Raw genomic sequence first — 56097 nt, 5'->3', positions numbered from 1 at the left:
CGCCTTGTCGGGCAGAAAGCGATCCGTGATGTAGCGATTGGAGAGGGTTGCGGCCGTAACAATGGCGTTGTCCGTAATGCGGACGCCATGATGCAGTTCGTACTTCTCTTTGATGCCACGCAGGATCGAGATCGTATCGGCAACGGACGGCTCACCAACGAAGACCGGCTGGAAACGACGGGCCAGAGCCGCGTCTTTCTCAATATACTTGCGGTATTCGTCTAGCGTCGTCGCACCCACGCAATGCAGCGTGCCGCGCGCCAGTTCCGGCTTGATGAGGTTGGACGCATCCATCGCGCCATCGGACCGACCGGCGCCGACCAGCGTGTGCATCTCGTCGATGAAGAGAATGATCTCGCCTTCAGCCGTCTCGATTTCCTTGAGAACAGCCTTCAGACGCTCCTCAAACTCACCGCGATATTTCGCACCGGCAATCAGTGCACCCATATCGAGCGACATCAGCTTCTTGTTGCGCAATGCCTCGGGCACGTCACCATTGACGATCCGCTGTGCGAGACCTTCAACAATGGCCGTCTTACCCACACCCGGCTCACCGATCAGGACCGGGTTGTTTTTGCTGCGACGGGCGAGAACCTGAATCGTGCGGCGGATTTCCTCGTCACGGCCAATAACCGGATCGAGCTTGCCAGCCTGAGCCACAGCCGTGACGTCACGGGCATATTTCTTCAGGGCGTCGAACGTATTTTCCGCTGAGGCACTCGTAACAGTCCGTCCCTTGCGAATTTCCGCAACAGCACGCTCCAGAGCCCCGGCACTGGCCTTACCCTCTACAAGTGCCTTGCCCGCAGCCGTATTGCTGGCGGCAATCGCCACAAGCAGACGGTCCTGCGCCACATGACTGTCGCCAGCTACTTTTGCAGCGGATTCCGCACCATCCAACAGACGGGCAAGATCAGGCGTCATCTGGGGCTGGCCCGCACCGGCACCCTGTACTTTCGGCAACTTTGCAAGCGCGGCGTCATTGGCGGTTTGGACGACCTTCGGATCGCCACCCGCTGCGCGGATCAGGCCGGAGGCCGCGCCCTGTTCATCGTCCAGCAGGGCCTTGAGCAGATGCTCCGGCGTCAGCTGCTGGTTGTAGTCCCGAAGCGCAATCGTCTGTGCGGCCTGAAGAAAGCCCTGGCTGCGTTCGGTAAAATTCTGAATGTCCATAGTCTTTAAAGTCCTCGTATGCCCCGTTGCGGCAGCATTGATGTTCTTGGCCGCCCCCGGAGGCAGCGGCCTGTGACTAATATTTAGGCAGTCATTTTTTCGTTTCAAGAGCCTCGCGGAGACGTTTTGCTGGCCCCTGCAACACGAGATCCGCCTTCGAAAGACGATCGAACGCGTTGCGGTTCTGGTGCCAGTACGGATAGATCAGGTCCGGCGCGCTCACATCGTCCAACCTGCGGACCTGCTCCTGCGTGAGACGAAGCGACGCGGCAGCGAGATTGTCCAGAAGCTGGCTTTCCTTGCGCGCGCCCAGAACCAGCGACGTGATCCCCGGCTTGTGTAGCGTCCAGGCCAGCGCCACGCGGGCCGCGGAAACACTATGCTCTTCCGCGATCTGCACCAGAACCTCCACCGTATCGTAGAGCTTCTTCAAATCCCGGACTTCCGGCTCCGGCCAGCCGGAAATCCGGCGTGAGTCTTCAGGTGCGGTCTTGCCGCGCCGGTATTTCCCCGTCAGCAGCCCACAGGCCAGCGGACTCCAGACCTGAACGCCGAGGCCCTGATCCACAGCAAGCGGCAGAAGCTCATATTCGGCGTCCCGTGCTTCAAGGGAATAATAGAGTTGCTGGCTGACGGGAGTGATCAACCGGTCCCGCTCGGCAGCGCCCAGCAGTTTCATGGCCTGCCAGCCTGCAAAATTGGAAATACCCGCATACCGGATCTTGCCCTGATCGCGCAGGGTCTGGAGCGCTTCAAGCGTTTCCTCGACCGGCGTCAGGCCATCCCATTCATGCAGATAATAGAGGTCGATATGATCGCGCCCCAGACGACGCAGACTGTCTTCGCAGGCATTAAGAATGTGATGGCGCGACAGACCCTGTTCGTTCGGCCCCTTCCCCGTCGGAAAACGCACCTTGGAGGTCACGAGCAGTTCGCGGCTGCGTCCCTGAAGAACACGACCCAGAATTTCCTCCGCCTCACCGCCGGAATAGGCGTCCGCCGTATCGAACATGTTCACACCATGCTCGACGCAGATATCCACCATCCGCGTGGCTTCGGCCACATCCACCTTACCGGTGGCGGAAAAATTGCCCTGCCCGCCGAATGTAACCGATCCGAAATTGAGTGCTGAAATCTTGAGGCCCGAGCGACCAAGCTGACGATACTGCATATCCATCAGGCTCCTTCTTGCTGAGACGTAGTGCAATGCAGAACACACGAACCCGGGATCGGTCCCGGTAAAATCGCTCCCGCTCTCGAAAACGTGAGAGGGTTGCGCAGATCCCTTCCGCAAACCCTGTTCACAAACGACGCCCCGGTCCATGATCGACGTCAAAATCCTGTCCGCCGTCATTCTTTTGGAGATGCAATGCCGTCAAATCCCCTTCGTCGGGCCCTTATGGCCTGCGCCCTCATCTCTCCAGTGCTGTCCGCCGGAATTGCCAATGCCGCCGATCCCGCGGCCTGCATGCTCGATCTCGCCAAGACCCGGAACGGCACACTGGGCCTGCCGAACCACGCGGAAATCACGCCGGACGGTCACTCCGTCCTGTTCCTGCGCTCAGGACCGTTTGACACGCATCTGCATCTCTACCGCTACGACCTGCCGGACCATACGCTGCGTGAACTGGCCGCCCCGGCGTCGGGGCCGGAGCATCTGTCGGTAGAGGAAAAAGCCCGGCGCGAACGGGCACGCCAGAGCATGTCCGGCATCACCGATTACCAGATGAGCGAGGACGGCGGCACGGTTCTCGCCTCACAGGGCGGGCAGCTCGAACGCATCGCTACGGATGACGGGCGGGTCACGCCGGTCGAGGGTCAGTGGATCGCACCCCGCCTCTCACCGGACGGCCTCAGCCTCGCCGCCGTGCGGGATAATGACCTTTATAGTGTCGATTTGGTCAGCGGACGTGAAACGCGCCTGACAACCGGCGGCAGCGACACGCTGAGCCACGGCCTCGCCGAATTTGCCGCTGCCGAGGAACTGGAACGTGCGGACGGTGCCTGGTGGTCGCCGGACAGCAAGACCATCCTGTTCGAGGAAGCCGATAACAGCGACGTCGAAAAGCACTACATCACCAACCCCGAAGCCCCGCAGGCCGAACCCGTCACCTTCCGCTATCCGCGCGCAGGCACGAACAACGCCAAGACGCGCTTCGGCCTCGTGGACGCCAAAGGTGGCCTGATCCGCTGGATTTCATGGGACCACGACGCATGGCCTTATCTCGGTCGCGTCGTCTGGCGGAAGAATGCCCCCCTCGCCATCGTCCTGCTCAACCGCGAACAAACGAAAGAGCAGCTTCTCACAATCGACCCCGCAACCGGCGCGCCCCATCTCCTTCTGGAACAATCCGACCCGGCCTGGATCGAACTGGACCCGCGCGCCGCGTCCGGCGGCCACAACCTGCCCGTCTTCCTTGACAACAACGCAGGCTTTCTCTGGGCCGCAGACCGGGGCAAAGACTGGCAACTCGAACTCCATGCCCCGAACGGCACACTCCAGCGCGTCCTGACGCCGCCCGGCCTGTCCTATATCGCCCTCAACGATTACGACGCCGAACACAACAGTCTCACGGTCACGGTCCGCGCCAACCGACTGGACAACGAGGTCGTTCATATCGACCTAAAAACCGGGGCCGGCACGCCGTTCGTGACGGAGCGCGGCATCCACAACATCCATGTCACCAACGGCACGCATACGGCCATGGTGGATACATTCGCCAGTGCCGCGGGCACGCGCCAGACTTTGGTGCGGGATACGGCAGGCCATGTCGTGGCGACACTTCCGGGGGTGGCGCAGGCGCCGAAACTTCCAGTCCATGTCGAGTTCACGACCGCAGGGGTGCGGGATCTGGACGCGGCCATCATCCGGCCAGAGAATTTCAGCGCCTCAAAACATTATCCGGTCGTGCTGTCCGTCTATGCCGGGCCGGGCTCCAAAATGGTTCACGACACGCCAACCTCCTATCTTGATGACCAGTGCCTCGCCAATCAGGGCTATATCGTCGTCACGCTCGACGGACGTGGAACGCCGGGGCGCGATCATGATTTCGAACGGGCCATCAAGGGCAACCTGATCGACCTGCCGCTTCAGGACCAGATCGATGGGCTTCAGGCGCTCGGCAAGCGTCATCATGAAATGGATCTCTCCCGCGTTGGTGTGCATGGCTGGTCCTTTGGCGGCTATTTCACCGCCATGGCGACCATCCGCCGTCCCGATGTGTTTAAGGTCGGCGTGGCGGGCGCACCGCCGGTCGATTTCGCGGATTATGACACAGCCTATACCGAGCGTTATCTCGGCACCCCGCAGGACGACCCGGAGGGCTATCGCAAGAGCGACGTCCTGACCTATGCCGACACGCTGAAACAGCCTCTGCTGCTCATGCACGGCATCACGGACGACAACGTCTATTTCGAGAACACCATGAAGCTGACGCAGGCCCTGCTCCATGCGGGCAAGCCCTATGACCTGCTCCTGCTGCCGGGCACGCATATGCTGCCCGATCCTGTCATTCGCGCCCGCGTAGCCCAGCGACGGGAGCAATTCCTGCACACGGTTCTTCAGCCCGGAAAATAATCACGACATAAAAAAGGGCAGGATCACGCGATCCGGCCCTTTTTTATGGAAATATCGCTGCGCTCAGACGGCAATATCGTCGAACAGTTCCACACCGGAGCGCACCGCCATGGCCTGTCGGTAGGCCTCGATCTCAGGGGGATAAACCACCCCACGGATCAGCGAGAGGCTGTGCAGATGCGCGAACAGATGGATATCATCCGTGGAGAGTTCGCCATTTACGGCCTCGGGCGAACGGATCAGCGGTGCCAGATCTTTCAGCAGTGCATTGAGCTGCGTCAGTTCTTCAGTCTTCTCTTCCAGAAGTGCGCTGAAGGCGCCGACGGAAGGCTCCTTGCGGCGGATAAATCCGGCGCGTGAGGATGTGGTGCCGAACTCCGGCAGCGGGGCGGCGGCAGCGCGCGGAAGGAACAGGCGATAAAGGGGCGCGGCGGCCTTCTGGAGCCAGGCCGTAATCTCCGGACGCGTGTCTCCCGTCAGAACGGGCGTTCCGATCCCATCGATATGCGTAACGATATCCATGCTTTCAGGCATGAAATGTCCGTTTTCTTCTAGGATGGGAACGACCTTGCGACCCACCATGCGGACCGGACCATCCACATCATCATTCAACAGGATGCGCTTCTCATAAGGGATCTTTTTGAACCCGAAGATCATCCGCGCCTTCGTGCAGAACGGGCAATGTTCATAAATGTAGAGGATATAGGGTGCGCTCATGCTGCCTTCCTGTCTCTGACGGGTGCCCTCTCAGGCTTCTCCGACTGATGAAGAAAAAAGAAGCGGGTCGATCTCGATAGCGTCCAGCGCCTGTCGCCATTTCTTTGTGTGGTCGGCGCCAAACACGATCTCACTGCTTGCCGGTGCCACAAACCACGAACTGTCCCGCAGGATTTCCTGTTCAAGCTGGCCCGGCGCCCAAGCCGCATGTCCGAGCGCCATCATCGCCTGTTTCGGTCCGCGTCCGGCAGCGATTTCGCGCAGGATATCCAGACTGGCGGTCAGAGTCGTGTGCCCATCAACGGCCAGACTGCCCTCCCCTGCCCAGTCCGCCGAGTGCAGGACAAAACCACGTGAATGCTCGACCGGACCGCCCATACAAACGCCGATCCGGCGTTCCGGCGGATTGGGATCGATTCCAAGCTGCGCGAACAGATCGTCCAGCCCCGGCTGCGCGAGACGCTTGTTGACGATCAGCCCCATTGCCCCGTCCTGCTCCGAATGAGCGCAGAGATAGATCACGGTCCGCTCAAAAAACGTCTCCGCCAGCGCAGGCGCGGCCACGAGTAACTGCCCCGTAAGGCCAGTCTCTCTACCCATCGCCGTCACAGCAGGGTCCGTCAGGTTGTCATTGCGTCCATCGAGTGTTTTTTTCATGCCTGCCAACATGGGTGCATCCCTTCCTGTATTGCAAGCGTTTGCCTTCAGGAGTGTTAATGACATCCAATGTCACTGACCTGAGCCCCGTACCGCCCACGAACCGCCCCTGCCGGGTGCGGACTGTCCGTCTGGAGATTGTCATGCCTCTCACCGTCCTCGTCACCGGCGCCACCGCAGGTTTCGGCCATGCCATTGCAACACGGCTTGTCCGCGAAGGCCATCGCGTCATCGCCACCGGACGCCGCAAGGAGCGGCTCGAAGCCCTCAAGGACGAACTGGGCGAGAGCGTTCTGCCCTTCACACTCGACATGACCAACCGTGACGCCCTGCGCGCCCTGCCCGCCGCCCTGCCCGAGGACTGGCAGGATATCGACGTTCTGGTGAACAATGCCGGTCTCGCCCTCGGCATGGAACCGGCACAGGACGCCGAACCCGACAACTGGGAATCCATGATCGCCACCAATGTTTCGGGCGTTGTCGAACTGACCCGGGCGCTTCTGCCGGGCATGGTCCAGCGCAATACGGGCTACATCATCGCTCTGGGCAGCACGGCCGGGACCTATCCCTATACCGGCGGGAACGTCTATGGCGCGACCAAAGCCTTCGTTCACCAGTTTACCCAGAATCTCCGCACGGATCTGCTCGGCACCCGCATCCGCGTGACCAATATCGAACCCGGCCTGTGTGGGGGTAGCGAATTCAGCAATGTGCGCCTGGGTGACGACGCCAAGGCAGCAGCCGTTTACAAGGACACAACACCGCTGACCCCGGAAGACATTGCCGGAACGGTCTCCTGGCTCATTGGTCTGCCGTGGCATGTGAATGTCAATTATCTGGAAATGATGCCGGTCTGTCAGGCCTCGGGCGGTCTTGCGGTGAACCGTCATGTCGGTTGAGATTGGCCTCCCCCCACAACTTCGCATCACGGACGGGAAAAAATTCCGCCTGTCCTCCATCCCGACGAATGACAAACTCGGTCGTCAGAAGAACGAGTCCCGTACCCGTATCCGCGACTGCGTGGACCGGATGTCCGTCCTGCAACAGCGTCTCGCGGCCTATGCGACGCATGGCATCCTCGTCGTGCTTCAGGGCATGGACACTGCAGGTAAGGACGGCGCGATCCGGCACGCATTTTCGGGCCTGAATCCGCAGGGCGTGCATGTTACGTCCTTCAAAGCCCCTGCCGGAATTTCAACGCGCCATGACGATCTGTGGCGCATCCATCTCGCCGTTCCATCACGCGGCGAGATCGGCATTTTCAACCGCAGCCATTATGAAGACGTTCTGGTGGAGCGCGTTCATCCGGACATGGTTCGGGCCCGCGGGCTCAATCCGGATCTTCCGGATTTCTGGGACCACCGTTTGCAGGATCTGCGGAACTTCGAGAGCTATCTGCACCGGCAAAACATCATCGTCCTCAAGCTGTTCCTCCATATTTCGCCGGAAGAGCAGCGTCTGCGTCTGCTCAAGCGGTTGGACCATCCGGAAAAACGCTGGAAATTCAGCCCTTCCGACATCAAGGAGCGTGAGTTCTGGCCGCATTATACCGCCGCTTACGAAGAGGCCATCCGCGCGACCTCAACGCCTGAAGCCCCGTGGATCGTCATTCCATCGGACCATAAATGGCTTGCCCGCGTGCTCGTGGCCGAAGCGCTGCTGGACACACTCGAAAGCCTGCACCTGAAAGAGCCGGAACAGAAACTCTCCGATTCCCTCCGCGATGCCCAACAGGCCCTGCTCAAAGGTGCGGCCAAAACCGTCTGAGCCAGACCATGCCGATTTTCTCCCGTCTCAGGCGTTTGCTGTCTCCACCAGCCGGACCTTCCGGTCTGGCGGAGATCGCCCGAAGCGTGACCATGCTCGAAACCTGCCCGGTGACGTGCGTCTCTTCGTCGGGCCTGTCCGACCTTCCCCATCCGGAGCGAAATCCGTTCCGGGATTGGGAAAGCATGCCGGTCACGGTCCAGCACTATGCCCTGCGCAATATCGTGCTGGACCAACCCCTGATGACCCTGCTGCATGCAGGCCATCCCGTCTCCGAAACAGCCTATGTTCAGCCCCCGGATGCTGTCCGCGCCCTGACGCTGCGCCCGGCCGACATGATAAGCTGCACGTCTTTCAAGGGCCTTACGGCAAGTTGCGTCGATCACTGGGCTTCGAATTACTATCACTGGGTCGCCCATACGATCCCGACCCTGCATGTCCTGTCCCTACAGGATAAGGCCGTTCGCCTTGTGCTGCCCGAACACATGCATCCCTGGCAGTTCGAGACGCTGGAGCTCTTCGGCCTGACGTCCGACGCCCATATCCGCCTGCAACAGGGGCGCCAGTACGCGTTCAAGGCGCTGGATTACATCACCTTCGTCAATGGAAGCGCGGATTTTGCCATCTCGGACCTCTCCCGTGCCGCCTATGCCCGTCTTCGACAGGCCGTGGGCGTCTCAGGCAAATCCACGGGTCGGCGGCTGTATATCGAACGCGGAGCTTCGGCCAACCGGCATGTTCCCAACGAAGCCGAAATGGCGGAGGGGCTGGAGAAACTCGGTTTTGAGCGCGTCCGTCCTGAAACCCTCTCCCTGACCGAACAGATCCGTCTGTTCAGCGAAGCCGAAATAGTCATGGGCATGCTCGGCGCCGGGATGGCCAATATTGCCTGGTGCCAGCCGGGAACCCTCGTTTACGAACTCGTTCCGTCCCACCACGTCAACCCGTGTTTCGCCGCGATGGCGACACAGGGTGGCCTGCGCTACTGGGCCGATGTCTTTCAGACGGCTGCCGCACAGGAAAACCATACAGACAATGCTTTAATCCCGCTCCCCGTCACAGATATCCTTGACCGCGTCCGGGATCTAACCGCCCGCCTGCCTCAGACCTAAAAACAAAACCCCGCCGAAGACCTGCTCCGGCGGGGTTTTACGTCACTCAGATCCTGAAAGACGGATCAGGAACGGCGCTTGCGGCTCGAACCATCGCCACGCGGGCCGTCGCCGCCTGCAGGCTTCTGACGGCTGAAGCCAGAACCGCCGCGTCCCTTGTAGCCGCTTCCGCCGCCAGCACCACCACGCGGGCCGCCCTTAAAGCCGCCGCCCGAACGGCCACCGCCGCCAAAACGCTTGCCTTCACCGGGATTACGACCACGGGGGCCCATGCCGCCAGCAGGCGCTTCAGACGGCTCGATCGTCACTTCATCAGCGTCCGCACCGGCGAGGCAGGACTTGAAGCGCGCAACGCTCTCATCGGCGATCTGGAAATAGGTCTGTTCCTGATCGATGCGGATGCTGCCAATTTCACGCTTCTGCACACCGCCCAGACGGCAGATCAGCGGAATCAGCCACTTCGGATCAGCGCGCTCGGTCCGGCCGACGCTCATTTTGAACCACTCGCCCGCCATGACGTGCTCTTCACGCGGCGCGCGCTCACCACGCTCGCCACGCTCTGTGTGACGCGGGGCTTCGACGGACATCGGGCGGACCTGCTCGACCTTCGGCAGACGCGCACGATACAGACCCACCAGCGCAGCTGCGAGCTTTGTGGCGTCGTATTTCTCGGCGAGCTGGTTGACCAGGTCGTCGGACATATCGTCCACGGCATTCGTCAGGATCGGATCGTCCATCAGACGGGTCTTGTCCTGCTCGGCAATCGCCGCAGCGGTCGGCACAGCTTCCCATTCCGCCTGAATCTTGGCCATATGAAGCAGACGTTCGGCCTTGCGACGCTGACTCACCGGAACCATCAGAACGCTGGTGCCTTTACGGCCCGCACGGCCCGTTCGGCCCGAACGGTGCAGCAAGGTCTCGGCAGCGGTCGGGATGCTGGCATGGATCACGAGGTTCAGGGCCGGGACATCAATACCACGGGCTGCAACGTCGGTTGCAACGCAGACACGCGCCTGACCGGAACGCAGGCTCTCGATCGCGCGGCTACGCTCGTTCTGACCCATCTCGCCGGAAATGGCGACAGATGCAAAACCACGCTCAAGCAGGGTTGCCTGAACCTGATTGACCATCATGCGGGTGTTGCAAAACACCATCGCCGTCGGGCTTTCGTAGAAACGAAGCACATTGACGAGCGAGCGCTCGATTTCCTGCGGCGGCGTGACAACACAGCGATAGGTGATGTCGGAATGCTGCTTCGCACCCGACACCGTGTCGATCCGCTCGGCATTCTTCTGGTAGCGGCGTGCGAGCGACGCGATCTCGCGAGCGATCGTTGCGGAGAACAGCAGGGTGCGACGCTCGGCCGGAGCAGCATCGAGAAGCTGCTCGAGTTCTTCACGGAAGCCCATATCCAGCATCTCGTCGGCTTCGTCGAGAATGACACAGCGCAGAGCGGACAGGTCGAGGGAGCCGCGCGACAGATGGTCGCACAGACGGCCCGGCGTGCCGACAACGATATGAACGCCACGGCTCAGTTCGCGGGCTTCGCTACGGGCATCAGTGCCGCCAATGCAGCTCGCAATGCGGGCACCAGTTTCGGCATAAAGCCATTTGAGTTCGGACTGGACCTGAAGCGCCAGCTCACGCGTCGGCGCGATCACGAGCGCCATGGGCTGAGGGGACGGCGGAAGGCGATCTGCGTCTCCAAGCAGGGTCGGAGCGATGGCCAGGCCGAAGGCGACGGTCTTGCCCGACCCCGTCTGCGCGGAAACCAGCAGGTCGCGCTCGTCCAGCCCCGGCTGCAGAACGGCTTCCTGAACAGGAGTCAGCTGTTCGTAGCCACGTGCCTCAAGGGCGCGCTTGAGGGCAGGATGGGTATCGGGAAAAGGCATATTTTATGAACACTCGGCAAACGTCACGCCGACGACAGGATGCGGCGGCTGGAATGCCGCTGCATAAAGACTTCCGCTTCAAAATACCAGAAAGAACGTATGCCGAGGTTTTTCTGGTGTTTGCGGCTCAGGTTCTGGGCTTGCGGCCAATCACGGCATGAACCGTATCGCGCCACGCCGTCAGATCTTCAGGGGGGACGACCTCGCCCGTATCCAGCTCCGCCAGACCGGTGCGGGACATAAGAACACTGACCAGCCGCACGCGGTCCGCAGGCTCCAGCGCCTGCCAGATCGCAACGGCCTTCGCCGCATGGAACTGGTCGGAAAATGTCAGGATCAGCGGCGCACCGGGCTTGAGCACACGCACGATTTCCATCAGCACAGCCAAAGGCTGCGTCAGATAGGCCAGACCGTCGCACAGTGTCACGGCATCGAAACTGTCATCTTCGAAAGGCAGGGTCGGCTCGTCATTAAGATCCTGCACGACCCGTTCGCTCAGAACCGGATTGGCCTCCAGAGCCGCTTTCGCAACCCCAAGCCCGACCACGCGCTGAAACTGCGCTTCCGTCGGATAGTGACTCAGCGCTCCGGCCATCAGATCCAGCACGGCGCCCCCAACCGGCAGAGCGGTCTGATACAGGGCCGTCACGGCTGTCTGCGCACCCATGTCCATCAGCGAATCCGGGATGCGCTGTGCATGGAAGATCGTGTCAGGCTCGTCGTTGGCACGCGTGAATGCCGCGACGTGCATTCCTTCAAGCTGTTCCGGGCCGCTCATATCCACTCCTTCTGATCCAGCAGCGGACATGAGGGCATGTTCCCCGTGCGTCAACCCGCAGGATGCTTTATGAGAAGGGCCACCATGAGCCTCTCCTTCACGAAAATGCACGGTCTGGGCAACGATTTCGTCGTCATCGACGCCCGCCAGAACGATCCCGCGCTCGACACGGACACCATCCGCCATCTATGCGACCGGCGCTTCGGAATCGGCTGCGACCAGCTCGTTCTCTTAACTGTCCCAACGCTGGACGGTGCGGACGTTCATGTCCGATTCTTCAATCCCGATGGTTCTGAAGCCGGAGCCTGCGGCAATGCGTCCCGCTGCGTGGCAAAATTCGTCGGTGGCACGCCCACACTCCAGACTGCTGCCGGTCTTCTTCCCACCGCACGCGACGGCGATCTTTTCACGATCGATATGGGCGTGCCCCGTCTGGACTGGCAGGACGTGCCGCTCTCGCAGGCCTGCGACACGCTGCATCTCCCCCTGCATGACGCCGCGGCCTGCTCGATGGGCAATCCCCATGCCACGATCTTCGGCGATGCCTCCCGCGCGGAAGCACTGGGAGCCGGACTCGAACAGGACGCTCTGTTCCCCGAACGCGCCAATATCGGATTCGCACAGATCCTCTCCCCGACCCATATGCGCCTGCGTGTCTGGGAACGTGGTGCCGGCCTAACGCTTGCCTGTGGGTCCGGCGCCTGCGCGGCCGTCGTGAATGCCGTGCGTCGCGGCCTCACGGAGCGCACCTGCACCGTCACCATGGATGGCGGCGACCTGCAAATCACCTGGCGCGCAGACGGCCATGTCCTCATGACAGGCCCCGCCGTCACGGTTTTCCACGGAACAACGGCGTGACCGCCTCCGTCCTGACCTTCGGCTGCCGCCTGAACGCGCATGAAAGCGACGGCATGGCCCATCATGCGCGCGGCCAGACCGACACCATCATCGTCAACACCTGCGCCGTGACAACCACCGCCGAGCGGCAGGCGCGACAGGCCATTCGTCGGGCGCATCGCGAAAATCCGGATGCCAAAATCGTCGTGACCGGTTGCGCTTCCGACATCGCACCGGATCGCTGGGCCGAACTGCCGGGCGTGGTTCGCGTCGTCCCCAACGAAGACAAGCTCAAACCCGCCATCTGGGGCGATCACGGTACGGGTCTGCCCCCGTCACGCCACGCCCGCGCTCTTCTTCAGGTGCAGCAGGGCTGCGATCACCGCTGCACGTTCTGCATCATCCCCTATGGCCGGGGCGATTCCCGCTCCACCCCAATGGAGGACGCCATCGCGCGCGCAGAGGCCCTTGTCGAAGCTGGTCATCAGGAAATCGTCCTGACCGGTGTGGACATTGCCTCCTGGCAAGGCACTGAAGGCAAGGGACTGGGCACGTTGTGCCGTGAACTGCTGCGCCGTGTTGAAGGTGTCCGGCGACTGCGCCTGTCGTCCATCGACCCTGTTCTTCTGGATGTAGAGACGGGGGATGCGGATCTGTGGTGGCTGCTGGAAAACGAGCCCCGCCTGATGCCGCATCTGCACCTCTCCCTGCAGGCCGGATCGGACCTCATTCTCAAGCGCATGAAGCGCCGTCATGATACCGCGGGCGTTGCGGCCACGCTGCGTCGCGTCCGCGCCATGCGTCCGGAAACAGGTGTGGGCGCTGATCTGATCGCGGGGTTCCCTACGGAAACCGAGGCTCTGTTTGAAGAGACCCGCGCCTTCATCGAAGAGCAGAAGATCCCTTTCCTACATGTCTTTCCCTACAGCGAACGCCCCGGCACCCCTGCGGCACGGATGCCCGCCGTTCCCAACGCCGAACGCCAGCAACGCGCGGCCCGACTCCGCGACGTGGGCGATAGAAACCGCGACCGTTTTCTCGAACGCCTCATCGGCACGGACTTCGATATTCTCGCCGAAACGGCCGATCGCGGCCATTCCCCCGAATTCGCCGCCATCCGCCTCGTCGGCGACGCACCCGCGCCAGTGCGGGGCAGTTTCGTCCCCGTCCGAGCTACCGGGCTGGAAAACGGGACACTTCTGGCGGAAATCCGCATCTGAAACACATTCAGGTCTTCCTGCGCTCTTGACGTCCGGCCCGACCTGTCCGAACTCCCATGCATGGCTGGATTTTTCTCACGACTCAAACAGGGTCTTTCACGCTCGAGTTCGCGTCTCGGCGCCGTCTTTACCCATCGCAAGCTGGACGAAACGGCTCTTGAGGAACTCGAAGACGAACTGATCGCGGCAGACCTCGGCCCTGCCGTCGCCGAACGCGTGATCGAAAGTTTTCGGAGCACGCGCTTCGGCAAGGACGTAACCAGCGACGAAATCCGCGAAACCCTCGCGACCGAAATCGCCCGCGTTCTGGAGCCGGTTGCAGTTCCTTTCGAGCCCGATCTGGCAAAAAAGCCCCATGTCGTTCTGGTGGTCGGGGTCAATGGCGTCGGCAAGACCACGACCATCGGCAAGATGGCCCGCCTCTATACCGAAGAAGGCAAGTCCGTGATGCTGGTTGCGGGAGATACTTTCCGCGCCGCCGCTGTCGAACAGCTCGAAGTCTGGGGTAAACGCGCCAATGTACCCGTCATTGCCGGAAAGCACGGTGCCGATGCAGCGGGACTGGCCTATGATGGCCTCAAGCGCGCAACCGAAGCTGGAACCGATATACTTCTGATCGACACGGCCGGACGCCTGCACAACAAGGGCGCGCTGATGGAGGAACTGGCCAAGGTCATTCGCGTCATGCAGAAATTCGACGAGACTGCGCCACACTCCGTCCTGCTTGTGCTGGATGCCACAACAGGTCAGAACGCCGTCGAACAGGTCCGTGTGTTCCGGGAGCTGGTCAACGTGACCGGACTGATCGTGACCAAGCTGGATGGCTCCGCCCGCGGTGGTATCGTCGTGGCCCTTGCGGAACAGTTCAAACTCCCCGTCCACATGGTTGGCGTCGGAGAACAGGCCGAAGACCTTCGTCCCTTTTCGGCGCAGGACTATGCCAAAGGTCTGGTCGGCGGCTCGAACGATCTGGCCTCAAGACTGATGGAAACCCCGGTCGAAGATACGCCCGCCGTCGAATAAGGCTTCAAGCTCTGCGATCTGCGAGAAATCTCAGTTCGCAGGAGCACCTTCGTCCGAAGACATCCATTCGTCCTGAAGATACGCGATCCGTTTTTCGATGGATTTGCGCTCGCGTCGTGCCACTTCCGCATTCCAGAGTCGCCCACCAATGGCTGAAGCCTCCGCCACAAGCCACGCCGCACCAGCCGCCAGCCAGTCCAGCGCCAGTGTTACGGGTTGGGTAATCTGCGCGATGCAGGTCTCCCAGTCGCCGTTGGCCGCCCAGGCTTCGTGCAGGGGATGTACCATGACCGCGCCAACATAAAACAGAACGATCATGAGACGCTGACCATCCGCATTCGGATCAAACAGTTTCAGAGCCACCAGAGGCAACAGCAGCACACCGGCAACAAGCAGACTTCCGGGCACATAGGACAGCATCAGGCCAATGATGATTCCGTGCCACCACCGAAATCCCGGAGCACGGAGCGTTCCCGCTTCTGCCGACCTAACAGACGCCATAAATCTTCCTCACTGGCAGAATTCCAGCCAGATACTTGCCATTGCGACTGCGATGCCTGTCAGAAGAGAAAAGAACTCACCGGAGTTTCGCGCCTCGCGATCATTGGCGGCTTTGCGTTCAGGCGCTTCATCGAGAACACGCATCAGATTGCTAATTTCGGCTTCGGCTTCCTGAGCCTGCCTCTGGTCCAGCCGCAGACCCGTTGGATCGTTGACCGTTGCCAGAAAGACGCCCAGATTTCCGTTTTCGGCTGCTTTTCCCAGACGCACGCGCCGACGGGCACGCGCACTCTTGCTCCGCCACTGGCGCAGCTCCGCCTCAAGCAGAGGCAAAGCCCGCTGCGCCAGAAAACTGAGTGGCGCGGTGTCGAATTTCCTCTGAACTGCTGCGAGCAGGGTCAGATCCGCCAGCCAGCCTGGCAACCCGGCTTTCTGTGATTGCGACAAAGGAACAACTCCCTGACGCGCGCAATGCGCCTCAAGGAAAGAGCGCATCTGATCATCCAGAAAACCGCTTCGCCCCAGCATGTCATCCGGCAGGTCTTCAATGCCCACATGGCGGTTCAGCCACTGCAACAGCCCTTCCGGCACGGAGATCCGCGCATCCAGACATTTTTTTGAAAGACACGGAAGATAACTGTTCATCTCATAGGGGAAACGCCTGACCAGTTCCGCTCCTTTAAGAGCTATCCGCCGCGCTGCCGTCGACAACGCCGTGATCTGCCGCCCCTGTCTCTGCGGAAGATGGGCCGACAGGAAGGCATCCGGGTTCCCCGCCATAAAGCTCAGGATATTGCGGACCGTTCGTTCATCGTCCGGGTTATCAGGCCTAACGGTTGCCTGAACCATCATCTGTGGCAACGCCTCGGGCCAGAACCATATTCCTCCCCAAAACATGGGCGCAGCGGGATCAAGCACGGAAATCGCATGCGTGATGACCATCGTCGCCGGATCGACTGCCTTGCTTCCGCCCGCAGGAAGAAACGAGGCGCTGGCCTGTTCGATCAGGCTCGCCATCACGGAGAGCTCAAGCTCCCCATGGAGCCAGTTACTGACGACTTTCCTTTGCAGCAGCGCGGAAAACTCGGTGGGGTGGCGTCCGGCGTACCATGCCAGGGCCTGAGGCGTATGCACGGCGTTTCCGCCGATCATGAGCGGAATGCGGGCGGGAATGACCGGGCGGACCGTAAAAACCTTGCTCGGCGCTATCGTCACCAGATCGCGTGGAGAAGGGCGATTATGCGGATCATCCGCCAGCATGGCGGTCAGGAGGGACCGCAGCCCGACAGGAACTTTCTGGTCCTGCATATAAGCCGCAGGCGTACCGATCTCGAAGCGTCGCTTGAGGATCTCCGCGTCGGACAGTCCTTCAAGAGGCAGTTTCCCAATCGCAAGCGCGAGAATAATCACACCCAGCGAGAAGATGTCGCAATCCGTCGTCCCCTCGCCCCGCGCAGACGGACGGCAGACCGCCGAAGACAGGGGTTCGAACAGAACAGGCTGTTTTTCAGCAGGCGCGGTAACACCCAATGGCCCGAGCACGACTTTGTGCAGTCCCTGCCCGACGAACATGTTGTCCGGGCGGATGCTGCGGCAGGTCAGATTGGCTGCTTCCAGCTTCTGGAGAAGCCCGGCAAACGGGCGGATGACGCCATCAATCAGCTGGCTCTCGGTCCACAGACCGAGACTTTCAGCAAGAGACGGGCCGGGAGGATGGGGACAGAGAACCCATAAAGCACCCTGGCAGTATTCATGGGTCTGAATCGGAATCACGCTCTCATGACGAAAGAACATGAATTCGGAAAGACGGGCGGAAGGCACGAAGGGAGCCAGTGCAAGATAGGACGCCCCGGAGGCCGTCATGTCCTGCGCGCCATATGTCGCACAACCACCGAAATCAGGCTGTTTGTGATCCAGGCTGATCAGATACCGCTCGGCAATGAGCAGTTCCTGGCTGTTATCTGCCTGCGTGTCGGCCATCGAAATCCCGCTGTTTCCCTGTCCGGTCCTTTTGTGCCGGACAGGGATTGAGACTTCGTTAATGCAACGACCGATTCCGGTCGTGAGAGATCAGTCTTCGAACGGATCGCGCATCAGGATGGTGTCGTCGCGTTCCGGGCTGGTGGACAGCAGCGTCACCGGAGCTTCGATCAGTTCCTCGATGCGGCGGACATATTTGATGGCCTGGGCGGGCAGCTCGGCCCAGGATCGTGCGCCAGCGGTCGTTTCTTTCCAGCCCGGCATCGTTTCATAAACCGGCTTGACGCGAGACTGCGCGCCCGGAGCGGACGGGAAGGTTTCGATTTTCTGGCCGTCCAGCTCATAGCCCACGCAGATCGAAATCTCGTCCAGACCATCCAGAACGTCCAGCTTCGTCAGGGCGATGCCGCTGACGCCACCGACGCGAACGGCGCGACGGATCAGAACCGCATCGAACCAGCCGCAACGGCGGGGACGGCCTGTGACAGTGCCGAATTCATGACCACGCTCCCCGAGGGTCCGGCCGGTCTGGTCATGCAGTTCGGTCGGGAACGGTCCCTCGCCCACGCGGGTCGTGTAAGCCTTGGCAATTCCGAGCACGAAGCCTACGGAAGACGGGCTGACACCGCTGCCCGAAGCTGCCACAGCCGCAACCGTGTTGGAGCTCGTGACATACGGATAGGTGCCGTGATCGACGTCCAGCATGACAGCCTGCGCACCTTCGAACAGGATGCGACGACCGGCGCGACGGGCTTCGTCCAGACGGTCCCAGACCTGGCAGGAGAACGGCAGAAGGCGCGGCGTGATCTCGGTCAGGAAGTCCTTGAGCTGCTCCTTCGTGAAGGTCTCGGCACCCAGACCGGCCAGCAGCGTGTTGTGATGCAGGAGCAGTTCGTCCAGCTTCCAGTCCAGCGTCTCGGGCTCGGCCAGATCGCAGATACGGATGGCGCGACGGGCGACCTTGTCTTCATAGGCTGGGCCGATGCCACGACCGGTCGTGCCGATCTTATGCTCACCACGGGCAGCTTCACGCGCACGATCGAGCGCACCATGAACCGGCAGGATCAGCGGAGCGTTCTCGGCAATCCACAGCGTCTCGGGCGTTACGACGAGGCCCTGTGCGGTTACGCGGTCGATCTCGGTCATCAGGGCTTTCGGGTCCACGACGACGCCATTGCCAATCACGCCGATCTTGCCGCGCACCAGACCGGACGGCAGCAGGGACAGCTTGTAGACCTGCTCACCCACGACCAGCGTGTGACCGGCATTGTGGCCACCCTGAAAGCGGACAACGATATCGGCACGGCTGGCGAGCCAGTCGACAATTTTGCCTTTACCCTCGTCTCCCCACTGGGTTCCGATCACGGTGACGTTGGACATGAGCTGACTTCCTAGAACTGACAATACGAGACGGGAGAAACGAAAGGGACCGGCAAGGTCAGAGCGGCTGGGCCGCCTCGTCCTTCCAGACATGGGTGCAACGCAGATGCTGCGCCTGAGCGAGCGCGTCCTCGTCATGAGACAGGGCGGACACCGTGGCATAACCGGCCTTGTGCAAGCCTGAAAGACGGGATGCGTCCAGATCGACAGGCACATAACAGCGCGGGCGCGACGCAGGCACCGGGGCTGCACGCAAAAGGGCCTGCGGGCGGAGCGTCAGGCCGCAGGCAGGCTCCTGCCCCGCCAGATAGCGTCCACCGCGCCCCAACTCCTCACGCGAACTGGTCGAAAATACCGTTACGCAAAGACCGGTATGATAGCGCCAGCCCCGGAAATCCACGGGATCAATCGTCAGGCGCAGATCGGGGCTGCGCTCGCGGATCGCTGCCACGGAGGCTGCAAGACGTTCGAAATGTCCGGCAATATCCTTGGGATAATCTAGTTCAGCCAGCAGATCCAGCGCGCGGTCAGCAGGCCCAGCAGCGCGCAGCATGACGGCCAGCATTCCGGCGACCGGGCCGCCCAGTTCCGCCACGGCACTGGCATCCTTGCGGTCCAGCGCATGCAGCAGGGGTTCGCGGTCGGCTTCGGGGATAACGCCTTCGATCAGGCCCAGCGCCAGAGCGGGCATGGACAGATCGAACGACACGCCCTCGATTCCCAGTTCCGCAAGCGCCTTTGCGCCGAGCGCAATGACTTCCGCATCGGCCTGCGCACTGTCGGGGCCGATCAATTCGATGCCGGCCTGCGAGACCTGACGATCGGCTTCACGGCCCGGCGTGCCGACAACAATACAGCTTCCCGAATACGACAGGCGTAGAGGACGGGGCGCGTCCTGAAGACGGATGCTCGCGATCCGGGCAATCTGCGTCGTCATATCCGGACGCAGCGCCATCATACGATGCGAGTTCGGATCCATCAGACGGAAGGTCTGGGGCGCGAGGGATTCTCCCGAACCACCCAGAAGAGAGCTTTCAAATTCCAGCAGAGGGGGCCGGACGCGCTGATAGCCGTGACGGGAAAACGCTTCCATCACGCTGGCAATGCCACGGGCTTCGGCTTCGGCCTCACCGGGCAGCAGGTCTGCAAAACCGGACGGCAGCAGGGCGGCGCTTGGGCTTTCGGAATACAGACTCATGCCGAAAACTCCAGACGGGTCTGTTCATGCGCCCAGTCGAGCCAGGGCAACAGCGCTTCAATATCAGCCGTCTCGACCGTCGCCCCGCCCCAGATCCGCAGACCGGCGGGGGCATCGCGATAGGCAGCCAGATCGTAACCGGCATCTTCCTTTGCAACGAGCCCGGTCAGATGCTTGACCGCCTTGCCCTTCGCCTCTTCAGACAGGCTTTCAAACCATGGCGCCGTGATTTTCAGACAGATGGACGTGCTGGACCGGGTCTCTTCCCGGACAGAGAGGAACGACACCCAGTCCGCCGTTTCGATCCATTGGGCAACAGCCGCCAGATTTTGCTGCGAGCGGGCTTTCAGGGCGGAAAGACCGCCGATCTGTTCGGCCCAGCGCAGACCGTCCAGCGCGTCCTCGACGCAGAGCATGGACGGCGTGTTGATCGTATCGCCTTCGAAAATGGCTTCGATCAGGCCCTTTTTATTAGCCAGACGAAAAATCTTGGGCAGCGGACGCGGGGAGGGTTGCGACAGGCGGGCAGCGGCACGCGGGCTGAGCGCCACCATGCCATGCGCGGCCTCGCCCCCCAGTGCCTTCTGCCAGGACCATGTTACAATATCGAGCCGATCCCAGGGCAGATCCATCGCAAAAGCGGCGGAGGTCGCGTCACAGATGACCAAACCTTCGTGCTCGGCCGGAATGACGTCAGCATTGGGGATGCGGACACCCGATGTCGTGCCGTTCCATGTCAGAACGACATCGCGGCTCCAGTCCACAGCGGTCAGATCCGGCAGTTCGCCATAAGGCGCGTCCAGAACGCGCAGATCTTCGATTTTCAGAACGTCGCGCAGATCCTGCGCCCAGGTTCCAGAAAAGCTTTCAAAGGACAGGACATCAATTCCGCGCTCACCAGCAAGAGCCCACAGAATCATTTCCACGGCCCCCGTATCGGAGGCCGGAACGATTCCAACGCGCCAGTCCGACGGAATACCGAGCAAATCTTTGGAGCGGGTGATGACCTCTTTAAGGCGCACACGGCCCTCGGGTGCACGGTGCGATCGGCCCAGCAGAGCCTGATCCAGGCCGGTCAGAGTCCATCCGGGACGCTTGGCGCAGGGACCTGAAGAGAAGAACGGGCGAGAGGGTTTGACAGTCGGCTTGGACATGCACGTTCCGGGCTGATCGGTCCTGAGGTCATTCCGGCAGAAAATGACCGTTCATGGTGCGAGAGAGGGGACTCGAACCCCTATGCCTTTCGGCGGTCGATTTTGAGCCGACTGCGTCTACCGTTCCGCCACTCTCGCGCGGGCAGCCCGGACCCTAATGCATTCCCCGCAAAAGGGCCAGAGTGCAAAATCCGAGCCGTGTGAAATAACGTGCGTTACAGACCCAGCATCAACAGCAGGTTCTGGATGGCCGCGCCCGAAGCCCCCTTGCCCAGATTGTCCAGCCGCGCAGTCAGAACGACCTGTTCGCCGTTATGATGCACCCGCAGTTCCATATCGTCGGTATGAGCCAGAGTGTCCGCCACAAGCTGCGTCTCGGCGGGCACAACACGCACATGGGCGCATCCGGCATAGGCGTCCTGAAGCACGGCTTCGATCTCGGCCGCCGAAGGCTGACCGGGCAGGTCGTTCAGATGCAGCGGGATGGACACGATCATACCCTGAGGGAAATGCCCGACCGACGGCACGAAAATCGGCTGGCGCGTCAGGCCGGAATAGTGCCGGATTTCGGGCAGATGCTTGTGCTTGAGATTGAGCCCATACAGAAAGAACGCCGGACCGCCGTTCTTTTCATGCTCTTCGATCGCCACGCGCCCTGCGCCGCTATAGCCCGAGACAGCGTTGATCGAGACGGGATGATCGGCCGGAAGCAGTCCTGCCCGAACCAGAGGCCGCATCAGGGCAATGGCGCCCGTCGGATAACAGCCGGGATTGGCGACAAACCGCGCGCCCTTGATGGCAGCCGCCTGTTCCGCATCCATTTCAGGAAAGCCGTAAATCCAGCCATCCGCGATCCGATGCGCGGTGCTGGCATCCAGAATCCGGACATCCAGCCCCTCGGCCAGCGCTACGATTTCGCAGGCGGCTTCATCCGGCAGACACAGGATGGCGACATCGGCCTGTTCGAGCATGGAACGACGGGCGGCCTTGTCCTTACGCAGATCCAGCGCGATCGACAGGATTTCCAGACCATAGGACGCCGGAAGCGCTTCGATCCTCTGGCGGATTCCCAGACCCGTCGTGCCTGCTTCTCCGTCAATGAAAATGCGTGCCATGCGCCTGCAACCCCGTCTGTAAATCCGTTCCGGAAGACGTTTTACGTCGGGAATGTCAGGCTGTCACGCGCAGGGCGCATCCGGCGCTTTCATCCATAAGGCGGCACGGCTATGAACCTCTGAGCACGATAACAAGAGGATCTTCCCATGCCCCAGTCCAACCGGCCGTCCTCCCCGCCGTCCCCACGGCAGATCGACCGCCTGCTGGACATCATGAAGCGCCTGCGGGACCCGCAAGGCGGCTGCCCCTGGGACGTGGAACAGACCCCCGCCACGATCGCCCCCTTCGCAATCGAGGAAGCCTATGAAGTCATGGACGCCATCGCCCGTGACGACCACGAGGCCATTCCCGACGAACTGGGGGACCTGCTGCTTCAGGTCGTCTTTCAGGCCCAGATGGCCGAGGAAGCCGGGCATTTCGATTTCGAAACCGTGGCAGGACTGATCGCCGACAAGCTCGTGCGCCGTCACCCGCATGTTTTCGGCGATGCGGCTCTGGATGACGATTCCTGGGAGCGGGAAAAAGACGCCGAACGTCAGCGCAAGGCCGAATACGGCGCACTGGCCGGTGTTGCTCTCCCCCTCCCCGCCCTGATGCGCGCCGCGAAACTGAGCCGCCGCGCCGCCCGCGTGGGTTTCGACTGGGACGACCCCACCGGCATTCTCGACAAGGTTCATGAAGAGATCGACGAACTGAAAGCCGAACTCGGCGGAGACCGGGACCGCATCGAGGACGAACTGGGCGACGTTCTGTTCACCGTCGCAAGTCTGGCCCGCAAGTTCGATATCGACCCCGAAGCGGCCCTTCGCCGGAGCAATGCCAAATTCACCCGCCGCTTTGAAGCGATGGAAGCCATGCTTGCGCGGAAAGGGCAGACCATGGCCGAGCAGGATCTGCCAACCATGGAAGCACTCTGGCAGGAAGCAAAGACACTTCCGGGCATGAAATGACATCTTGATTACAGGTCATGCCTTCCCTGCGAATGAAACTGCCACGGATACCATAGCCGAATACACTCCGTATCACTCGGTTACAGGAGCCCTTATCCTTTCTTAACCTTCTGATCCGAAACTGGTCTTCGTTTCTTCCCAACGGAGTCTTTTCATCATGACAGGCATTTCTTCCATTGGCTCTTCCGCCATGAGCAGCCTTTACAGCGCGAACAGTGCGTCATCTTCCAGCGCATCCTCATCGTCCAGCAGCAGTTCCTCCACGCAGGAAACCACGACAACCAAACTGAATGCCGACGGCTCCACGACGACCATCGTCGAGGACGCCCAGGGCAACATCATTTCCGAGACGACTTCCGGCGGATCTTCGAACTCTGGCTCCAGCAGCGATACAAGCCATCTGCTCAGCGTTTCGGCCTGAAACGCACACCTGCTACACAAAAAGATACGTCAGGCCCGCGGGTCTGACGTTTTCATGCGGGCCGAACCTGCTAGAGAACGTTCCCATGACGGACGATCTCGCCCCCTTCGATTTCGAACTCCCCCGCGATCACATCGCGACGGAACCTGCACGCCCGCGTGACAGTGCAACGCTGCTGCATGTCCGGCCCGGTCTGACGCCTGACCCGCATGTGATCCGCGACCTGCCGGATTTCCTGCGAGAAGGCGATCTGCTGATTGCCAACAATACAGCCGTCATCCGCGCCCAGCTTGCTGCTACGCGCGGAGAAGCCAAGATCGGCCTGACGCTCGACCGTATTCTGGCGGATGGAAGCTGGCATGCCCTGGCGCGCAATTCGCGCAAGCTGAAGCCGCAGGACGTCCTGCATTTCGGAGACGATCCCGTCACGGCCACCGTTGTCGAAAACGAAGGCGACGGCGCAGTCAGCATCCGCTTCTCGGTTGAAGGCGATGCGTTCGACGCATTTCTGGAACGGGTCGGCGCGCTGGCCCTGCCCCCTTATATCGAACGCCCCTTCGGCCCGACGAAGCAGGACGATACGGATTACCGCACCATTTTCTCGCAGTATCGCGGCGCTGTGGCAGCCCCCACGGCGGGCCTGCATTTCACGCCTGAACTACTGGCAGCACTGGACGCAAAAGGCATCCAGCGCCGGACCCTGACGCTTCATGTCGGCGCGGGCACGTTCCTGCCCGTCCGCTCCACCATTGCCGAGCATAAGATGCACGCGGAATGGGGTGAGATCGACGCCGAAACCGCCGCCGCCATCAACGAGACCCGCGCCCGCGGCGGTCGGATCGTAGCCGTCGGCACAACGTCACTTCGACTTTTGGAAAGCGCGGCCCGCGAAGACGGGACCGTGGCCTCATGGCGTGGCGAAACCTCCATTTTCATCAAACCCAGATACCGCTTCAAGGCGGTGGACGTCCTGATGACCAATTTCCATCTGCCGCGTTCGACGCTGTTCATGCTCGTCTGCGCGTTCAGCGGCACCGAGACCATGCGTGAGGCCTATGCCTACGCCATCGCCAACGGATTGCGGTTCTATTCGTATGGCGATGCCTGCCTGCTGGAGCGCGCACCATGAGCGACCACAAAACCGATCACGCCACCAAAATGACCTGGGTGCCTGAAGCAACCTACGGTATGGCGCGCGCGGGCCATCTGCACACCCGCCACGGCACAGTCCCGACCCCAACCTTCATGCCGGTCGGCACCGTCGGCACGGTCAAGGGCATGACAATGGACGCCGTGCGCTCCACGGGTGCGGGCATCGTTCTGGGCAACACTTATCATCTGATGCTGCGCCCCACGGCGGACCGTGTGCAGAAGCTGGGCGGCCTGCACAGAATGATGGACTGGCCCGGCCCGATCCTGACTGATTCCGGCGGGTTTCAGGTCATGTCACTCGGCGCGCTGCGCAAGCTCGATGAAGACGGCGTGACGTTCCGCTCACATATCGACGGCAGCAAGCACCGCCTGACACCGGAAATCTCGACCGACATCCAGTTCAAGCTCGATGCGACCATCACCATGGCGTTCGACGAATGTCCGGCCCTGCCCGCCACACCCGAAGCCCTGCGCAAATCCATGGAAATGTCCATGCGCTGGGCCGCCCGCTCCCGCGAGGCTTTCGTGGCGCGTGAGGGATACGGTCAGTTCGGCATCGTGCAGGGCGGCACCGAGCGGGACTTACGCGAATATTCCATCAAGGCCCTGACCGAGATTGGCTTTGAAGGCTATGCGATCGGCGGCCTGGCCGTGGGCGAAGGTCAGGAACTGATGTTCTCGACGCTGGACTTCACCACGCCAATGCTGCCGCAGGACAAGGCGCGGTATCTGATGGGCGTCGGCACGCCGGACGACCTGCTGGGCGCGGTCATGCGCGGCGTGGACATGTTCGATTGCGTGATGCCCTCGCGCGCGGGTCGCACGGCCCGCGCCTATACCGAGCGCGGCGCCATCAATCTGCGGAACGCCCGTTTCGCCGAAGACACTCGCACGCTGACACCTCATGACGATACACCCGTCGCCGGTCGCTACAGCCGCGCCTATCTGCATCATCTGTTCCGCGCGAACGAAATGCTCGGCCCGATGCTGCTGACATGGCATAATCTGGCCTATTACCAGCGCCTGATGCGCCAGATCCGCGCCGCCATCGTAGACGGTACGCTCGATGCACTTGCCGTAAAGCTGCGCGAAGACTGGGCCAAAGGCGACTGGACCGAAGACGAATGGCCCATGCCAGATCTGGCCCTGTAAGCTGGGGCTTTGCCCCAGACCCCACAAAGGGCCTCAGTCCCTTTGATCCCGATTTATAAATTGGGGTGAAGGGGTCAAGACCCCTTCCGGGTGCAGGGCAGAGCCCTGCCTCACCTTCAGAAAGACCCTTCGATGCGCAACGTCGTTTCCGCTTTCATTCTAGGCACCGCTCTCGCAACCGGAACGGCCCTCGCTGCGCCGGAAGAAATCCGCGTTCTGGTCGTGGCGAACTTCGAAGTCGGGCACGATACCGGGGACGCGCCCGGCGAGTATCAGGACTGGGTGGAACGTCTGCATCTGGACGAAACCGTCTCCATCCGCGGCGTCCCGGACCAGCTCCGCCGCAATAAGGATGGCGTGTACGGCATCGTCCTGCGCCATGGCGATATGGATCTGCACGCACTGGCACTCGATCCGCGCTTTGACCTGCACCACACCTACTGGCTGTTCACCGGCATTTCCGGCGTCAATCCGAATATGGCATCGGTCGGCAGCGTCGCCTGGGCGCAATGGGTCGTGGATGCGGACGCCCTGCGCGAAATCGACGACCGCACCATTCCGAAGGGCTGGCCTTACGGCCTCTACGCCATCGGTGCGAGCCGTCCGGACACCCTGCCCGACAACCCGAACCATTATGGCTCCGTGACGGATGTGGCGCAATTAACCAAGGCCTATCCGCTCAACCGTGGTCTGGCGCGCTGGGCTTTTGCCCTGAGCCAGAACGTAAAACTCTCGGATGATCCGGTGATTGCCGAACGTCGCAGAGCGTGGGCCGGTTATCCGCAAGCGCAGAAGCCGCCGATGGTGCTGATGGGCGAGACGCTGGGTACCGAGCGCTACTGGCATGGCGCGGAACGCAACCGCTGGGCCGAAAACTGGGTCTCGATGTGGACGAAAGGTCAGGGACATTTCGTCATGACTAATGAGGAAAGCCAGCACTACCAGTACGACATGCGGATGCTGGCACGGCTGGGCTATGTTGATCCGGAGCGGATTATGGTCCTGCGCTCAGGCAGCAATTTCGATATGCCCCCGCCCGGCGTTTCGGTCACGGCGTCCATGGGAGACGAAGGACCGGGGCAGGCCGTCGCCTATGACAACAACGAACGCGCTGGAGAGCCGGTCGTGCGCGAACTGGCCACACACTGGGACCGCTACCGCGACCACGTTCCGACACGCTGACCAGAGGTCGCAGCCCGGGTTTTTGCGGTCGGATAAAACCGGTTTCGATCCAGCAGCGTGACGGTCATGAAGGCGACGTAAAGCAGCAGGTACCACGATCCCATCTTGCTGAAACCGACCATCTGGTGCCCATGCTGCCCCGCATAACGCCAGATGCCGCTCGTCGTGCAGACATTTTCGGCAATCCAGAGCGCAACACTCGACAGGAACGCGGCCAGAGGCAGCGGCATCCACCAGTCGCGCTGTGTGATCCGGAAATGGATCATGGTGCGACCATAGACCGCGAGCGTGCCCATAAAGAGTGCATATCGAAGGTCGGGAATGAAATGATGCGAGAAGAAGTTGACGTAAATCAGCAGCGCCAGACCAAATGTCTGCCAGAATGGCGGATAAGGGATGAAGCGCATGTCGAAAATACGAATGGCGCGCGCCATGTAACTGCCGACGCTGGCATACATGAAGCCTGAAAACAGCGGTACATCCATCACACGAAAGAAACAGGGTTCGGGATAGCCCCAGGCGCCCACGCGGACCTTGAACCACTCCATGGCCGTTCCCGTCAGATGGAACAGCACGATGACGCGCGCTTCCGTCCAGGTTTCCAGCTTCAGTGCAAGGAAAAGAAGCTGGACCACGATGGCGAACACGAACAGCGCATCATAGCGGTGCACCGGCCATGCGGGCTGCCAGAAAACGCTCGTGAGCAGGGCCGCCCCCAGCAAGAGGCCGCCAAACAGCGCGGCCCAGCCCTGTTTGAGCACGAACAGGATAGCATCCCGCAGGACAGGCGGCAGCCGATTTCGCGCCCAGTTCCCCATCCGGCGTTCGAGAACACCGGTCTGGAGAGGCGGCTGATCAGACATGCTTCATTGCGCCGACGGCAAGGCCTTGCCGTACCGATCCCAGTGCGTCGCCAGTTCCTTCACGACCACACTTCCCACAGTATAGGCTGCATCGACCGAAGCCTGAAATCCTGAAAAGCCCGTCTCATGCGCTTCGTCCGACAGAAGCTGCGCCGCACTCTGGCCCGGCGGGGGCATGTCGAAATTGCTGGCCGTCCGCAGGATCAGCGCACGCTTCGGATCAACGCTTCCGGCCTTGCCCTGAAGCGCCAGTGCCTGACAGAACGCGACGTCTTCTTCCGCCGTCGTGGCCATCACGCCCTGTCCATCCGTCCAGTATTTCACCCAGCGCTCGGCCCACTGGTTCATTTTCGCGCCGACCCAGAACGTCTCGCCAGAAATCGTGTCGCCAAGCTGGACGGAAGGCGGTTTCTGGGCTGCGGCAAAGCCGGTGTAACGCAGGCGCGAGGCCTTCAAACCGTCATTGTCGGGAAGCGTGATGTCCTTCGTCAGCCCATAGGCCCACTGCACGAGGGCCGGGTCGAGCGTGTATTCCATGTCCCCCATGCCGGAATGGAGCGCAGGGCGCGGCTTTTCATCCGGAGTGCTGCCCTGCACGGGCGTAAACCCGTCCGGCCATGAGGCAGGAATTTCACGCGGGTCCACCAGATGAGACAGGCCACCATTGATAACGCGCGGCGCCCAGACGGCCGAGCCGATGGTGCCAAAATTCGGATCAATCCCGCCAATCCCTGCCAGCACGAAATAGGCATGTCGCAGATCGAACCGCGGATCGAGCACGAGGGCCGTGATGGCCGAGGCCATGTGCTCCGGTCCCTCGCCGCTCGCGATGCCCAGAACATGCAGATCCGGATTGTAGTGCATCACGTCATGATCGGTGCCGGGGGCCGGGATCGTCTGCTGCAGGGGCAGTTTCTCGATCCAGTTCTGGTATTCGCCCGCTGTATCGCCCGTATCCTTGCCGATCTCGAACGTCGTGACGACGACGACGCGAACGGGGATCGGGGCATGGGCCAACGCCAGACCAGACACACAGAAGGACAGGAGCGCGGCCCCGAAAACGGTTGAGACAGATTTCACTGATAGAGACCCTCATGTGTGACAGCGGCTTCGAACGTACCGAACCGCTCTTCAAGCGCCCATTGCAGACGGGCTTTTTCGCTGGATTTCAAAAACGCCGAGCAGGACGCGGATGTGACAGGCAAAGTCCGGCAGGCCGGAACGAACTGCCCCGGCTGATGATCGGACCATAAGCTTGGGCCTGGCACGAACGCATACTCCAGCCCGGCGCGGGACAGCGTTTTCAGATCGGCATAGGACAGATCATAGGTCTGAGCCGCACGGACATATTCCTGTGTCAGATCCCCACGTGAGACGCCCTCATCATCCGTGGACAACGCCATCGGCACCCCGGCGCGGCGATACAGCGAAAACGGATGGGCCGCGCCTTTAACGCCGAGGATTTCGTCATTGCTGGTCAGGTTGATTTCCACCATTACAGAACGCCGCGCCATTTCGGACAGCAGCGATTCAGGATCGTCCTCCAGCGCCACATCCACGCCGTGCCCGATCCGGCTGGCACCCGCCACATCGACGGCTGCGCGAATATGATGACGCAGACCCTCCGTGGGCACGAGGCCCGTCGTGAGTTCGCCGGCATGCAAGCTCAGCTTCACGCCCGGATACACGCCGTTCAGGAAATGGAACATCCGCATATGCAGGTCGTAATCGCGCATGGCGGTCGCGTCGTCTTCAGGGGCGACGATATTCAGCCCGACGAAGCGCGGATCGGCTTTCACAGTCGCATATCCGGCATCGAGCTGCGCATAAACGGCCTGAGGCGGCAGCGTCCGCAAGGTCTGGAACAGATAGCGCACCGTGACCGCGCATCCCGGATGGGCCTGCGGTGTTCCACATTTCAGCACGTCCCGGGCCTGAGCCTCCATCCGGTCCGTCTCGGCGCGCGCCTTCTGCACCAGTGCCGGAATTTCCGGAACGAGCGCCTGATGCGCGAAAGCGAGGTCGTCGCCCCGCAACGGATGATGGAAACCGGCCCCAATCATCGGACCAATCCCGGGCGAGATCATCAGTTCCAGATACGTCACATGGTCGCGCGCGGCACGGTCGCGGGCTTCGGCCAGCATTTCGCCCTCATGCGCGTCGGCAATGGCGTTAAATCGTGCGAAGGTCGCGAAGAAATGGTCATGGCCGGAAGCATCCCCCGGCGACGGCACGAAATCGCGCATGGACAGCGCATCGATCAGCGCATTTTCCGATCCCGCATGGTGCGACAGGTCGGCAGCAGGAAATTCGCCGTCTCCCGGATGGGTGCAGGCATGGTCGAGAATGCGTTTTTCCGTCAGGGACACGCACAATCCATCGCGTGCAGCCCAGTCTAGCATACTCTCAGCATAAATCGCGCCAGCCAGATGATTGTGCAGATCCGCCCCTTTGGGAAAATCCCGCAGGAACATGTTCAGACGCACCGGATCGTTCCGGACGTGATCGTAAACCTGCGCGGCGGACGAGGCAGCCTGTGCGACCGGATGCAGTGCCAGAACGGAAATCATGCCCAGAACAGCAGCGGGCAGAATGGAGCGGAAAGGATATCGCATGGCCCAACGATGCCGCTCCGCCCCCGACGTGGCAAGCCATTTTCAGATCGTGACAAACCCCGTCTGAAACGAGCCTTCCGAACACTGGAAAAGCTGGTCCATTTGCATGCCCGATGACATAATGGATGTCCGTTCACCGGTGAGACCAATCTCTTTTCATGCCTGATTTTCCGACACCCGCCACAGGGCTTGAAACCCGGATTGCGGACCATGCGCGTCATCTGGGTTTTGATGCGGTCGGGTTCTGCAAAGCCGAACTTGGGCCGGAGGTCGCGCAGAGTCTGCGGGAATTCGTCGCTCAGGGCCATCACGGAACAATGGAATGGATGGAGACGCGCATCGAAGAACGCGCCCATCCTCAGGCGCTCTGGCCCGAAGTGCGAAGCGTAATTTCGCTAGGCCTGTCCTATGCCCCGGCGGAAGGACCGACGACCGATCCCGAATGCGGCAATATTTCCGTCTATGCCCGTAACCGCGACTATCACGACGTCATCAAGGGCATGCTCAAGCATCTGGCGCAGTATGTCGTCAAACTGGGTGGACCAGAGACGCAGGTGAAGGTGTTCGTCGATACCGCGCCAGTTTCAGAGCGCGCACTGGCGGAGAAGGCGCAACTCGGCTGGACGGGAAAGCACACCTGTCTCGTGTCGCGGGAACATGGCTCCTGGCTGCTTCTGGGCGAAATCTATACCACGCTGGAACTCGCGCCTTCTGCGCCCAAAGGTGGAAGCTGCGGTTCCTGCACGCGCTGCCTGACCGCCTGCCCGACCGATGCCTTTACCGCGCCCTACCGGATGGATGCGCGCCGCTGCATTTCGTATCTGACGATCGAGCACAAAGGCCCGATCCCCCATGACCTGCGCCCGAAAATTGGCAACCACATCTATGGCTGCGACGACTGCCTGTCCGTCTGTCCGTGGAACCGCTTTGCCGAGAGCGCACGGCATATCAAGCTTCAGGCCCGCCCCGAACTGGTGGCGCCGAAACTTGATGAACTGGTCCGGCTGGATGATGCGACCTTCCGGGCATTCTTTTCCGGCTCGCCCATCAAGCGGATCGGGCGCAACCGGTTTGTACGCAATGTGCTGATCGCCATTGGCAACTCCGCCGATCCGTCGCTTCTCCCTTCCGCGCAAGAGCTGCTGGCAGATCCGGACCCGGATATTGCCGAGACGGCAGACTGGGCCATCAAACAGCTTGAGGACCACCCCGCATGAGCGATCTCGTCAAACGCAGTCTGTCCCTGTCCGGCCATCGGACGTCCGTGGCACTCGAACCCGAATTCTGGACGGTTCTGGACATGATCGCCACGACGCGCCAGCAGAGCTTTGCCTCACTGGTCGCCTCGCTGGACGCGACACGGCCGCCCGAACGTCCGCTGGCGTCTGCGCTTCGGGTTGCCGCACTTCTGCACCTGCAAAAGCGGATTGAAACCTCAGGCTAGGTGTTTAGTCCCAGCCAGTCGAGGTGCTTGCGTTCGACCCAACGCAGGACGCGGCCCTGCAAACGGCGGAACAGCGCAATATCCTGTGACAGGAGCATGATGCCAACCGGCAGCATCCACAATCCGAGAACCGGCAGGATCGACAGGACGCCCCCCAGCATGAACAGCACGCCCGCCGGAATCCGTACCCATTTATGCGACGGTTCCCGCAGCCAGTTCAGCACCGTCTGCAACTTCTCGGGCAGCCGGCGGATCAGAAGCTCCATCAGTTCATCGTCAGTACGAGGGGGCAGCAAAGAAGTCATACAAATATCCGTCAAACAGTCTGAAACCCTAGCACCACAAAGCCTGAAGAGGGGCCGGGTTCGTCATTCCGCTTTCATAGCACGCCTCACGCAAAAGCTTTCAGACCGCGTGACGTGCGGCTGTACGATCTGTCATTTGCCGCCGAGGACGGGCGTGCTAGGCTGAACTCATGGCTATCTGGGGCAAGATGTTCGGTGGTGTCGCGGGTTTCGCGGTTGGTGGTCCTTTCGGAGCGCTGATGGGCGCGGCCTTGGGACATGCTGCCGATAGCGGTTCCCTGCTCAAACCCTCAACGGGGGGATGGAGCGAGCGTTTCCCAGCAAATGGTCGGCCTGACCCCAACAGCGCAGCCTTTTTTGGAGCAGCCAAGATCGCGGCGGCGCTGGGCAAGCGGGATCAGCTCTATGCCATCGGGCTTGTCGCCCTGTGTGCAAAGCTGGCCAAGATCGACGGCCCGGTCAACCGTCACGAAATCAACGCTTTCAAGACCTGTTTCCAGTTCCCATCCGACAACGTCAAGGAAGTCGGCATGCTGTTCGATCGCGCCCGCGACCGTACGGATGACTTCGAGATGTATGCCCGCGAAATGGGGGCCGCCTATGCCGACAACACGGCACCGCTTGAAAACCTTATGACGGCCCTGTTCCGCATCGCCCGTGCCGATGCCGGACCAGACCGCAAGCTGCACCCTAAGGAAGTCGACTTCCTCCAGCGTGTCCACCGCGCCTTCGGCCTCCCCGCAGGGGCGTGGGATCGGGCGGAAAGTGGCAACAGCCGCGCTGCCAGTTCGAACGAACCGGATGCCTATCGCATTCTCGGCATCACGCGTACCGCCACCGATACCGAAGTGCGTGTCCGCTGGCGGACCCTGATCCGCGAACACCATCCGGACGTTTTGGCACAGAAACCCATGTCCGAAGCCGAGCGCCGCCGCGCGCAGGACAAGGTCGCCCGCATCAACGCCGCCTGGGACCGCATCAAGCGCGACCGACAGCTTTGATCTTTCGCAATATTGCGGAAACTTTCATTCACCAACGCGCGTAAAGCAGTCTCAACCGGCAAGAGAGATGTGCCATGGGACTGATCCTTCTTGTAATCCTGATCCTCCTGCTGATCGGTGCGCTGCCGTCATGGCCGTACAGCTCAAAATGGGGATACTACCCCTCCAGCGGACTTGGCCTGATCGTGGTCATCGTCGTGATTCTTGTCCTGCTGGGACAGATCTGAGCATAAAAAAAACCCGCGCTCCTATTGAGCGCGGGTTTTTAACTCCGAAAAATGTCTTCAGGCCGGAATGGCGGCCTTCACACCCTTTTCGCGAATGATCTTTCGGAGCGCGATGACCTTCTGATCCAGTTCGGACGTGTCCAGATCGCGCCATCCGTCGAATGCCGGAAGCTTCAGAGAGCTTTCGAAATCATCAGCCTTGGCAAGCTTCCATTCAGCTTCGCCATAAGTCGGCTCGGACGATTCATACGTTCCGCCTTTCTCGTCCCGTCCACGCAGCATTTCGAGATAGGACGCAATTCCGAACGCAATGCGCGACAGATCGCGCTTGCCTTCGATCGCCCGGCGCACGGTTTCCGTCCAGAACACCTGAACCTTGGAACAGCCATCGCTGGCAATCCGGAGCGTTTGGTCCGACATCGCCTTGTTGGAGAAACGGCTGATGACGCTGTCCCGATAGCCTTCGAGCGTCATGCCTGACGGCGCCTTCAGGGTCGGGATGACATCCTTGTTGAGGTAGTTCTTCAAATTGCCCAGGAGTTCGCCGTCTTCGATGGCGTCATCCACATTCTCATAGCCAACCAGAATGCCCGGGAAACAGAGCGTGACGTGCCCGGCATTGAGCATCCGGATCTTGACGTGCTCCCAGTCCGTCACGTCCCCGACCATCTGCACACCAGCTTTTTCAAGCGGCGGACGGCCATCTGCGAACTGATCTTCCAGAACCCACTGGTGGAAATCCTCGGCCACCAACGGCAGGTCATCATCCAGCCCGCTGGCCGTGTTCAGTTTCTTGGCGATGGCTGTTGAAACGGTCGGGGTGATGCGATCAACCATTCCGTTCGGGAAAGTCGCGTTCTCCTCGATCCATTTCGCCAGTTCCGGATCACGCGCTTTCGCATAGCCGAGGAAGGCCTTGCGGGCGACATTGCCATTATGGCGCAGGTTGTCGCAGGACATAACCGTAAACGCCTTGTGTCCGGCATCCCGGCGACGACGCAGAGCCTCGACGACATAACCGAAGACCGTGGACGGCTTTTCCGGGTTCTGCAGATCGGCTTTCACCGCTGTATTTTCCAGATCGAACGCACCGGTCGTTTCGTTGATGTTGTAGCCGCCTTCCGTAATCGTCATGGACACGATGCGGATCGCTGGATCGGCCAGATGCTTCAGCACGGCTTCAGGATCTGCCGGGGCGAGAAGATAATCGCGCAGCGCCCCCATGACGCGCACCGTGCTTTTGCCGGAAGGTGCCGTCTCGGTCAGGGAATACAGGCAGTCCTGTTTTTTGAATTCTTCGGCCTTTTTCTTTGAGCGGTCACTGCCCGTCAGACCAACGCCGATGATCGCCCAGTCAGGCGCGTGTTCGAGGATCTGCTCCACATAAAACGCCTCATGCGCCCGGAAAAAGTTACCCACACCGAAATGCACGATCCCCGGTTTCACGCCGTCAATGTCGTAAGGGGGCGCCTGGACATTGGCAGGAAGAGATTTGAGGGTTTCGCGCGTAATCATGGACTTCTCCGTGGTTTCGGGCCGGTCTCTGACGGGGACCGACAAGGCCGGGCATGTGCCATCATAGCCTCCGAACAACGCAAAAGCCGAATAACGGTTTCAACAGCCCCCGGAACCGTCCGCCGCAAAGACCCTGGAAAAGAGGCCTCAGAGCCCTTTCATGCCACTCACATCTTCGCGCATGACCACGCCGACAGCTCTTTCCAGATCTTCCCGGAAAAGGGACATCACAAAGCGCATCTCCGGCCGGGTCTGTTCTTCCAGACGTGGCAGGAGATGAAGAATTTCTTCATCCTGCGCCTGTCGCAGATGCTGGCTGTTCTTCGCGGTCAGTTGTTCTTCACAACTATGTGCCAGCGCCCGGAGCGCATGGCTCAGCCCCTTGTACAATGGCATCAGGCCTGTATTTCCCGCCGCGCGCCCCGTCGCAATGGCCCGCGCGACCAGCATCGTGTCATTCAGCAGGCGCCGCATAAGCCGTGGCAGCGCTGCCAGAACCGGATCACGTTGTTCCAGTTCCTTTAGCCGTTCACGCCGCGCTTCGGTGACGGCATCCTCAAGCTCCATCAGCAGCGCCACACAGTCATCGTTCTGCTGCTCGATGGCCGTCCATCCCGTATTCTGGTCGAGCGCACTTTTAAGAAGCTGGTCCATGCGCCGTAACAGACGCCCGGCCGTATGGAATGCCTGCTTGCGCGCACTGCTGTGCAGAATGAGGAATGACACCACGATCGACACCGCCACGCCCATGACAATGGCCAGAAGCCGCGTGACCAGCGGCAGAAACGGGCTGCCCTGACTGGGAAACAGATATACGATCATCAGCGTGATGCAGGCGAAACGCAGCGTCGGCTGAATGGCCGTCAGGAACACCAGCGGCGTCAACATGATCCAGAACGGAATCCAGCGCAGACCCGTCGTGATTTCCAGCACGACCGCGCACCCGCCCGCCAGCGCTCCGATCACCGTCCCGCTGATCTGGTCGCGGGCCGTGGCCATAGTCTGACTGATGCTGGACTGCGTCACGATCAGGGCCGTAACCAGCGCCCAGATCGTTTCCTGCAGATGCATGAGCGATCCAACGATCCACGCCACGACCACCGACACCAGAACCCGGATGGTCTGGCGTATTGCGGGACGCATGACTTCGCGCCAACTGCTGTTCCGGGGCAGCGCAGGCAGCCAGGCTCGGCCCAGACGTATCAGAACATTCATGCTCACATTTCAGTTCAGGTGAAAATCAGTTCCCCAGAAAGGGCACCGGAACCCAGCGCAGCCCGTCGTCGTCCTGCACCAGCAGCAGGGCTTCCGTCTTCTTGCGCTCGTGCAGGCCTTGCACGGCCTTGGCGAAATCGTCGGGGGTGTTGATTTGGTCCTGCCCGACCTGCGTAATCACGTTGCCTTCCACAATCCCGCGCGAGGCGGCGGGGCTGCCTGCCTCGACCCGCGAGACGAGAACGCCGCGCTGATCGTCAGACAGAGCATATTGCGTGCGTGCGTCCGCGTCGATCGCACTGACCGTCACCCCCAGCTCACCCAGAGCCGCATGACGGTGCTCCGGCTGGTGCGTGTCTGATGGCGGCATATCCGGCGGCGTGGGGGACTGCGCGAGCGTGATCGGCAGCGTTTTGAGGGCGCCCTTGTGCCAGACCGTCAACTGCGCCTGCGTTCCCGGCAGAATGGCGGCAATGATGCGCGGCATGGTCTGGCCGGTCACGTCCTGATCATTGACGCGGGTGATGATGTCGCCAACCTCAAGACCCGCTTTTGCAGCCGGGCCTTTCGGATCGATTTCCGAAATCAGCGTTCCCTTACCGTTGGAGCCGTCCGGCTTGCGGAAGTCGAGCGTCTCGGCGATGTCGTTCGTCACATCCTGGAATTTCAGCCCCATCCAGCCGCGCGAGACATGCCCGGTGCGCCGAAGCTGGTCGATGATCCCCCGCGCATCATCCGCCGGAATAGCAAAACCGATCCCGATGGAATCCCCCCCCGAGCCGCCATAGATCAGCGTATTGATGCCAATGACTTCACCGGACAGATTGAACAGCGGACCGCCGGAATTGCCGCGATTGATGGCGGCATCGGTCTGGATGTAGTCGTCATACAGACCGTGTTCGACGTTTCGTCCGCGCGAGGAAATGATGCCTGCCGTCACGGTTCCGTTCAGCCCGAACGGGTTGCCGATCGCCAGAACCCAGTCCCCGATCCGCGCTTTGTCGCTCCGGCCCAGCGGGACGGTCGGAAGCGGACGCTTGGGCTTGACCTCCAGCACGGCCAGATCGACCTGACTGTCCCGTCCCACGATCCGCGCCGGCATCTCGGTCCCGTCCTGAAGCGTGACGCTGACCTGATCTGCCCCTTCGATGACGTGATTGTTCGTCACGATGATGCCGGACGCATCAATGATGAAGCCCGAACCCAACGCCTGCTGACGACGGGGCGGATGGTTCGGGGCCGGTTTGTGCTTCAGATAATCATGGAAGAATTTTTCCAGCGGTGAGCCCTGCTGGAACGGGGGCACCTGCGGGCCGTCCGGATCGCTGGAATCCGGCCCCTTGTCATCCGTCTTCGCAGGCTTGAGCACAGCGGAGGTCGAGACGTTCACGACCGACGGCAGGAGCCTGTTTGCCAGATCCGCAAAGCTCGACGGCACCGAACGTGGCGCAGGAGTCGGTACGGAAGACGGCTGGCCTGCAACCGGCGCAGCATCCTGAGCCAGCGCCGGAGCCGCGCTCAGCGCCCAGCCTGCGGAAAGGGACAGGGACAGCGCCAGAACGGAAACAGAAAGACGGACAGACGGGTTTTTCATACCCGCACGCTAACGCAGAACATGGCCTTTCGTCACCATCCTGCCGTTCAAGGTGCGTTTGCAGCCCATTCATGATAGCGTCAAAATCTTTCCAGACGTGATATTTTCCCTGATGAGAGCCCGGCATGACTGACACCACGCCCCCCAACGACATGCCGCCCGCCTCGCCCGAGACGGATGCCCCCAGCGCCGAAACCCGCATTACCGATATCCTGAAATCCGAGCAGGACAGTCAGGGCTCGAACGTCCTGTCTTTCGCAGCGCTTGAGAGCGTCTCAGTTCAGAACGGCCATGCGCACGTCTCTCTGGCGACGTCACGGGACAATGCCTCGCGCGTGGAGCCCCTGCGACCGCGCGTCGAAGCCGCGATCGCGAGCCTGCCGGGCATCACGGGCGCGACCCTGTCCTTCACGTCTCATCGCCCCGCAACGCCGACCGCCGCCAATGCGCCCGCACAGGGCGGAGGACACCGTCCCTTCAATCTGGGCGACAAACGTCGCAACGCCGCGAGCCGACATGCTCCCGAAACGCTTCTACCGGGTGTGAAGGCCGTTATTGCGGTCGCATCGGGCAAGGGCGGCGTCGGCAAATCCACCACAGCCGTCAATCTTGCGGTCGGCCTTGCGCGGGAAGGCCTTAAGACCGGCCTTCTGGACGCGGATATCTACGGCCCCTCCCTCCCCCGGATGCTGGGACGCAACACACGACCGGACGTTGTGGACGGCACGATCCTGCCGATCGAAGCCTGGGGTCTGAAGAGCATGTCCATCGGCTATCTGGTGGACGAAAACCAGGCCATGATCTGGCGTGGCCCGATGGTCATGGGCGCGCTGACGCAGTTTCTGGGCGAAGTCGAATGGGGGGAACTCGACGTTCTCGTGATCGACATGCCCCCCGGCACCGGCGACGCGCAGCTGACGCTGGCCCAGAAGCTCGGCCCCAAACTTGCGACGGGCGGCGCAGTTATCGTCTCCACCCCGCAGGATATCGCGCTGCTGGATGCGAGGCGCGGTGTGGCCATGTTCGAGCGGATGGAAACCCCGATCCTCGGCGTCGTCGAGAACATGTCCTATTTCTGCTGCCCGAACTGCAACCACCGGACGGAACTGTTCGGCCACGGGGGGGCAAAGGCCGAAGCAGAGAAAATGGGCGTTCCGTTCCTCGCGGAGATCCCGCTGCTCGCCGATATTCGCGCAAGTGGCGATGACGGGACCCCGATCATCCTGTCCGCACCCGACAGCGAAGCGGCTCAGGCCTATACACGGCTTGCGCAGGCTGTCGCCCGTTCCCTGTCTTCCGAACACAGTACGAAAGAGCCGTCATGATCCGTATTCTTTTCCTCGGCGCCTGCCTGACAGGAGCAGGCCTGACGCTGGCTGGCTGCTCCCATACGGTCACGCATCAGGGGCTTTCTTCCGACGGCTATGGCTTTACGAAAGACTCGCAGCATCTGCCGCCGCCCGCCGATTTGACCACGCCTATCCCGCACTGAAATTCAAACGAAAATCCGGCACGCGAACAGAGAATCGTTTTCGGGAGCTTGACCTGACAGCCCCGAACATGGAAAAAGCCGCACTGCCGATGCCGGGTTAGCACAGTGGTAGTGCAGCGGTTTTGTAAACCGAAGGTCGGGGGTTCAAATCCCTCACCCGGCACCAGCTTTTCCAAAAAGCATGGCGACAGCAGCTAACGGACGGTCAACGCCGTTCAGGGCGTAGTTTACCTGCGCATTTTTGCCACAAAATCAGAATTCTCACCCGCACCAGTAATGCACAAGTATCGCACCCGCAGAGGGTGAAATGTGGGTATTCCAATAATCTTCTTGACAGACTTGGCGCCAAATCCTGATCGGGCTTGTGACCCGATTCTAAAATTATTGTATTAAATCAGCGCATTAGAAAATTTCACGCACCCCAACATACGAATCGGAGCGCTTCAGTCAGACGGCAATACCCTGTGGATAAGTCTGTTTGTAAAAAGCTCTGAGATAAGTGTGATAAAATTCACACGAATCCGCAGCGAATCTCTCACGACAGCTCACAAAGTAAAAAAACAGACAATCTCTGATTTTACTTATCGTTTACTGAATTGAATATTTTATGAAGCTGGCCAGAAAAAGTGAATAGCAACAGATATCAGGACAAGAGAGATAGCAATCCCAGCCCAGACAAGAAGACTGGGTGGCTTTACAGGAGCGTCTTCCACAGGACTTTCAGCCTGCGCCTCCCGGGCCTCGCTCATCAGCCGTTCAAGATCGCTTTCGGCGGAATCCTTCCCGGCAGATGCAAAGCCGGGGCTGGGCTCAGGATTGAGCATCCAGAACCGCCGCCATTTCAGACCATTCCCGCTTGGTCAGGCCGGAATTTTCCTGCGTGACGGTTTCACCCGCCAAACGCCGCCGCACGACCTTCAGCATCCCGGCCGAAAGCGTAAAGGCGCCAAGGCGGTATTCCTCGAATGCCGCAGATGTCGCGGGCACCCAGGCCTTGAGAATTTCAATCATTTTTTCCGCATAGACACGGATCTCATACTGCGCATGCGGATCAGCGCGCAGGGCGAGGAAATGCATCAGATTGTGCAGGTCAATCTTCCAGTACCACTGCGTATAGGTGTTCAGGGTCAGATTGATCCGTGCAAGCTCACGCGCCAGTCCCGTCCCCTCAGGGTTCAGCAGACTTTCGTAATCGTCATAGCACTGGCTGGCATCCCGACGCAGGATTTCGAGAACCTCATGAGCCGTCTCGGCATCCAGTGCGTCACTGCGTCCCTGCCGGTTCGAACTACTCTGCGTCGCCACCTGATCGGGTGCTGGAAGATAGAACTCCCGGTCCAGAATGGAATAGCGCGCCGAATATTCGTTCACGCTCGCCATACGGTGACGAATCCACTGCCGCGCGACGAACACGGGCAGCTTTACGTGAAACTTGATCTCGCACATCTCGAACGGCGTCGAATGACGGTGACGCATCAGATAGCGGATCAGACCCGCATCTTCGGAGACCTTCTTCGTCCCCCGGCCATAGGACACGCGCGCAGCCTGCACGACCGCGCCATCGTCGCCCATATAATCGACCACGCGCAGGAAACCATGATCCAGCACCTCGAAAGGCGTGAAAAGCAGATTTTCCATCGCCGCCACGGTCGGACGGGACGTAAGCTGGGGTTCGCTGCGCTGAGCTTCGATCTCGGCGCGCTGTTCGGATGTCAGTGCCATGGCGGCGGCTTTAGCATGCGCTTTCGTCCCGCGTCATCCGAATGAATCGGATTGACACGATTCCGGACGTCTAATTTTTTTCGTGGCCTCTTTTCCCTTGCGGGCGAACAGCCGCACTCCTATGTTCATCAGTGCAAGGGGCTCGTCCCCGGCTATGGCGATAAACGGTAAGTGGAATAAGTGTTGTGGACCCGGGGGCAGTGCCCGGCGTCTCCACCATGAAAAACCCCTCGCAAAAGGGGTCTGTGGGGACGAAACAGGCTCGACGCGCACGGTAAAGACTTATCTTTTGCCCGGCATTGTACCACCGTCATCGGGCTAAACTTACAAGTGCCAACGATAACTCAGAGGTGCTCGCTGTCGCTGCATAAGCGATAAGCGCGGTTCGGGAGGGCACCGGGCAACAGAAGCCCTCCCACCTCATCATGTCTCCGACATTCCTTTCAAAGACGGCTTGCCATCTGTGCCCGTCTGTCGCATCCCTTGATGAAAGTTGACCGAAACATCAGGCTTGCGACCATGAGCGACGACGATCACAACGGCCAGGACGGCTTTGAGCACGAGCTTCCCGAGAGCCTTCTCCCCTATGATGACTGGGTGGAAGACGCCTATCGTGAAGTCATGCTGCGTGCGATCGAGCATGTTGCAGCCGAGGGGCTGCCAGGGGCCCATCACTTCTATCTGACGTTCCGCACGAACCGGCCGGATGTGATTATCCCTGCCCGACTGCGGGCGCAGTATCCCGAAGAAATGACCATCGTTCTCCAGCACCAGTTCTGGGATCTGGCGCTGGACCGCGACAAGAACGTGATTTCGGTCGGCCTCTCCTTCGGCGGCGTCGGGAGCATCCTGTGCATTCCCGTCAACGCCATCACGGCCTTTGCCGATCCCCATATCCGGATGGCCCTGCGCTTCAACCATTCCCCGCTTGAAGACGATGAGGACATTGAAATCCCCGAAGGTGCGGTAGAGCCCGACGATATCGACCCGGCCCACCATCCGGACGTCCAGCCGGAGCCCTCCTCTTCGGAAGACGGCAAAAAAGACGCGGAAGTGGTCAGTCTCGCGGCCTTCCGCAAGCGTCCACCCACCTAGGCGTTAGCCAGAGTGTATGGTTCCGGCCTATACTGACTGGAACCAGTGGCCTGAATGTCGCTCTCATGAGGGATCCCCATGCGCTTTACCGTCGATCGCCTTGACCATATCGTGCTGACCGTCCGCAACCGGGACCTGTCCGCGTCCTGGTATCAGCGGGTTCTGGGCATGGATATCGACGAATATGGGCGCAACAACCGCGTGGCCCTAAGCTTTGGTGGTCAGAAGATCAATCTTCGCCCAGAAGGTGCGGAGGGCTGGGATACCGCCGGAGCCGCTGCGCCGGGAACGTCGGATCTGTGCTTCACGACGGCCATCGCCAGCGAACAGATCATCAAGCATCTGGAAAAATGCGGTGTGGAAATCGTTGAAGGCCCGGTTGCGCGTCTTGGCGCCCTTGGTCCGATCACATCCGTTTATTGCCGTGACCCGGATGGCAATCTGATCGAACTGGCCTCCTATAACGGCTGAAGGCGGCAGCTCGCTCCACCGCCTTCAGATCGCGTTACCAGTTCTTGGAAATCAGCCAGAATTCCTCAGAAGTGAGGGTAATGGCGTTGCAGTCTTTGGTTTCGGCGGCGGCCTTGGCAAGCGCGTGAATCCGCTCGATCATGATCGTTTTGCGCTGATGGGCCTCGGACGTTTCCTTCACGGTCGACAGGGTCTGGAGCGCGGATTCGGAGGCTTTGGCGACGCGTGCGGCGTCAATAGCGGCATAAGACATGAAATGTCTCCCTGAATGTAAAAACCCCTCGGAGCCTACTCCACGCCTGCCGGGATACCAACTCCATACCCCACAAAGCAGGCGGGAGCGTCTTTAAACCGGAGTGACCGCCAACGCCGCTTCATACGCGTCCAGCACCTCTTCAGTCGGACCATCCATACGGATTTCCCCGCTTTCCATCCAGATGATGCGCGTACACCACTGTCGGAGAATCGATAGTGCATGGGACGTCACCACCAGAATTTCCGCGGCGTCGACCATGCCTTCAAGCCGTGCACGGGCCTTGTCCTGAAATTTCTGGTCGCCGGCCATGAACCACTCATCCATCAGCAGGATCCGGGGGCGCGGGACCGTCGCAAGCGCAAAGCCCAGACGGACAGACATGCCGGAGGAATAGAGCCGGACCGGAAGATCGAAAAACGCTCCCAGATCCGAAAACGCCTCCACATCCTTCTCCAGCTCCTGTGTCGCGACCCGTCCCATCCCCATACGGCAGGCGAAGAGCTGGATATTTTCGCGCCCCGTCAACTCGCCATTCATCCCCGCATTGGGGTCAATAAGGGCGTGGGTATCGCCTTCGATATCCAGTGTCCCCTCGCCCGTTTCATAAATCCCGCCGAGGACACGCAGGAGCGTCGATTTTCCCGCCCCGTTATGTCCGACGAGCCCGATCCTCTCCCCTTCGGAAATCGTGAGGCTAATATTGAAAAGCGCCTGAACTTCCACGACTTCAGCGGAATTGCCGCTAATGCGCATTCTGCCGCCCACGGCGCCCGTTTTGGCGGCCACGGTGCTTTTCGCACGGGCCAGCAGCGTCTTCTTCAGAGAACGCGAGCCACCATGCAGAACGGGAAACGACAGGGAGAGATCTTCAAGACGGATATGGGCCATGATGTCAGATCCAGAAGACCAGACGCGCCCGCGCCCGGATAAACGCGCGTACTGCAATCAGCCAGAACATCACACTGGTGATCAGTGCAATCCCCCAGATCTGCAGAGACGGCACACGCCCCAGCAGAGGCTCGCGCACAATTTCCAGCAACGGATAAAACGGATTGTAGAACAGATAGGACGCCTTTGCGCCGAGCTGCTGCGGCATCCAGATGACCGGCGTCACATAGAACACGATCTGCAACAGCGCTCCGACAATGGGTGCGATATCCCTGAAACGTGCGCAAAGAGAGCCGAACACCATGCAGGCAGCGAACCCGTCCAGAGCCCAGAGCAGAAGAGCCGGAAGCGCGAGAACGGCATTCACCCCCGGCCAGACATGATAAATGGCGAATACGGCGAGTGGCACCACGATATTATGGGCAAACACAATCGCATTCCGGACCACCACCCGCAGCGCATAAAGCAGAAGCGGCAACTGGACGGAGCGCACCATGGCTTCCGCTTCCAGAAAGCAGGTGCAGGATTCCTGGATCAGGCTTGAAAGCCCCACGCTCCACAAAGTGAGCGACAGCGACAGGAACGGCAGATAGGTCGCAAGCTGCATATGAAACAGCCGACTGTACAGAACACCCATCGAGGCGACCATCAGCGCGGAGGTGATCGTCAGCCAGAACGGTCCCAGCGCCGACCCCCGATAGCGGAGCCGGATATCGAGCCAGCCCAGCCTGACGCCCAGTCTCCAGAGACGTCGGGTTTCCTTCCAGTCCGCCCAGGCCCGCGCAGCAGGGCTACCACGGGGCGCGTCACGACGGGTCTGCCTGCGCGGCGCTTCGTCCCGGGCAACATCGGAAGCTGGAGAAGGTACACTCATACTGTCCGCCTACCCGATCCCCTATGTCCCGGCAAGAAGACGCTACAGTGATCATCGTATTCCGGGAAGTTCATATTCGGGAAATGAATCTCCGCTACACTCAGACCAGCGGGCAGTCCTGCCTCAGAAAATCTGTCCGCCAGAGCCCTTTTTCCTAGTTTCGCCGCAATCCCCGTGTATGCTTGACGTAATGAGACCAGTTTTCCTCAGGTGCCCAGACCCGATGCCCAGACCCGTCTTTCCTTTCCGGACTTCTGTTCGCACTCTTTCTTTCATCCGTGCGGGCGCAGCGTTCGGTCTGGTCGGGCTTCTGGCGGCCTGTGCCGGCAACAATGCCGATATGGGATCGTCTTCGGAAATGCCGGTCTCGCAGGAAGCGGCCAATTACCGCGCCCATGCAAAATCCTATTACGCCCCGCCCGGCCCCCCCGAAGACCCGTGGGGCCCTTATATCCGCGAGGCGTCCGAGCGCTTTGACGTGCCCGATGCCTGGATCCGGGCCGTGATGCAGCAGGAATCCGGCGGCCATCTTTTTGACCATAACGGCAATTTCATCACATCGGTTCCCGGCGCGATGGGCCTTCTGCAACTCATGCCCCCGACCTATGACGACATGCGCCAGCAATACGGGCTTGGCGAAGATCCTTTCGATCCGCATGACAACATTCTCGCAGGCACGGCCTATCTGCGCCAGATGTATGACATCTATGGCTCCCCCGGCTTCCTTGCGGCCTATAATGACGGTCCGGGCAGCCTTGACCGTTATCTGCGTCGCGGTCGCGCACTACCGCGCGAGACACGCCGCTATGTCGCCGCGATCGGACCGCATATCGCCGGGATCACGCCTCGTAACCGCTCCGCAGCCGATCTTCTGGTCGCACAGCACGACCCCAATTCACAGGTCATGCTGGCCCAGAACACCCCGCCTGCCGATATAGCGCCGACGACTTCGTCCTCTGAGCGACAGGCCGTCAGTGCGGCGTGGAGCCACCGGGAAGCGGCCGACACGGCCTCTGACGATACAGATTCCGACACACCGAATGCGACGCCTCAGAGCGCGGCATCGCCTGCCGAAGCTCCGGTTCAGGTTGCCTCCGCTGCGGGGGCTGAGGCACCAACGAGTATCAGCGCCGCCTGGGCCGCCCGTGGTTATGCGCCAGCGCCCGCTCATCCTCTCGTGCGTCAGGCCTCCGTGCCCGCAGACGATGTGGCTGACAACCGCGTGACGGCACAGGAAATCCCGATCGGGCATCACCTCCAGCCCCAGCCGATCATGGCCGTCATGCCCGCCACCCGGCCCCAGTACCGCATGGCGCTTCCTGCAGCGTCCGCTCCGGCCAAAAGCTCGGCCACACCGGGAAATACGGCTGGAAACTGGGCGATTCAGGTCGGCGCTTTCGCCAATGCCAAGCAGGCGAGCCTTGCGACCGCCACGGCTCACAGCAAAGGCGGTGTTGTGGTCGCGTCCGCCAAATCACAGGTTGAAAGCGTCAAAAATGGCCGGTCCCATCTCTACCGCGCGCGTTTGACGGGGCTGTCACATGAAAATGCGGTTGCAGCCTGCCGCCGTCTGTCGCACGGTTCTCCCTGCGTTGTGGTTCCGCCCGGCGCCTATTGATCCGTTTGCCGGGTCGCATGTCGGCCCGCTTTTCTGACAGGAATACAAAACCCCGATGCGCCGCTTTCTTGCAACGACCGCTTTCTGTGCTGTCGCCCTCTCCGGCGCCCTGACGATCACTCCGGCGCATGCCGCACTCGAAACCGGCAGCCATGCTCCGGATTTCTCGGCCCCTGCGAGTCTCGGAGGGCACGAGTTCACCTATCATCTGGCCGATGCCCTCAAGACCGGCCCGGTGGTCCTGTATTTCTATCCGGCAGCCTTCACCAAGGGCTGCACGATCGAAGCCCATGAATTCGCGGACGCCATTCCCGACTTCAAGGCACAGGGCGCAACCGTGATCGGTGTTTCCATGGACCCGATCGACAAGCTGGATCGGTTTTCGGTCAGCGAATGCCGCAGCACCTTCGCTGTTGCTGCTGATCCGACAGGCAAGATCACCCGCAGCTATGCAGCCAAAATGCCCCTGCTGCACATGGCAAGCCGGACGTCCTATGTCATTGCGCCGGACGGTCATATCGTCATGAGCTATGCGTCAATGTCTCCTGACGAACATGTCTCGCGCGCACTTGCCGCCGTAAAGGCCCTGAAGCAGACCCCGTGAGCGCACCTTCCATTTCAACGCCTTCCGACCTGTTCGACCACCATCATGTCGGCGATTCAGGCCCTCTGAAACTCTCCGCGGATGTCAGCAGCACCGCGATCTATGGCGGCCCGAAAGACTGCTACCGCTACACATTGCGCCGTGTCTGGGACGACACACGCCCCATGGTCATGTGGCTGATGATGAACCCGTCTGTGGCGACTGAATTCGGCGATGACCGTACTGTCGCCAAGTGCCAGCGTTACGCGCGGGCATGGGGTTATGGCGGCATGTTCGTCGGCAACAGCTTCGCCTATCGCTGCACGGACCAGAAGCGTCTGCTGGAAGTGAACGATCCGGTCGGGCCGGACAACGATGCCCACCTGCTGGAGATGGCCCGGCAGGCCGATCTGGTCGTGCTGGCTTACGGGTCGCCGCAGGCCAAGGGCCTGCGCGGGCGTGGAACCGAAGTTGCGCGGCTGATGGGACAGAACGGCATCAGGGTCACGGCCCTGCGCCTGAGCAAGAGCGGACGTCCTGAACATCCGCTCTATCTGCCGTCCATCCTCACACCAGAGCCGCTCGACCCGGATAGGCTGGGCTGAGCGGCGTTTTCCGGATCAGGCTGCGTCAGTTCGCAGCCTTGTCCTGTTCGTTGATGACCCAGACCAGAACGACATGCTGGTCGTGGTTCGGATAGGTCGCCTGCGGCTGAAAAGATACCCCGACATTCTTGGCCTTGTAGAGACCCTGAATGGCCTGCTGGTCTGCGGAGAGCAGTTCGTTCGAGACAGGTCCGCCCGCACGAAGCTTGGTCGCAGCTTCCAGATCGGCTGTCGAAACCTTTTTGTTTCCCTGAAACTCGACCTTGTCCAGAACAAGGGCAGTAGGCTGGGCCGGCGCGCTTGCAGCCTGTTCCTCAAGAATAATCTTCACAGCCACGCCATCGCCCGAAATCCGTAGACGCTCCTCAAGGCTGGTTCCGACATTGCGCGAAGAATAGAGTTCGCCGATGCGCTTCTGAGAGGCATCCAGCTCGTTGCGGGTCACCTTATCCCCCGCGTGATAGCCGAATGCCTGAAGAATATCTGCCGTCGGAACGCGGCTGTTGCCCTGAACGGCAACGCTCATCAGCTTGAGCGGCACATTTGGAGCGGGAGCCGCAGCAAAAGCGTATTCCGTAGCAGCCGTTCCGGCGAAGGACGCAACAGCCAGCGAGACGCTCAGAACACTCCGGGCGAGCAGGGGGCGAAAGGACATCTGGCAATTTCCTGTCATGAAAAAACTCTGACTTTTACGCTACAGGAGTTCCCGGCTTTGGCAAATCGCCGCCGCTCCGAACCGGACGTCATATTTTAGTTGCGAATAAATCTCATTATCGCAATAACGCGCGCAACCGCTTCTTGCTTCGAGGTTTCCGTGCGCGCATCACTTTCCATCCCGCTTTCAAACCCGCTCCGGGTTGCGCGCCTGTCCTGTCTGCTGCTGGCAGGAACAGCTTTTCCAGCCTTCGCCGCCCCTGTCTCCACCGTCGCCGACACGACATCCACTACTTCGGCAAAGTCTCCAACCGAGGCCCAGCAGATCAGTCAGGACGAGGAAATCGTTGTCCGCGCCAGACGCCGGGACCAGATGCAGGTCAGCAGTGGCGGACAGCTCGGGGCTCTGGGTAACAAAAAGGGACTGGATGTTCCGTTCAACATCCGCAGCTACAATTCCAGCCTGATTCTGAACCAGCAGTCCCAGACGCTGGGCGAGGTGCTGGAAAACGATCCGACCGTCCGCACGACCTATGGCTACGGCAATTTCTCGGAAATGTTCGTCATCCGCGGCTTTGCCGTAAATGGCGACGACGTTTCGATCAACGGGCTTTACGGCATCACGCCCCGGCAGCTTGTCTCTCCCGAACTTTACGATCAGGTGCAGGTTCTCAACGGCGCCAGCGCGTTCCTCAACGGGGCCGCGCCCAGCGGGTCGGCCATCGGCGGCAACATCAATCTGCTGTTCAAACACGCAACAAATGCCCCCCTCACCCGCCTCACCGGCGATTACACCAGCAGCGCCATGGGCGGTGGCAGCATCGACGTTGGCCGTCGGTTCGGACAGGACAAGGATTTCGGCGTGCGGCTGAACGTCGCAGGCAAGAGCGGCGAAGACGCCGTGACGGACGAATACCGCCATTCCACCACGTTGGGCGCGGATTTCGACTGGCATGACCGCGACAACCGCACCCGCGTCACCATGGATATCGACTATGAAAACCAAGGTGTGGACGGGGGCCGGCCGGCGATCTTCCTCGGCAGCGCCGTCACGTCCGTTCCCCGCCCTGTCGCGCCCTCGCATAATTTCGGGCAGCGCTGGGCATATAATGACCTGAACTATGTTTTCGGCATGCTGAACGTCGAGCATGACCTGACGAAAAACATCACGCTGTATGGCGCATTCGGCGCCCTCACCAGTGACGAAAAGGGCAATTATTCCAACCCGACCGTCACTAACTCAGTCACCGGCGCCGGAACGGCAGGCGCGATGTATGTGCCCTACGACCAGACCAACGAAAGCACCCGCGCAGGCGTTCGCGCTCATTTCCGCACCGGCTTCATCCGCCATGAAATCAACGCTGGCGGTTCCGGCCTGTGGGAAGACAGCGCCGCCGCCTATGCGATGGCCCTGACGCCCGGTGCGACCAACATCTACAACACGCCGCAGTTTTCAGCCCCGGCGGAGACGTTTGTTGGGGGGGTGCTTAATGACCCGCAGTCCACCAACCGCACGCGCCTGTACAGCCTGTTCTTCTCGGACACGATGTCCTTCTTCCACGACCGTGTCGCCCTGACAGGCGGCTTCCGTTACCAGAACATGCTCATCAAAGGTTACGCCTACAGCAAGACCGGTCAGGGCGCGATGAACAACCATTACGATCAGGACGCCATCACCCCGGTCGTGGGGCTGGTCATTCATCCGACACGCAGGACATCTCTGTATTTCAACCGGATCGAAGGCCTGTCGCAGGGACCGACAGCTTCGGGAAATGTCGTGAACCTGGGCGAGATTTTCCCGCCTTACAAATCCACGCAGTATGAAGTAGGCGCGAAATACGACACGGGACGCTTCAGTGCCGCGCTCGCCGTCTATGAGATTTCACAGCCCAACGCCTATTCCGTCGCACTCGGCAATACGGGCCAGTTTGCCTTCCGTGAAGACGGATTACAGCGGAACCGCGGCATCGAACTGACGCTAAATGGTGAGATCCTGCCCGGCCTGCGCTTCAATGGTGGCGGCACCGTCATTCAGGCCGATCTGCGGCATACGGCAAACGGTCTTCAGGACGGCAACACCGCCATCGGTGTGCCGAACTACACCATTAATGGCAATCTCGAATACGACCTGCCGTTCCTCAAGGGCGCAACGGTCGTGGGCCGTGTGGTCAATACCGGCAAGCAGTGGGTCAACACCGCCAACACCCTGCATATCCCGGTCTGGACGCGCTTTGATCTGGCAGGGCGCTATACGTTCGTGACACATCACACGCCGGTCACACTGCGGTTCGGCGTCGATAACCTGGCCAACACGCGTTACTGGTCCTCGGCTTTCAACGGCTATCTGATGCAGGGTATGCCCCGCACGTTCAAGTTCTCCTTCACGACGGATCTGTAATCCGCTTCAAAATACTGAAAACGAAAAACGCGCCCTCCCTCACAGGAGCGGCGCGTTTTTCATGTCACCTGTTCCGATCAGGAGCGATCAGAACGTGATGCCCGTTTCGAAATCCAGAAGCAGCGGATTCTTGTAGCGGTTCGTGCCACCGGTGCTCCAGATATACTGCGCACCCGGTCGGATCACGAGCCAGGGCGTTGGGCGCCAGCCGTAGTTCAGTTCGATCGCATGCTCGCCGGAGGGCTTGTTGATACCCTGTGCCCCCGACGCCTGCATCTGGCGTGCCCAGATCGTCAGCTTCGGATTCACCCAGAGCATCTTCATGCCAAGGCTGATCGTATCGTTCGGGCGGCTGCGGAACGTACCCTTGCGGGTCACACCCCAGGTGATGAAATACGGTGCGACGGCTGTGCGCGGATCGCCCCAGGTGAAGGACGTGAACAGCGTCGTGCCACGGTTCGGATCGGCCGCGTCACGCTCCAGCATCCGGTCGAACTGGAACCAGCCACCGAACCGTCCACGCACCTTCTGCGTCGGGGCGGACAGCAGATACTCGGCCGGAACGGAGAACATGCTGAGCTTGGAATAAACGTCGCTGACTTCCGATGTATCCCAGTATCCGCCAATCTTGACGTTGGTCTGGAGCGGACCGCTGTAATCGTCCTTGCCGCCCTGATGCCAGCCAAGCTGGAACGGAATATAGGTCCCGATCGCGTCGTGCAGGTTCAGTTTCCAGCCGTTATGCGTGTTCGAGATCGTCGGATCGATCGAATACGCGCCGAACTGCACGAGATAATGGTCGTTCCCGGCCGGATAGAACTTCACCCATGCGCCCGGATGCGCCGTCGGATACCAACCATAGCCCGAGTTCATCGCAATGGACTGCGGCATGCCGCAGATCGCGTTGGATTCGAACTGGCAGTACTGGCTCATGCCCCAGTAGATGGACGACTGCTCGAAATCGTTCTCGGTGTTGATTTCACCAACTTCGGTCGACACATACCGGTTCCAGGGCATTTCCCAGGACAGACGCGTCAGACGCACCGTTTCGCCCGACCCGAAGATCTGCTGCGGGCTGTCCAGCGCCGGAAGCGTCGCGCCAATGCCCAGTCCCTGACGCGCCGTGATCAGCGTGTGGAACATGCCCAGATTCAGGCCCGTCAGCTTCTTGAGGTTGAAATCGACATTGATGCCGAACTCATCCGCATAACGCACGGCCTTGGTCTTGCCGCCCATCGGATTGCCGGCACTGTCCTCAAGATAGTGCCCCCCGATATTGATGCCTTTGTCGGTCAGCCATGTCCGCCAGCCGCCCCAGTCGCCCGTCATGGTGCTCTGGGTCAGCCAGTCGTGGAAAGACGCTGGGAAGAAACGGTTCTCGGTCGTGTCGGACGTGCTGGCTGTGGGCTCAACGCCTTTGGGAGTCGGCTTCACGAGTTGCGGCACGGGAGAAATGGATTTCGTGCGGATCTGCGGCGTGCCCATGGTCGCCGTGCTGGTTCTGGCAGCGGCTTTCTGATGACCATCCACAACACCAGCGGGTGTCGTCTGTGCGTGCGCGACGTCCGTAAGACCTGAAAGCAGCGCTGTCATGGCGCAAGCCGTCCACAGCGTTTTCGTCCAATCCTGTCCGAGCTTCCCCATCTTCCAAACCGTCTCCCTGTGACACCATGACAGCCGCCAGAACCCGATCACGCGGCCGGGAGATGTCATACAGTCCGAAAACGGTCCAGAATAGAGCACAGAAGACGTCAGTTTTCGTAATATGTCCTTCAGGACACGATCCCGACACCTGCCGTCATTTTTAAATCTGGAGATTTCTCCATAATTACAAAAAGTTTAACGCTACAGTTTCGGCGCCTTATCCCCCGATCACAGTTACGTGTTCCCGGTCCCAGCGGCGCGTCAGAGGCTCAAGGCAGAGCAACAACACGACCAGAGCAGCAGCTATTTCACACAATGTCCGGAAAAGCCCGGCATAAAGGGACGCTCCTCCGCCCCCTGCGATGGCTTCCGGAGACAGCGCAGCCTGATTGGCAATGAGGCTGCCCACATACATGGCAATGCCCCACAGCAGATAGAGCGCGCCCATCATAAAGCCACTCAACCGGGTGGGCGAATAACAGGCAACGACTGCCAACCCCAGACCAATTGTCAGCAATTCACCCAAAGACAGAAAGCCATATCCCACCACCATCACCCAGGGCGACACCAGCCCGGCCGCATGGGCAGCCGCCGCCCACCACACGCCAAATCCCAAGGCGACCATGGCATAGCCAAGGATCATTTTGCGGGCGTGGGAGGTCTGTTTCTGCTGTTGCCCCATCCGGTTGTAGAGAAAGGCCAACGCCGGACTGAGAGCCATGATCCAGAGGGAATTGAGAACCTGAAACTGCCCTGCCGACATGTGAAACAGCGTCACGCCGCCAATACGGTAGTCTCCAGAGACGCCACGAAGAGCAAAGAGCGTCAGGGACGTCATCATCTGCTGGTAGAAAACAAGATAGATCGTCCCCTGCAGGCACAGCATATAGGTCAGCCGTAATCCCGGACGTTCGGCTTTCGGCGCCCGCACATACAGCGCCACCCAGATCGCCGCGAGAATTGCCCCTGCTGCCGTCACGCAAAGCCGGGCCAGAGTATCGCTCCCCAGAATCCATGCGTTGAAAACGGTCATAAGAACGAGACCAGCCCCGACCAGTCCAAACCTGCGCAGCGGCACAGGCTGTTTTTCGGAAGCAGGCGTGGTGGCGTCAAGCCAGTTGGACCGCAGCAGATAATACAGCAGTCCGACCCCGAGCCCGACCGCGCATGCGGCGAACGCAGAAGGGGCGCCATAATGGATCTGCAACCATGGCGTCAGCAGCATGGAAACCGTCGAACCGACATTGACGGACATATAATAGAGCGTGAAAGCGGCATCGAGCGCCGCGTCATCGTTCTTATAGATCCGGCGCACCAGATTTCCGGCATTGGGTTTAAACAGCCCGTTTCCCGTGGAAATGAGAGCCATCGCCACCAGAAGCAAAATATGGGACTGCAATGCTGCGGCCAGAACAGCATAGCCGCCTGTCAGCAGGAGCGCGCCCATGACGACAGTCCGCCGCGCGCCCAGCACGCGGTCTCCAATGACACCGCCAACTAAAGGCGTAATATAAGTCAGCGCCCCGAAGGCACCCATCATGAGGTTGGCTGCTGCATCTCCCATCCTGAGATGCACGACCATGAACAGCGTGAGAACGGCCTGCATGCCATAATATCCGAACCGCTCCCACAGTTCGATGGCCAGAACAACAGTAAACGCCCTGCGGCGCATCCCGGGGGCGGAAGAAAGAGAAGTATCGGACATGCAGAACCCGTCAGAAACCAGAAGACGGGGGCACTTTAGGGCAAATGCCACTCCCCGGCGAGGATCAGTGCGTGCGTGCTGATAAGCCCCAGAACCACCACGAAGATCAGCGCGACAATTCCGCCGATAATGTCACTCCACGGCCATTCCGGCAGTCTCGACCGGACACGACGCACCATCCCCATCTCTTCAGCTCTCCTGCTGGCTGAAGAAGGCCTCCAGCTCGGGGGAGACAGTACCGATATGGACCTGCAACGTCACCAGCAGATCACCGGCCGGATGCTTTTTATCGCCTCCGATTCCACGCCCAGCCAGACGCAGGACCTTGCCACTGTCGGAGTGTTTCGGAATCTTGACCGAAACATCACCCTTGGGGGTCGGAACGGCGATCTTTCCGCCCAGAACGGCCGTTTTCAGATCCAAATTCTGCGTCATCCGCAGGTTGCGTCCCTCACGGACATAGCGGCTGTCGGGCGTGACGGAAATCGTCAGCAGCGCATCCCCGGCCACGCCCGGCTGGCCATCCATGCCTGGACGTCCCGGCGCGCCCTTGCCGCGCACGCGCAGTGTCTGCCCGTCTTCCACACCCGGCGGGATGCGAACCTCGGTGTGCCCGCCCTCGCCGAGGGTCAGATCAAGTGACGTTCCCAGAACAGCCTGCTGAAACGAGATCGTCACCGCAAAACGACGGTCAGATCCTTTGGAAGCACGACGCCCGCCGGAACCACCCGGCTGGAAATCGCCGCTGAAGCCCCCACTGAACATGTCCGAAAAGAAGGAGCCGAGATCTTCCTGATTGAATCCGCCCTGAAAGCCCTGGCCGCCCGAACGCGGCCCACCCGGACCATACCCGCCACCGCCAAAGCCGCCGCCAAAAGGCCCACGCTCCTGCCCGTCAGCGTCGATCTCGCCGCGATCGAACTTCGCGCGTTTTTCCTTGTCGCCAACGATATTGTACGCCTGCCCGACCGACTTGAAGCGCTCTTCGGCCTTCTTATCGTCCGGGTTGTGATCCGGATGGTACTGCTTGGCCAGTTTCCGATACGCGCTGCGAATTTCCTTGTCCGTCGCCGTTTTCGAAACGCCCAGTACCGAATATGGGTCGCTCATCTCATTTCCCCGTCTTCTTCAGGTCCCTCATCCAGCAGGGAAATCAGGACCGCAATGACTTCATCCTGCGGGAAGCCAGCCCGCACACCGTCTGAAATCAGGTCCTGCAGCTTTGGTCGCAGATAATCTTCTGCCGGATATCCATCGTCTGCCATCTCTGATCCTCCGTTATTCCCAGATGTGTGACCACTGCGGCTTCGGGTCAATGTTTCTGAATAAACTCTGCAATATCAGGCACGACGGCGCCATCAATCGGAAGCGACCCATCAGTGGCAGGAACCGCACCCAAATCCGCCAACGAATGAATCGCCGACGGCAACAAAACAACCGTCGCCTCAGGATCAGCAGCCTTGAGAAGCGGTAAATCATCAGTAGCGCTGATTTGCCGATCGGTACCGCCCTGAACGATAAAGACCGGCCCGTGATATGCCTTGAGCAACGAGGCTGGATCATGATGGAAAAGATCGATCATGAAATCCTGTACCCGCGGATGAAAGACACCCCGCAACCCCGGATGCAGCGTCTGGACATCCACATGCTGCCCGGCTTCGAGCGCATCGATTGCAGTGTCGATCTGCGGCAGAACCGTTTTGGCCGACGGAATGGCATGAAGCTGCGCCCGCAGGACTTCGCCAAGCGGTCGTCCCGGAGTGGACAGAAGGATCAGTCCGCAGATATCCGCCTGTCCCTGAGTGCTGGCAAGGGCAACGAGGCCGCCTTCGCTATGCCCCAACACCCAGATACATCTTGCGCCAGTTTTGGCCCGGATCACCCCAATCCAGCTTCGCACGTCGCTCGCGTACTCCGCGATCGTGACGTTATTACCGTCGGCCACGGCCTGTTTGCTGCCGAACATGCCGCGTTTGTCGATCCGGACGGACGAAATCCCGTGGGTGCCAAGACCATCCGCAATCTGCCTGAGCGTCGCAGGCTTCTGACCCAGAGCCGAATTTCCGTCGCGGTCCGTCGGCCCCGAGCCGGGGATCATCAGCACAACAGGGGTGCCAGCGCCCGCATTCACGAATGTTCCGGCCAACACTCCCAGAGGGCCGGGCGCCGTAATGGCGCTGCTCTCAGCCGCAAATGCATGCGACGCCAGACCGCAGACGCCTGAGAGGAGAAAAAGGAAACGAAATATTTTCGACTTCATTCTGCGTCTCCTTTTCAGGTGCCTTTACCTTGTAAAGGCTCTGACGAAGGCGTTTTGTTGTTTGACTTCGACGGGGAGCCTTGTGTCGGTGAGGGCTTTTCCCTGCCATCCGGC

At 60.6% G+C, this 56097-nt stretch carries 54 protein-coding genes, 2 tRNA genes and 1 other RNA gene (1 of these 57 only partly in view); 26 read left to right on the top strand and 31 right to left on the bottom strand.

The window, feature by feature from the left end:
• Positions 1–1173 carry the 5' end (the start) of an ATP-dependent chaperone ClpB gene (clpB, locus tag JK176_RS14160; protein WP_211588303.1) on the bottom strand. Its footprint begins 1428 nt before the window's first position, so the window shows 1173 of its 2601 coding nt (coding positions 1–1173); it begins with the start codon at positions 1171–1173; its stop codon lies beyond the left edge, outside the window.
• Positions 1174–1264: 91 nt separating this feature from the next.
• The gene (locus JK176_RS14155) at positions 1265–2344 is read right to left on the bottom strand and encodes an aldo/keto reductase (protein ID WP_211588307.1); all 1080 of its coding nucleotides are present in this window, start codon (positions 2342–2344) and stop codon (positions 1265–1267) included.
• A gap of 198 nt (positions 2345–2542) precedes the next feature.
• Here JK176_RS14155 and JK176_RS14150 point away from each other — a divergent pair, with 198 nt between their 5' ends.
• Positions 2543–4750, top strand: a complete 2208-nt coding sequence (locus tag JK176_RS14150) for a S9 family peptidase (RefSeq protein WP_211588302.1) — start codon at positions 2543–2545, stop codon at positions 4748–4750.
• A gap of 63 nt (positions 4751–4813) precedes the next feature.
• On the opposite strand, the gene grxB is transcribed toward JK176_RS14150, so the two are convergent.
• Together grxB and JK176_RS14140 are read right to left on the bottom strand one after the other, a co-directional pair.
• Complete coding sequence (grxB, locus tag JK176_RS14145; RefSeq protein ID WP_211588301.1) at positions 4814–5467, bottom strand: glutaredoxin 2; 654 nt, start codon at positions 5465–5467, stop codon at positions 4814–4816.
• Positions 5468–5497: 30 nt separating this feature from the next.
• Positions 5498–6124, bottom strand: coding sequence for a YqgE/AlgH family protein (locus tag JK176_RS14140; RefSeq protein WP_211588300.1), 627 nt, complete (start codon positions 6122–6124; stop codon positions 5498–5500).
• Positions 6125–6267: 143 nt separating this feature from the next.
• Here JK176_RS14140 and JK176_RS14135 point away from each other — a divergent pair, with 143 nt between their 5' ends.
• Genes JK176_RS14135 through JK176_RS14125 form a run of 3 tightly spaced genes read left to right on the top strand, consistent with a single transcriptional unit; the run spans position 6268 to position 9003 of the window.
• Positions 6268–7023, top strand: coding sequence for an SDR family NAD(P)-dependent oxidoreductase (locus tag JK176_RS14135; protein ID WP_194263191.1), 756 nt, complete (start codon positions 6268–6270; stop codon positions 7021–7023).
• Positions 7013–7891, top strand: a complete 879-nt coding sequence (locus JK176_RS14130; RefSeq protein WP_194263148.1) for a polyphosphate kinase 2 family protein — start codon at positions 7013–7015, stop codon at positions 7889–7891. Before JK176_RS14135 ends, JK176_RS14130 begins: the two co-directional genes overlap by 11 nt.
• A gap of 8 nt (positions 7892–7899) precedes the next feature.
• The gene (locus JK176_RS14125) at positions 7900–9003 is read left to right on the top strand and encodes a DUF563 domain-containing protein (RefSeq protein ID WP_211588299.1); all 1104 of its coding nucleotides are present in this window, start codon (positions 7900–7902) and stop codon (positions 9001–9003) included.
• Positions 9004–9068: 65 nt separating this feature from the next.
• Here the strand turns inward: JK176_RS14125 and JK176_RS14120 are convergent, their stop codons facing one another.
• Complete coding sequence (locus tag JK176_RS14120) at positions 9069–10895, bottom strand: DEAD/DEAH box helicase (RefSeq protein WP_211588298.1); 1827 nt, start codon at positions 10893–10895, stop codon at positions 9069–9071.
• A gap of 127 nt (positions 10896–11022) precedes the next feature.
• On the bottom strand, positions 11023–11673 hold the full coding sequence (locus JK176_RS14115) for a class I SAM-dependent methyltransferase (RefSeq protein WP_211588297.1): 651 nt from the start codon (positions 11671–11673) through the stop codon (positions 11023–11025).
• 84 nt (positions 11674–11757) lie between these two features.
• Here JK176_RS14115 and dapF point away from each other — a divergent pair, with 84 nt between their 5' ends.
• Genes dapF through ftsY form a run of 3 tightly spaced genes read left to right on the top strand, consistent with a single transcriptional unit; the run spans position 11758 to position 14753 of the window.
• Positions 11758–12531: a diaminopimelate epimerase gene (gene dapF / locus JK176_RS14110; RefSeq protein WP_211588296.1), complete on the top strand. Its 774-nt coding sequence runs from the start codon at positions 11758–11760 to the stop codon at positions 12529–12531.
• The gene (locus JK176_RS14105; RefSeq protein ID WP_211588295.1) at positions 12528–13730 is read left to right on the top strand and encodes a radical SAM protein; all 1203 of its coding nucleotides are present in this window, start codon (positions 12528–12530) and stop codon (positions 13728–13730) included. The genes dapF and JK176_RS14105 overlap by 4 nt, the downstream gene beginning before the upstream one ends.
• 60 nt (positions 13731–13790) lie before the next feature.
• The gene (gene ftsY, locus JK176_RS14100; protein ID WP_211588294.1) at positions 13791–14753 is read left to right on the top strand and encodes a signal recognition particle-docking protein FtsY; all 963 of its coding nucleotides are present in this window, start codon (positions 13791–13793) and stop codon (positions 14751–14753) included.
• A gap of 30 nt (positions 14754–14783) precedes the next feature.
• Here ftsY and JK176_RS14095 read toward each other — a convergent pair whose 3' ends face one another.
• The 7 genes from JK176_RS14095 to argC form a co-directional block, all read right to left on the bottom strand.
• Entirely contained in the window at positions 14784–15254 is a 471-nt protein-coding gene (locus tag JK176_RS14095) for a hypothetical protein (RefSeq protein ID WP_194263155.1), read from the bottom strand.
• A 9-nt stretch (positions 15255–15263) separates the two neighbouring features.
• On the bottom strand, positions 15264–17234 hold the full coding sequence (locus JK176_RS14090) for a hypothetical protein (protein ID WP_211588293.1): 1971 nt from the start codon (positions 17232–17234) through the stop codon (positions 15264–15266).
• Positions 17235–17324: 90 nt separating this feature from the next.
• Entirely contained in the window at positions 17325–18614 is a 1290-nt protein-coding gene (locus JK176_RS14085) for an adenylosuccinate synthase (protein WP_211588292.1), read from the bottom strand.
• 58 nt (positions 18615–18672) lie between these two features.
• On the bottom strand, positions 18673–19812 hold the full coding sequence (locus JK176_RS14080) for an ATP phosphoribosyltransferase regulatory subunit (protein WP_211588291.1): 1140 nt from the start codon (positions 19810–19812) through the stop codon (positions 18673–18675).
• Positions 19809–20966: a phosphoserine transaminase gene (locus tag JK176_RS14075; protein WP_211588290.1), complete on the bottom strand. Its 1158-nt coding sequence runs from the start codon at positions 20964–20966 to the stop codon at positions 19809–19811. The genes JK176_RS14080 and JK176_RS14075 overlap by 4 nt, the downstream gene beginning before the upstream one ends.
• Positions 20967–21020: 54 nt before the next feature.
• A tRNA-Leu gene (locus JK176_RS14070) sits at positions 21021–21104 on the bottom strand.
• 77 nt (positions 21105–21181) lie between these two features.
• Positions 21182–22081, bottom strand: coding sequence for an N-acetyl-gamma-glutamyl-phosphate reductase (argC, locus tag JK176_RS14065; RefSeq protein WP_211588289.1), 900 nt, complete (start codon positions 22079–22081; stop codon positions 21182–21184).
• Positions 22082–22228: 147 nt separating this feature from the next.
• On the opposite strand from argC, the gene mazG reads away from it, so the two are divergent.
• The 5 genes from mazG to JK176_RS14040 all read left to right on the top strand — a co-directional run bounded on the left by mazG (position 22229) and on the right by JK176_RS14040 (position 26939).
• Entirely contained in the window at positions 22229–23032 is an 804-nt protein-coding gene (mazG, locus tag JK176_RS14060) for a nucleoside triphosphate pyrophosphohydrolase (RefSeq protein ID WP_211588288.1), read from the top strand.
• A 157-nt stretch (positions 23033–23189) separates the two neighbouring features.
• A complete protein-coding gene (locus tag JK176_RS14055; RefSeq protein ID WP_211576587.1) occupies positions 23190–23453 on the top strand; it encodes a hypothetical protein in 264 nt (87 codons plus the stop codon).
• Positions 23454–23538: 85 nt separating this feature from the next.
• Positions 23539–24582 (top strand): tRNA preQ1(34) S-adenosylmethionine ribosyltransferase-isomerase QueA, encoded by a 1044-nt coding sequence (gene queA / locus JK176_RS14050; protein WP_211588287.1) that lies wholly within the window; start codon positions 23539–23541, stop codon positions 24580–24582.
• A gap of 29 nt (positions 24583–24611) precedes the next feature.
• Positions 24612–25757 carry a tRNA guanosine(34) transglycosylase Tgt gene (gene tgt, locus JK176_RS14045; protein ID WP_211588306.1) on the top strand — a complete coding sequence of 382 codons (1146 nt, stop codon included), beginning with the start codon at positions 24612–24614 and terminating at the stop codon, positions 25755–25757.
• Positions 25758–25889: 132 nt separating this feature from the next.
• Complete coding sequence (locus JK176_RS14040; RefSeq protein WP_211588286.1) at positions 25890–26939, top strand: purine nucleoside permease; 1050 nt, start codon at positions 25890–25892, stop codon at positions 26937–26939.
• On the opposite strand, the gene JK176_RS14035 is transcribed toward JK176_RS14040, so the two are convergent.
• Genes JK176_RS14035 through JK176_RS14025 form a run of 3 tightly spaced genes read right to left on the bottom strand, consistent with a single transcriptional unit; the run spans position 26912 to position 30417 of the window.
• Complete coding sequence (locus JK176_RS14035) at positions 26912–27802, bottom strand: DUF817 domain-containing protein (RefSeq protein WP_211588285.1); 891 nt, start codon at positions 27800–27802, stop codon at positions 26912–26914. The two genes, JK176_RS14040 and JK176_RS14035, sit on opposite strands and share 28 nt — an antisense overlap.
• Positions 27803–27805: 3 nt before the next feature.
• Positions 27806–28882 carry a purine nucleoside permease gene (locus JK176_RS14030; protein WP_211588284.1) on the bottom strand — a complete coding sequence of 359 codons (1077 nt, stop codon included), beginning with the start codon at positions 28880–28882 and terminating at the stop codon, positions 27806–27808.
• Positions 28879–30417 carry an adenosine deaminase gene (locus JK176_RS14025; RefSeq protein WP_211588283.1) on the bottom strand — a complete coding sequence of 513 codons (1539 nt, stop codon included), beginning with the start codon at positions 30415–30417 and terminating at the stop codon, positions 28879–28881. Before JK176_RS14025 ends, JK176_RS14030 begins: the two co-directional genes overlap by 4 nt.
• Before the next feature lie 158 nt (positions 30418–30575).
• Between JK176_RS14025 and queG the strand changes: the two genes are divergently transcribed.
• Positions 30576–31634 carry a tRNA epoxyqueuosine(34) reductase QueG gene (gene queG, locus JK176_RS14020; protein WP_211588282.1) on the top strand — a complete coding sequence of 353 codons (1059 nt, stop codon included), beginning with the start codon at positions 30576–30578 and terminating at the stop codon, positions 31632–31634.
• A complete protein-coding gene (locus JK176_RS14015) occupies positions 31631–31861 on the top strand; it encodes a ribbon-helix-helix domain-containing protein (protein ID WP_211570780.1) in 231 nt (76 codons plus the stop codon). Before queG ends, JK176_RS14015 begins: the two co-directional genes overlap by 4 nt.
• Here JK176_RS14015 and JK176_RS14010 read toward each other — a convergent pair.
• Positions 31858–32166, bottom strand: a complete 309-nt coding sequence (locus tag JK176_RS14010; RefSeq protein WP_211588281.1) for a hypothetical protein — start codon at positions 32164–32166, stop codon at positions 31858–31860. The genes JK176_RS14015 and JK176_RS14010 overlap by 4 nt on opposite strands.
• A gap of 170 nt (positions 32167–32336) precedes the next feature.
• On the opposite strand from JK176_RS14010, the gene JK176_RS14005 reads away from it, so the two are divergent.
• Both JK176_RS14005 and JK176_RS14000 read left to right on the top strand, forming a co-directional pair.
• Positions 32337–33167, top strand: coding sequence for a TerB family tellurite resistance protein (locus JK176_RS14005; RefSeq protein WP_194263170.1), 831 nt, complete (start codon positions 32337–32339; stop codon positions 33165–33167).
• A 74-nt stretch (positions 33168–33241) separates the two neighbouring features.
• Complete coding sequence (locus tag JK176_RS14000; RefSeq protein WP_082790651.1) at positions 33242–33394, top strand: DUF3309 family protein; 153 nt, start codon at positions 33242–33244, stop codon at positions 33392–33394.
• 57 nt (positions 33395–33451) lie between these two features.
• On the opposite strand, the gene JK176_RS13995 is transcribed toward JK176_RS14000, so the two are convergent.
• The 3 genes from JK176_RS13995 to JK176_RS13985 form a co-directional block, all read right to left on the bottom strand.
• Positions 33452–34909, bottom strand: a complete 1458-nt coding sequence (locus JK176_RS13995; protein ID WP_211588280.1) for a mannitol dehydrogenase family protein — start codon at positions 34907–34909, stop codon at positions 33452–33454.
• Positions 34910–35056: 147 nt separating this feature from the next.
• A complete protein-coding gene (locus tag JK176_RS13990; RefSeq protein ID WP_211588279.1) occupies positions 35057–36124 on the bottom strand; it encodes an aromatic acid exporter family protein in 1068 nt (355 codons plus the stop codon).
• A gap of 25 nt (positions 36125–36149) precedes the next feature.
• Entirely contained in the window at positions 36150–37718 is a 1569-nt protein-coding gene (locus JK176_RS13985) for a Do family serine endopeptidase (RefSeq protein ID WP_211588278.1), read from the bottom strand.
• 125 nt (positions 37719–37843) lie between these two features.
• On the opposite strand from JK176_RS13985, the gene JK176_RS13980 reads away from it, so the two are divergent.
• The 3 genes from JK176_RS13980 (at position 37844) to JK176_RS13970 (ending at position 39376) form a co-directional block, all read left to right on the top strand.
• A complete protein-coding gene (locus JK176_RS13980; RefSeq protein ID WP_211588277.1) occupies positions 37844–39043 on the top strand; it encodes an Mrp/NBP35 family ATP-binding protein in 1200 nt (399 codons plus the stop codon).
• A complete protein-coding gene (locus tag JK176_RS13975; protein WP_211576574.1) occupies positions 39040–39210 on the top strand; it encodes a hypothetical protein in 171 nt (56 codons plus the stop codon). The genes JK176_RS13980 and JK176_RS13975 overlap by 4 nt, the downstream gene beginning before the upstream one ends.
• Before the next feature lie 91 nt (positions 39211–39301).
• Positions 39302–39376, top strand: a tRNA-Thr gene (locus tag JK176_RS13970).
• Between the two features lie 644 nt (positions 39377–40020).
• On the opposite strand, the gene thyX is transcribed toward JK176_RS13970, so the two are convergent.
• Positions 40021–40932 (bottom strand): FAD-dependent thymidylate synthase, encoded by a 912-nt coding sequence (gene thyX / locus JK176_RS13965; protein ID WP_099287426.1) that lies wholly within the window; start codon positions 40930–40932, stop codon positions 40021–40023.
• 93 nt (positions 40933–41025) lie between these two features.
• Between thyX and ssrA the strand changes: the two genes are divergently transcribed.
• From ssrA to JK176_RS13950, 3 genes are all read left to right on the top strand, one after another.
• Positions 41026–41352: a transfer-messenger RNA gene (gene ssrA, locus JK176_RS13960) on the top strand.
• 99 nt (positions 41353–41451) lie between these two features.
• On the top strand, positions 41452–42027 hold the full coding sequence (locus tag JK176_RS13955; protein ID WP_211588276.1) for an SspB family protein: 576 nt from the start codon (positions 41452–41454) through the stop codon (positions 42025–42027).
• Between the two features lie 78 nt (positions 42028–42105).
• On the top strand, positions 42106–42498 hold the full coding sequence (locus JK176_RS13950; protein ID WP_194263178.1) for a VOC family protein: 393 nt from the start codon (positions 42106–42108) through the stop codon (positions 42496–42498).
• A 34-nt stretch (positions 42499–42532) separates the two neighbouring features.
• On the opposite strand, the gene JK176_RS13945 is transcribed toward JK176_RS13950, so the two are convergent.
• The 3 genes from JK176_RS13945 to JK176_RS13935 form a co-directional block, all read right to left on the bottom strand.
• Complete coding sequence (locus tag JK176_RS13945; protein WP_011252962.1) at positions 42533–42751, bottom strand: hypothetical protein; 219 nt, start codon at positions 42749–42751, stop codon at positions 42533–42535.
• Between the two features lie 93 nt (positions 42752–42844).
• On the bottom strand, positions 42845–43642 hold the full coding sequence (locus tag JK176_RS13940) for an ABC transporter ATP-binding protein (protein ID WP_194263179.1): 798 nt from the start codon (positions 43640–43642) through the stop codon (positions 42845–42847).
• Between the two features lie 4 nt (positions 43643–43646).
• Positions 43647–44516, bottom strand: a complete 870-nt coding sequence (locus JK176_RS13935) for an ABC transporter permease (protein WP_211588275.1) — start codon at positions 44514–44516, stop codon at positions 43647–43649.
• 223 nt (positions 44517–44739) lie between these two features.
• Here JK176_RS13935 and JK176_RS13930 point away from each other — a divergent pair, with 223 nt between their 5' ends.
• From JK176_RS13930 to JK176_RS13920, 3 genes are read left to right on the top strand one after another with little or no spacing between them, the layout of a single operon-like run.
• A complete protein-coding gene (locus tag JK176_RS13930) occupies positions 44740–46134 on the top strand; it encodes a transglycosylase SLT domain-containing protein (RefSeq protein ID WP_211588274.1) in 1395 nt (464 codons plus the stop codon).
• A 55-nt stretch (positions 46135–46189) separates the two neighbouring features.
• A complete protein-coding gene (locus JK176_RS13925; RefSeq protein ID WP_194269045.1) occupies positions 46190–46738 on the top strand; it encodes a peroxiredoxin in 549 nt (182 codons plus the stop codon).
• On the top strand, positions 46735–47322 hold the full coding sequence (locus JK176_RS13920) for a DUF1643 domain-containing protein (RefSeq protein ID WP_349291940.1): 588 nt from the start codon (positions 46735–46737) through the stop codon (positions 47320–47322). The genes JK176_RS13925 and JK176_RS13920 overlap by 4 nt, the downstream gene beginning before the upstream one ends.
• 25 nt (positions 47323–47347) lie before the next feature.
• Here JK176_RS13920 and JK176_RS13915 read toward each other — a convergent pair whose 3' ends face one another.
• A complete protein-coding gene (locus JK176_RS13915; RefSeq protein ID WP_211588273.1) occupies positions 47348–47977 on the bottom strand; it encodes a POTRA domain-containing protein in 630 nt (209 codons plus the stop codon).
• A gap of 159 nt (positions 47978–48136) precedes the next feature.
• On the opposite strand from JK176_RS13915, the gene JK176_RS13910 reads away from it, so the two are divergent.
• On the top strand, positions 48137–50374 hold the full coding sequence (locus JK176_RS13910) for a TonB-dependent siderophore receptor (RefSeq protein WP_211588272.1): 2238 nt from the start codon (positions 48137–48139) through the stop codon (positions 50372–50374).
• 87 nt (positions 50375–50461) lie between these two features.
• Here JK176_RS13910 and JK176_RS13905 read toward each other — a convergent pair whose 3' ends face one another.
• From JK176_RS13905 to JK176_RS13880, 6 genes are all read right to left on the bottom strand, one after another.
• A complete protein-coding gene (locus JK176_RS13905; RefSeq protein ID WP_211588304.1) occupies positions 50462–52018 on the bottom strand; it encodes a carbohydrate porin in 1557 nt (518 codons plus the stop codon).
• A 217-nt stretch (positions 52019–52235) separates the two neighbouring features.
• Entirely contained in the window at positions 52236–53723 is a 1488-nt protein-coding gene (locus JK176_RS13900) for a peptide MFS transporter (RefSeq protein ID WP_211588271.1), read from the bottom strand.
• 35 nt (positions 53724–53758) lie between these two features.
• Positions 53759–53902 (bottom strand): hypothetical protein, encoded by a 144-nt coding sequence (locus JK176_RS13895; RefSeq protein ID WP_194263195.1) that lies wholly within the window; start codon positions 53900–53902, stop codon positions 53759–53761.
• A 10-nt stretch (positions 53903–53912) separates the two neighbouring features.
• The gene (locus tag JK176_RS13890; protein WP_194269050.1) at positions 53913–54833 is read right to left on the bottom strand and encodes a DnaJ C-terminal domain-containing protein; all 921 of its coding nucleotides are present in this window, start codon (positions 54831–54833) and stop codon (positions 53913–53915) included.
• Positions 54830–54988 (bottom strand): hypothetical protein, encoded by a 159-nt coding sequence (locus JK176_RS13885; RefSeq protein ID WP_194263188.1) that lies wholly within the window; start codon positions 54986–54988, stop codon positions 54830–54832. The genes JK176_RS13890 and JK176_RS13885 overlap by 4 nt, the downstream gene beginning before the upstream one ends.
• Positions 54989–55035: 47 nt before the next feature.
• Positions 55036–55983, bottom strand: a complete 948-nt coding sequence (locus JK176_RS13880) for an alpha/beta hydrolase (protein WP_211588270.1) — start codon at positions 55981–55983, stop codon at positions 55036–55038.
• Between the last annotated feature and the right edge of the window lie 114 nt (positions 55984–56097).

Origin of the sequence: Gluconobacter sp. Dm-73 (assembly GCF_018256215.1) — a bacterium.
GTDB classification, from domain to species: Bacteria; Pseudomonadota; Alphaproteobacteria; order Acetobacterales; family Acetobacteraceae; genus Gluconobacter; species Gluconobacter cadivus.
The sequence above is the reverse complement of the archived record's forward strand: the minus strand, read 5'-3'. Positions and strand labels throughout refer to the sequence as shown.

What these genes read in the sequence shown, in the direction of transcription:
- JK176_RS14155 (WP_211588307.1), bottom strand. Translation starts at nt 2,344, where the DNA reads ATGCAGTATCGTCAGCTTGGTCGCTCGGGCCTCAAGATTTCAGCACTC.
- JK176_RS14150 (WP_211588302.1), top strand. Translation starts at nt 2,543, where the DNA reads ATGCCGTCAAATCCCCTTCGTCGGGCCCTTATGGCCTGCGCCCTCATC.
- grxB (WP_211588301.1), bottom strand. Translation starts at nt 5,467, where the DNA reads ATGAGCGCACCCTATATCCTCTACATTTATGAACATTGCCCGTTCTGC.
- JK176_RS14140 (WP_211588300.1), bottom strand. Translation starts at nt 6,124, where the DNA reads ATGAAAAAAACACTCGATGGACGCAATGACAACCTGACGGACCCTGCT.
- JK176_RS14135 (WP_194263191.1), top strand. Translation starts at nt 6,268, where the DNA reads ATGCCTCTCACCGTCCTCGTCACCGGCGCCACCGCAGGTTTCGGCCAT.
- JK176_RS14130 (WP_194263148.1), top strand. Translation starts at nt 7,013, where the DNA reads ATGTCGGTTGAGATTGGCCTCCCCCCACAACTTCGCATCACGGACGGG.
- JK176_RS14125 (WP_211588299.1), top strand. Translation starts at nt 7,900, where the DNA reads ATGCCGATTTTCTCCCGTCTCAGGCGTTTGCTGTCTCCACCAGCCGGA.
- JK176_RS14120 (WP_211588298.1), bottom strand. Translation starts at nt 10,895, where the DNA reads ATGCCTTTTCCCGATACCCATCCTGCCCTCAAGCGCGCCCTTGAGGCA.
- JK176_RS14115 (WP_211588297.1), bottom strand. Translation starts at nt 11,673, where the DNA reads ATGAGCGGCCCGGAACAGCTTGAAGGAATGCACGTCGCGGCATTCACG.
- dapF (WP_211588296.1), top strand. Translation starts at nt 11,758, where the DNA reads ATGAGCCTCTCCTTCACGAAAATGCACGGTCTGGGCAACGATTTCGTC.
- ftsY (WP_211588294.1), top strand. Translation starts at nt 13,791, where the DNA reads ATGGCTGGATTTTTCTCACGACTCAAACAGGGTCTTTCACGCTCGAGT.
- JK176_RS14095 (WP_194263155.1), bottom strand. Translation starts at nt 15,254, where the DNA reads ATGGCGTCTGTTAGGTCGGCAGAAGCGGGAACGCTCCGTGCTCCGGGA.
- JK176_RS14090 (WP_211588293.1), bottom strand. Translation starts at nt 17,234, where the DNA reads ATGGCCGACACGCAGGCAGATAACAGCCAGGAACTGCTCATTGCCGAG.
- JK176_RS14085 (WP_211588292.1), bottom strand. Translation starts at nt 18,614, where the DNA reads ATGTCCAACGTCACCGTGATCGGAACCCAGTGGGGAGACGAGGGTAAA.
- JK176_RS14080 (WP_211588291.1), bottom strand. Translation starts at nt 19,812, where the DNA reads ATGAGTCTGTATTCCGAAAGCCCAAGCGCCGCCCTGCTGCCGTCCGGT.
- JK176_RS14075 (WP_211588290.1), bottom strand. Translation starts at nt 20,966, where the DNA reads ATGTCCAAGCCGACTGTCAAACCCTCTCGCCCGTTCTTCTCTTCAGGT.
- argC (WP_211588289.1), bottom strand. Translation starts at nt 22,081, where the DNA reads ATGGCACGCATTTTCATTGACGGAGAAGCAGGCACGACGGGTCTGGGA.
- mazG (WP_211588288.1), top strand. Translation starts at nt 22,229, where the DNA reads ATGCCCCAGTCCAACCGGCCGTCCTCCCCGCCGTCCCCACGGCAGATC.
- JK176_RS14055 (WP_211576587.1), top strand. Translation starts at nt 23,190, where the DNA reads ATGACAGGCATTTCTTCCATTGGCTCTTCCGCCATGAGCAGCCTTTAC.
- queA (WP_211588287.1), top strand. Translation starts at nt 23,539, where the DNA reads ATGACGGACGATCTCGCCCCCTTCGATTTCGAACTCCCCCGCGATCAC.
- tgt (WP_211588306.1), top strand. Translation starts at nt 24,612, where the DNA reads ATGACCTGGGTGCCTGAAGCAACCTACGGTATGGCGCGCGCGGGCCAT.
- JK176_RS14040 (WP_211588286.1), top strand. Translation starts at nt 25,890, where the DNA reads ATGCGCAACGTCGTTTCCGCTTTCATTCTAGGCACCGCTCTCGCAACC.
- JK176_RS14035 (WP_211588285.1), bottom strand. Translation starts at nt 27,802, where the DNA reads ATGTCTGATCAGCCGCCTCTCCAGACCGGTGTTCTCGAACGCCGGATG.
- JK176_RS14025 (WP_211588283.1), bottom strand. Translation starts at nt 30,417, where the DNA reads ATGCGATATCCTTTCCGCTCCATTCTGCCCGCTGCTGTTCTGGGCATG.
- queG (WP_211588282.1), top strand. Translation starts at nt 30,576, where the DNA reads ATGCCTGATTTTCCGACACCCGCCACAGGGCTTGAAACCCGGATTGCG.
- JK176_RS14015 (WP_211570780.1), top strand. Translation starts at nt 31,631, where the DNA reads ATGAGCGATCTCGTCAAACGCAGTCTGTCCCTGTCCGGCCATCGGACG.
- JK176_RS14010 (WP_211588281.1), bottom strand. Translation starts at nt 32,166, where the DNA reads ATGACTTCTTTGCTGCCCCCTCGTACTGACGATGAACTGATGGAGCTT.
- JK176_RS14005 (WP_194263170.1), top strand. Translation starts at nt 32,337, where the DNA reads ATGGCTATCTGGGGCAAGATGTTCGGTGGTGTCGCGGGTTTCGCGGTT.
- JK176_RS14000 (WP_082790651.1), top strand. Translation starts at nt 33,242, where the DNA reads ATGGGACTGATCCTTCTTGTAATCCTGATCCTCCTGCTGATCGGTGCG.
- JK176_RS13995 (WP_211588280.1), bottom strand. Translation starts at nt 34,909, where the DNA reads ATGATTACGCGCGAAACCCTCAAATCTCTTCCTGCCAATGTCCAGGCG.
- JK176_RS13990 (WP_211588279.1), bottom strand. Translation starts at nt 36,124, where the DNA reads ATGAATGTTCTGATACGTCTGGGCCGAGCCTGGCTGCCTGCGCTGCCC.
- JK176_RS13985 (WP_211588278.1), bottom strand. Translation starts at nt 37,718, where the DNA reads ATGAAAAACCCGTCTGTCCGTCTTTCTGTTTCCGTTCTGGCGCTGTCC.
- JK176_RS13980 (WP_211588277.1), top strand. Translation starts at nt 37,844, where the DNA reads ATGACTGACACCACGCCCCCCAACGACATGCCGCCCGCCTCGCCCGAG.
- JK176_RS13975 (WP_211576574.1), top strand. Translation starts at nt 39,040, where the DNA reads ATGATCCGTATTCTTTTCCTCGGCGCCTGCCTGACAGGAGCAGGCCTG.
- thyX (WP_099287426.1), bottom strand. Translation starts at nt 40,932, where the DNA reads ATGGCACTGACATCCGAACAGCGCGCCGAGATCGAAGCTCAGCGCAGC.
- JK176_RS13955 (WP_211588276.1), top strand. Translation starts at nt 41,452, where the DNA reads ATGAGCGACGACGATCACAACGGCCAGGACGGCTTTGAGCACGAGCTT.
- JK176_RS13950 (WP_194263178.1), top strand. Translation starts at nt 42,106, where the DNA reads ATGCGCTTTACCGTCGATCGCCTTGACCATATCGTGCTGACCGTCCGC.
- JK176_RS13945 (WP_011252962.1), bottom strand. Translation starts at nt 42,751, where the DNA reads ATGTCTTATGCCGCTATTGACGCCGCACGCGTCGCCAAAGCCTCCGAA.
- JK176_RS13940 (WP_194263179.1), bottom strand. Translation starts at nt 43,642, where the DNA reads ATGGCCCATATCCGTCTTGAAGATCTCTCCCTGTCGTTTCCCGTTCTG.
- JK176_RS13935 (WP_211588275.1), bottom strand. Translation starts at nt 44,516, where the DNA reads ATGAGTGTACCTTCTCCAGCTTCCGATGTTGCCCGGGACGAAGCGCCG.
- JK176_RS13930 (WP_211588274.1), top strand. Translation starts at nt 44,740, where the DNA reads ATGCCCAGACCCGTCTTTCCTTTCCGGACTTCTGTTCGCACTCTTTCT.
- JK176_RS13925 (WP_194269045.1), top strand. Translation starts at nt 46,190, where the DNA reads ATGCGCCGCTTTCTTGCAACGACCGCTTTCTGTGCTGTCGCCCTCTCC.
- JK176_RS13915 (WP_211588273.1), bottom strand. Translation starts at nt 47,977, where the DNA reads ATGTCCTTTCGCCCCCTGCTCGCCCGGAGTGTTCTGAGCGTCTCGCTG.
- JK176_RS13905 (WP_211588304.1), bottom strand. Translation starts at nt 52,018, where the DNA reads ATGGGGAAGCTCGGACAGGATTGGACGAAAACGCTGTGGACGGCTTGC.
- JK176_RS13900 (WP_211588271.1), bottom strand. Translation starts at nt 53,723, where the DNA reads ATGTCCGATACTTCTCTTTCTTCCGCCCCCGGGATGCGCCGCAGGGCG.
- JK176_RS13895 (WP_194263195.1), bottom strand. Translation starts at nt 53,902, where the DNA reads ATGGTGCGTCGTGTCCGGTCGAGACTGCCGGAATGGCCGTGGAGTGAC.
- JK176_RS13890 (WP_194269050.1), bottom strand. Translation starts at nt 54,833, where the DNA reads ATGAGCGACCCATATTCGGTACTGGGCGTTTCGAAAACGGCGACGGAC.
- JK176_RS13885 (WP_194263188.1), bottom strand. Translation starts at nt 54,988, where the DNA reads ATGGCAGACGATGGATATCCGGCAGAAGATTATCTGCGACCAAAGCTG.
- JK176_RS13880 (WP_211588270.1), bottom strand. Translation starts at nt 55,983, where the DNA reads ATGAAGTCGAAAATATTTCGTTTCCTTTTTCTCCTCTCAGGCGTCTGC.